Raw genomic sequence first — 57,671 nt, forward strand, 5'->3', positions numbered from 1 at the left:
CATGCGTGAGAGCGTATCACCGGCCTCAGCCTCGAGGCTCTACCACCCTTGTTGTGCACGCAGATGCGTAATATGCGCGACGTGATGGCGGCAATGCCACGCATACAGCATCGTCACCACATCAAGGCGCTGCACACCACGCTCGCTGTGATTCCACGTGCGCTTCCACTGCGCCTCGTCCATTGAATTCAGCAGCGTGACCCAGCGCGCGTGCACGCCCTCCAGAAGATCGAGCGACCACTGGATCGGCATCTTGTGGTCGGGCAGCTCGGCAAAGGCAGCCTCGTGATATCCCTGCACTGTCGGCTGGTCCTCTGTCAGCGCGCGGCACAGGCGATGAAGCGACGCCATATGCGAATCCGCGAGATGATGCACCACCTGCCGCACCGTCCATCCACCTTCACGATACGGCGTGTCGAGCTGGTGTTCGCTCAGCGAGCGCACGGCTTCGCGCAATTGCTCCGGCATCTCGGAGATCGTCAAAATCGCGTAGCGCCGGTCCTCTTCCGTGATTGTCTCAGGAGGCGCAAACCGCCCGACGGGATAGCGCGGGTCGTTCGTCTGTGAGAGTTCATTCGTGTCGGGCATGGCTCAGCCTCCAGTTCTTAGACCTGTATCTTAAATGGTGTGAGCACTCTGGGTATGGCACGGAAGCGGGAAGGAGCGAAACGATGCGGAAGGTCGGCCTTGGACTTTTAGTTGCGAGTGCGGCGATGCTTTGCGGATGTTTGCGCGCGCACTCGAATGCGCCGGTGAAAGCTGAAAGCGCTCAGCCCGCAGCAACGCAATCGTCATCTCCAGCGAGCAGCCCGAATCCAGCGCCCCCACGCGGCGGCCCTTTCCTGGGGTTCGACCGCAACGACTATCCGGGCGATGACGCCATGCTGTCGATGCACAAGACCTTCAGCTTCACGGGATATTGGCTCACCAATCCGCCCGGTGAAGAAACCAACACATGGGTCGGCAAGCGTACGCTCCTGCGTTCGCAGGGATGGGGCTTTCTCGTGCTCGCGAACGGGAAGCTCGACGCCGAGATTCTGGAGGGTCAGAAGAGCGGCACGCCGCCGGCCGCGCTGGGCAAGAGCGATGCCGCCGACGCAGTTGCAGCAGCCAAGCGCGAGGGATTTCCACCGCAAGCGATCCTCTTTCTCGACCAGGAGGAGGGTGGCCGTTTGCTCGATGAGCAGGCCGCCTATCTGCTCGCGTGGACCGAGGCCGTCGCCGGCTCGGACTACCGTCCCGGCGTTTACGCCAGCGGCCAGCATGTCCAGGATTCTCCCGGAGTGTGGATTGACACCGTCCAGGACATTCGCGCGCGCGTAAAGAAGAGCGGACTTCATGACGTCGCGATCTTCGATGCGCTCGACCAGTGCCCGCCGTCACCGGGATGTACGCTCCAGGCTAAACCCCTCAGTGCAGCGCCGGACCTGGATCTCACCGTGTGGCAGTACTCGCAGTCGCCGCGCCGGCCGGAGATTACACAAAGCTGCGGCGCAACCTATGCCGACGATCGCAACTGCTATGCGCCGGGATCGCCCGGGGTTTTTCTCGATATGGATGCCGCCGACTCCGCCGATCCGTCGCACGGCCGGTGAATCCTCACGACTCCGCATAGAATCGAACCATCGTGGCAGACTTCACTTCCCTCGCGCAGCCCTATGATCACAAACGCTACTTCTTAGAAACGCTGGGTCTGACAGAGCGCCTGATGGAGCGCGCTCTGAGCGAAGCCCTGAGCGCCGGCGGCGACTTCGCAGATCTGTACTTCGAAGCCGTTACATCCACATCGCTCGCCATGGACGAGGGCATCGTGAAGACCGCGGCGCAAGGCGTCAGCGTCGGCTGCGGCGTGCGTGTTCTCAGCGGAGAGCGCACGGGCTTTGCCTACACGGACGACCTCAGCGCGGAACGCCTGCTGAAAGCCGCACGCACCGCAGCGCTGATCGCAAGCGGGCCGCAAACAACGCGCGTGGCGGGCTTTCAGGAGACGCGTACGCCACAGCTCTATCCCATCGCGGGCTCCTCCGAAGCGGAGATCAGCGCGAAGCTGGATCTGATCGCCCGAGCAGATCGCGCAGCGCGAGCCTTCGATCCCCGCATCGTGCAGGTGCGCGCTGGAATGAGTGACGAGCTGCGCAGGATTCTTGTCGTCGCGTCGGATGGGACCTTCGCCTCGGACACGCAGCCGCTCGCGAGGCTGAACGTCGCAGTCATCGCCAAGGATGAACACAACACGGCGCGTGGATCGAGCGGCGGCGGCGGACGCGTGACGCTTGATTTCTTTGCGGGTGCGAAGGGCCCGGAGCACTTTGCAACCGAAGCTGCGCGCACTGCTGTGTTGCAGCTTGGCGCGGTGGCTGCACCGGCGGGCGAGATGGAAGTTGTGCTTGGCCCGGGATGGCCGGGCGTGCTGCTGCATGAGGCTGTCGGGCATGGCCTCGAAGCCGATTTCAATCGCAAGAAGACGAGCGCGTTCGCTGGGCTGATTGGCCAACAGGTCGCGTCGAGCAAGGTGACCGTCGTCGATAACGGCACCATGCCCGGACGGCGTGGATCGCTGAACGTCGATGATGAAGGCAATCCGACGCAGGAGACCGTGCTGATCGAAAACGGCATCCTGCGTGGCTATCTCAGCGACAAGCTCAGCGCAAAGCTGATGAACATGCCCAACACAGGCAGCGGGCGCCGCGAGAGCTACCAGACGATCCCGATGCCGCGCATGACCAACACCTACATGCTGGCGGGAGACGACGAACCCGCTGACATCATCCGCAGCGTCAAGCGCGGCTTGTACGCGGTGAACTTCGGGGGCGGACAAGTCGACATCACCACCGGCAAGTTTGTCTTCTCAGCGAGTGAAGCCTACCTGATCGAAGACGGCAAGGTCACAGCACCGGTGAAGGGCGCAACGCTGATCGGCAACGGGCCGGAGTCGCTGAAATATGTGTCGATGGTCGGCAACGATCTCGCGCTCGATGAAGGCATCGGCACGTGCGGCAAGAACGGTCAGAGTGTGCCCGTTGGCGTGGGTATGCCTACCGTCAAGCTGGATCGCATGACGGTCGGTGGAACGAAAAGCTAGAGCACGCCTTCGAAGGCGGCGGCCAGTTTCGCGTGGCCAGCGGTGTTGGGATGCACGGTGTCGACCAAGTCCGTTGTGATGTTCAGAACGGAATCGCAGTGGACAACGGTTACCCACATTCCGTCAGCGGCGAGCGCGGTAGCCAGCTGATTGAGCGCGTTGTTGTGAGTCACTTCAACGGTATTGAAATACGGAGCGGTTGACTGCGGCAGCAGCGCCACCATCACGCGAGGTGCACCTGTGGTGGAGGCATATTGACCACTCGAAACACCGGCCCACTGAAAGGAAAAGAACCCGCCGCTGGATCCGTTCGTGATCGTGACCGTGTGCGCACCCACAGCTCCCAGGGGGATTCCAACAGCCCAGATTGTGTCGGACGTTCCATTGGGGGTGCTGATAAAACGTCCGGCATTCGCGATTGTCGAAAGCGTCGCGACGGTTTTTCCATCCACTTGTACCGTCGCTGTTCCGCCATTCACCTTGCCTGCGTCGAAGACGCGATAAGCGATGTACAGCGTGCGGCCGTCGACGGTCTGCTGGACGGGAAAGCTGAGCGAAGCGCCCGCCGTGTTTGTGGCGACTCCGATGTTCAGGTCGGGGGTCCATGCCGACGAGACATTCAGCGATGATCCGAGCACCTTATCGTTTGCCGGGAGAGCGAGCCATGAAAGCATTGCAGTCATCGCATTGATGAAGTTCGGCAGACAACCGGTCTGTCCTCCGCACTGCAGCAGATCGTTGGTACCCACCATCAGCGTGTAGAGTTGCCTCCGCCCCAGGGCCGGAACAGCATTCGGCATCACCCAGGCGCGTGCGGTATCCGCGGCCATATCTCCCGCGCGGCAAAGATTCTGCGCCGTGGTGCCGGAGAGCGAGCTGTCAAAGACCCCGGCATATCCAAGAGTCGAGTAGATGTTTCCCGAGGCTCCCTGCGGCGTTGCATAGTAGCCGCATGTGATGGACGCGCCGAAGTTGGTGACCGTCGCATATTTCGGGGCGACAGGAGTTTGAGGACCGCTGGATGAGGGTGCGCCGGCAGCAGTGTTGGTGACGACCGCGCAACCTGCAAGGACAGCGCAAAGCACGGCGCCCGCGCCGAGGGCACATGCCGCGCGGATTTTCCTGGCGCGAAGGTTGCCAGTGCGTGCATGCCGCGAGCCCTGAGACAATGAACGGGAATGGGACCTCAAAGACACAATCCTCAGCATACGGAATCAGATGCAGGTGAGCGAAAACTTAAGTTCCTCGCCGAAGTAATCGTCGAGCAGGCACTTAAGTCAGGAGCCGCGGACGCCGAAGCCGTCGCGTTTGAGGGTGACGAGTTCTCCGTCCACGTGCGCATGGGTGAGGTGGACGAGCTGACGGAGTCGGGCTCGCGGGCGATGGGCCTGAGGGTGTTCTTTGAGGCTGACGGCGGGCAGCGCACGGCGAGCACCTCAACGTCGGACCTGAGTGAGGACGGACTGCGGCGGCTGGTGAGTGGCGCGATCGAGCTGGCGAAGGTGACGGGCGCCGATCCGTTTGCCGGACTGCCGGAGCGCGAGGCGTTTGGCTCGCTTGCAGTGGAGGATCTGGCGCTGTACTTCGACGACATCGACAGCGTTGCGCCCGAGGAGCGGATTGAGATTGCGAAGCGCTGCGAGGCGGCGGCGCTGGGCATGGATACGCGGATCCAGAACAGCCGCGGGGCGGGATTCGACCTGAGCACGTCGCGACGGGTGATGGTGAACTCGCGGGGATTTTCGGGAGAATATCGGCGCAGCTACTGCGGTTTCTCAACGACGCCGATTGCGCAGGATGAGGGCGGAATGCAAACGGGGCACTGGTACTCGAGCGCACGCACGCCGCGGCTGCTGGAAGACCCGGAAGAGATTGGGCGGATTGCGGCGCAACGTGCGCTGCGCAAGCTCGGGGCGCGGCGCGTCCCGACCTGCCAGGTTCCGGTGGTGTTTCCTCCGGAGGTCTCGCGCGGGCTGATGGCGAACCTGCTGCACGCAGCCGATGGCGATTCGATTTACCGCAATGCGTCGATGTTTGCGGGGAAGCTGGGTGAGCAGGTGGCGGGGGAGAACATCACGATCGTGGATGACGGGACGATGGTGTTCGACCATGTGCTGCCGAATGGGACGAGCTTGCGGGTGGGTGGATTTGGGACGTCGCCATTCGATGGGGATGGATTGCCGACTCGGAGGACAGTGGTTGTCGAGCGCGGCGTGCTGAAGGAACTGCTGCTGAACACCTACACCGCGCGCAAGCTGAACATGAAATCGAATGGGAAGGCGGCGCGGGGGCTGGCGGGGGCACCGGGGATTGGCGGGGGGAACTACTTCCTGGAGCCGGGAGAGCTGACGCCGGAGGAGATTGTCCGGGACGTGCAACGGGGGCTGTTCGTGCTGGGCACGATGGGGTTCGGGGTGAACCTGGTGACGGGAGACTACTCGCAGGGCGCGGTCGGGCTATGGATCGAGGATGGGGAGCTGACGCACGCGGTCGAGGAGGTCACGATCGCGGGGAACCTGAAGGAGATGTTCCGGAACGTGAGCGCGATCGGGAATGACCTGGAATTTCGCGGATCCGGCGCGGTGCCGACGGTGCGGGTCGAGGGAATGACGGTTGCGGGGAGTTGAGGCCCCCTCCCCCCTGTTTTTTGCGCAAAGTCTTCAAAACAGGGAATTTAGGCTTGGACCTTGTGTCCAGACAGACACAGGGGTGTGGTAAATAGTGCTCAGGACCTAGCGGACGATTCCGTGCAGCGGAAGCGTGATGGTCTCTGTGTGGGGTGGAAGGCAGATCTGGTCGTTGCAGGATTGGTAGCGGACGAGGATACGGCTGCTGGCGCCAGAGGGCAGCGAGCGCGGGGCACGAACTTTGACGGTGAAGTCGGCGGCGTTCTGGAACATGCCGGTGGGCTGGCGAAGGACGGGATCGGGGACCATGCGCGGCTCAGGCTCGGCGACGTCGAGCAAAGTCAGGGGGTCGCCCTCGGCGAGGCCAATCTGGGTGGCGATGGGACCACCCTCGGGTTCTTCGAGGGCATAGATGTGCCAGCCGGGGTCGATGTGCGCGGTGAGGGTCAGGGTGAACGAGGCTCCCGGAGCGGCGGGCGATTTTGGTCCCTGGACGGCCCAGTGGGCAGGGGTCGGCGGAGCGGCGAGCGCCACCGAAGCGACGAGGGTGGCGGCGAAGAGGAACAGAGCGGAACGAAACGAAGATGGGTTCATCGGGTGGCTGTCTGCGTGGTGTGCTGCTGGAGTGGAACGAACGCGGCGGCGACGACGCGGTGGGATTTGGTGTCCTCGACCCAGGCGGCCACGGCGAGATCCGCCGGAGGAAGCGTGGTATCGGTCATGAGGAAGTGTACGGGGCCGAAGCTGGCGTTGTGCTTCTGATACTCGGCGAGGTATTTGCTGAGGGTGTCGCTGACGGCGGCCGGATCGAAGGTAAAGGAGGCATTGGACCCACCGGTTGAGGCGATGGGGAAGGCGTCAGTGGAAGGCTTGGCGAGCGCGCGGACGACCATGGAGTGGAAGCGGATGCCGTTTTCGCCGCTGTAGCGCACGTCTTTCTGGACGAGGGCGAAGTTGAGCACCAGGTTCGGAGGTTCGGGCACAGGGGCGGGTTTGGCCGCTTCCTCTTTTTTATCCGCGCTCTTGTCCGCTGCGGCGAGCGCAGACGGTTCTTCATGCTTCGCGGTGAGGGCCTTGCCGAGCGCGGCGGGGTCGGTGACGTGGACCTGTGCGCTGGCGGCGATGGTGTTTACAGGCGTGAGGCTGGCGGTGAGCTCGAGGGTGACGCCGGATGGTGTGGAGAGGTCGGTGTCGATGGCCTTGCTGAGGGCTTCGAAGGCGCCTTTTGCGCGGGATCGGTCGCCGCCCAATACGGGGGCGGACTGGCCATCGACGAGGACGTGCGGCGTGCCGCCCAGATGGATGTACTCGCCGCGCGCTGCGGTATCGGCGTTGGCGAGCGGGTCGGGTTGCGGGATGTGCTGGTCGAAGGAAAGGGCGACCACTTCGGTGCGCGGATAGGACTCGAGGATGCCGTCCATGCCGAGGTCGGCGGCAACGCAGGGTTCGCAGCCGGAGCCGGTGTAGAGCTCGACGAAGACGGTGCGGCCTGAGGCGGCGGCAGTGTGCGGCGAAGGTGTGAACGGCTGCTCGAGGCTGCGGTAACGCTTGTCGAGCTCCGCATCGAGGCCGGAGGGATCGTTCGGGTGCTGCGCGGCGTAGAGCTCGACCAGAAGGGCGTTGCCGGAGGCGTTGATGCCTCCGTAGAGCTCGGCGAGCTCGAGGTCCTGGATGGCCTCGGTGTCGTTGTGGCGGGCGTGCGCGATCTGGCCGCGGGTGAGGAAAATGTCTCCTTCGAGCGGTTCGAGGTGCTGGGCCTCGTCGAGGACCATGGAGGCTTTGTCGAGCTTGCCTTCGTGAAAGTAGACGTCGGCGAGGGTCTGGAGATAGGCGGCGCGGGTGCTGCCGGCGATCTTCTGAAGAGCGTCCGCGGACGGCATCGGTCCTTTGAATTTGGCGAGGCTCTCTTTCGTCTGCGCGACGACGGCGGCGATCGTGGTCTTATCGACGGCATCTTTGGACCAGGACTCAGCGGACTTGAGATCGGCGCCGTTGGGCGCGGCTTCGGCGAGATCGAAGGCAACAGAGTTTTCCTCGTCGGCGCGAGCGTTCGGCTCGGCGGTGTCGATGATGGCCTTTGCGGCTTGATGAATCTCGCGTTTGTTTTGCGGCTCCTGAGCGAGCAACAGCTTGAGGATCATCTTGCGGGCGAAGGGATCGAGCTTGCTGTCAGGAAAGTCGTGGAGAAACGCCTGGAGAGCCTTGAGGTGCTCGTCGGTGTCAGCGATGGAGGTCGTGGCTCTCCATGCCTTGCGATCGGGAGGGACTTGCATGGCCGGTGGGGCCATGGACGCGGCGGCCGGCTGAGAGGAATTCGTAGAGGTCTGGGAGGCGGCAGGGAGAACGAGGCATAGGCCGGCGACAGGGACGGCCAGCCAGGAAAAGCTCCGCGTGTGCATGGCTCACTCCTGCGATCGATGCGTGCCATCGACCGAGTTGCGACAGCATAGCATCGTGCGGCGATGGCGTGGGATGAATCAGGCGGACGCAATGGCTGAGGCTCGGCCATCATTGCTGATACCACGGGACAAACCAGTCAGCTCCAGAAGTCTCTGTTCATCGCGCCGGACGTCCGCCTCGATGTCCTGGACGATCATTACGGCGCCCCACTGCGTTCCGTTCTCGAGGCGCACGGGCGCGGCGGTGATGTTGAGCCATCTCCTGCGGCCGTCCGGGTCGCGCAGGAGAATCTCCTCGCTCCTGGTGGTCCTGCCGGTACGCATGGCGGACGTCAGGGGCATGCTTGCTTCCGGAATATGGTTGCCGTTGGAGTCGAAGAGGTGCCATCCCTGGTGTGACCAGACCATGTCCGGGGTGAAGCGGAATCCGACGAGTTGCTCGGCGTGCGGATTGGCGCGCAGGACGCGGCCGGTGGATGATTCGACGAGAACGATGCCGACGGGCGCGGCCTGGAAGAGGGCGCGCAAGCGAGCCTCGCCGCAGCGAAGCTCATCGACTGCGCGTTTGTGCTCGTCGATGTTTTCGGCGCTTCCGTACCAGCGAATGATGCGACCGTTTTCGTCACGGCGGGGGTAGCCGCGCCCGCGCATCCAGAGCCAGCGACCTTCGGACTGGACACGGTACTCGATATCCAACGGATCTCCGGTGCGAAGGCAGTGCTGCACGGCGGCGACGGCAAGAGGGCGGTCCTCGGGATGGACGCACTCGAGCCAGTCGCGGTTTTCGGCGGGCTTGCCGGTAAGGGCGTGCCAGCGGGAGCTGATGGAGATGACGTTCCCGTCGGGATCCGCGACCCAGGGAATCTGCGGGTTGAGCTCGACGGTGTGGCGATAGTGGTCTTCGCTCTCGCGGAGGGCCTGTTCCTTCTGCTTGAGGGCGCTGATATCGGCTACGGAGATGCAGACGCCGAGGATCTCTCCGGCCTCATCGCGCACTGGCTCGTAGCAGACCATCAGGGTGCGGGCGGGCTCTCCTGCGATGGGCGTGGAGCTGAACTCGATATTTCTGAGCGATTCGCCCTGGAGAGCGCGATGAAGAAAGGGCTCGACCTGGGCGTAGAGCTCAGGGCTGAGAACCTCAGAAACCTTGCGGCCGAGGTGAGACTCGATAGGCTTGTTATTGGACTGCGCAAGACGCTGGTTGAGATTGACGTAGCGGAGCTGGGTGTTCACGAATCCCAGGCCGACGGGCGCGCCGTCGTAGATCGCGCGAAGCTGGGAGAAGCGTTCGGTGGGCTGCGCGTCGACAGACAAAAAGCGGGAGCTGATCGCGGGCGGGGCCTCGGTGTTGACGCCGGGGAATGGCTCGGGACGGGCGAGGATACCAAGGAGTTCTGCGGCCGGAACTGCCTTTCCGTAGAGGAACCCCTGGCCGAGGCTGCAGCCCTGCCAAGCAAGGAGGTTGGCCTGGCTCTGATGCTCGATGCCTTCGGCGACGGTGGTGAGGCCGAGACTCAGGCCGAGACCGATGACGGCGGCTGTAATCTTGCGGCTCTGGCGTGTCTCGGTGATGGAGCGTACGAAGCTGGCGTCGACCTTGAGCTCGTCAAACGGAAGCGATTGCAGGTGCAGGAGGCTGGAGTAGCCGGTGCCGAAGTCATCGAGGGCGAGCCGCATGCCGCGCTGCTTGAGCTGGCGGGCGACGCTTCCGGCGAGTTCGAGGTCGTCCACGAGAGCGCTTTCCGTGAGCTCGACGGTAAGGCGGGAGAGGTCAAACTCTGCTTCTTCGGCGATGATGTCGATCAGTTTGGGTAGTGATCGGTCATGCAACTGGGCCGGCGAGACGTTCACGGACAGGCCGAAATTCTGCGGCAGGGAGCGGACCTCCGCGAAGGCGGAGATCAACAGCGAGGCAGTGAGATTGTTGGCGAGCCGGTACTGCTCGATGAGAGGAATGAAGACACCCGGCGAGATGAGGCCGAGGGTCGGATGCTGCCAACGGGCCAAAATCTCGAAGCCATGAATCTCGCCGGAGCGGAGATCGACGAGCGGCTGAAAACAGGGGACAAACTCCCCCTGTTCGAGAGATTGGACTATGTGGTGCGCACTAAGCTGCATTAAAGGCCCGTTTTCCGCTTCTTGCTGAAGAGCTACAGGCGAGTACCTTACAGCAGGGACGATCTCCTTTCCATCCCCCGTTCGTTTGAAAAACGAGTGCAGTGCGGAGTTTGCGTTGCAGTTTGGAACATGAAGCCGGGATGGAGCGAGGGGTCAGGGCTGGGGTTGCTGATCTGGTGAGGGAGGCGCGGTCTGGCCGGGTGGGACCACGGCGGGTGGCGTTTCTTTGGGCTTGGGTGCGGCGATGACCGGGCATTTGTCGGAGAGATCCTTGGCGAGGTCTTCGCGTTCGACAGAGAAGTTGAGCAGGCGCTTTTTGTCGGGGCCGGTGGTGATGCGGAAGATGTAGATGGTTTCGTAGTCGGAGTTGAGCCAGCGAGGAACGATGTCTTTCTGGCCGAAGGATTTCAGCATTTCCTCGGCGAAACGGCGGGCCTGGATGTGCTCCCAGGCGACAACGACGAGGGTGTTGGCGAACTCGGGCTTGAGAAGCTCTTTCTCAAGGCCCTTGATGTCGGTGGCGGCGATCTCAGCGTTGACGGGCATGCCGAGCGAGATGGCGTAGGGCTCGATGGTGGCGAGGGGGCGGACGTAGGAGTGGTGGGTGGCCGAGGGCAACGAGTTGTCGTTGTCGGTGGGCTTGGTAGGGTTGGCGGCAAAGATGGCGGAGGGCTTGCCGTAACGCGCGAGGATTGAGGGCAACGCCAGCGCGCGATTGAGGCCCTGGCAGTCCAGCTGGCCGCGAGCCTTTTCGGCTGGCTTTTCGGCGTGGCGGACCATCACGATGGTTTCAGTGCCCGGGGTTTGATCGGCGATGGCCAGTGTGGCGGGCGTGAGCGCGAGAAGAGCAATGAGAGTTGGAAGGCGACGGCGAAAAAACGACATGGAGGGTGAGACGGGAGATTGTGGTGTGGGGTTGAGTAGAAGGAGGAATTGGGACGATGTTTGCTGCGTGATGCGCAAATTCAGGCGGCGGGTCGTGGGCGCGAGCAGCAGGTTATTGGAACTCTGCCGGACAATCGACGTATATAAGTGTGCGATGAGATGGGGATCCGGGCCGAGTTGCGAAAATTTTTTGAGGTCGTCGCGTTGCGCAGCCGGGATGATGGTGGGGCTGCTCTGCTTTGTTTTTTGTGCGGGCTTCGGAGTGCTGGGATCGAGCGCGCAGACGGCAAGTGCGCCGCGGTTAAGCAGCGAGCAGTGGCACGAGGATTTGAAGTATCTCGCTACGGAATTGCCGAAACGGCACGCGAATGCCTTCCACTTCCTTTCTGAAGCGAAGTTTGCCGAGGAAGTAAAGCAGTTGGACGGCGCGCTGGATCATCTTGACGGCGATCAGATTTTCGTCGGCATGGATCAGATCGAGAATTCGATCGGTGACGGGCACACGTATATCCGGGTTCCTGCCGACGCGCCGGTATTTCCAGTTCATTTTGAGCGGTTCGGGGCGGACTACCGGCTGGTCTCGACGCGCGATGTTCCGGGAGCCCGCGAAGCTCTGGGAGGGCGGTTAATCAGCATTGACGATATGCCGGTGGACCGCGCGCGGGACCTTCTGCTGACGCTGACGCCCGCGGATGAGACGCAAAGCCTACGGGATGTGCGCACCACTGCATTGTTGAACGACGGCATGGTGCTGCATGGATTGGGCATTACGCGCGATCGGGATCGAGTGCGCTATGTCGTGCGAACGGATCGCGGAAATGAAGTGACCGTGGTGTATCAGGGAGAAGCGAACCAAGAGCGAGGCGCTGAGACGACGGAGATTCTTGACCCGGGATGGTTGAGCGCGGTGGCTCATCCAGCTCTCTACCTGCAGCGCTCGGATGAGGGATTCTGGTGCACGTATCTGCGGGAGTCGCGGACGGGCTATTGCAACTTTCGATCGTACAAAGATCTGGAGCATACCTCGCGCGCTTTGACGGAGCTTGTGGAGCAGCATCATCCAGAGAATCTGGTGGTTGATGTGCGGCTGAATGGCGGAGGAAATTGGGACCTGGGGCTGAAGTATGTTGTCAACCCGATTCGGCGTATGTCCAAGATCAATCGGCCGGGGCATCTGTTTGTGCTGATCGGGCCGAGAACGTTTTCAGCGGCCATGGCGAACGCAGAGCACTTTCGCCAACGGACGAAGGCGATTCTGGTGGGGCAGCCGATCGGAGAGAAGCCGAACAGTTATCAGGAGGCGCGGGAGATGGTTCTGCCGAACTCTCGCTGGGTGGCCCGCTATTCCGTGCGGTTCTATCGATTCGTGAATGGCGAAGAAAATCTGGTCCGCCCTGATCAGGACATCCCTGAGAGCTGGACGGATTTTGAGGCGGGGAGCGATCCGGTGATGGATTGGGTACTGGGGAGTGTTTCGGATCGACAGAAGGGCGAGGAGTCTCGCTGAAGGGAACATCTACTTTCGCACTGATGTACCGCGAACGCAATTTCCGCAAGCAATTACTGAGTTACACAGCTGCCATTCTTATTACAGGCTATGGGGCAGCCACCAACGCTGTGGGCCAGACCGGCTCCACCACGCTGCCTGCGGATTGCTCCGCCTACGCATCCGTTCCGCTCCCGCCTGAAGCGGAGAAAGCTGCTGTTCCCAAGGCAGCGCCGGGATGTGCCTCCTACCGCTCGTATCGCGGCATCGGTCGACCGGTCGATTACTCCGCGGCGCGGGCATGTGCATGGCAGGAGCGTCTCGCGCAGAAGGCTGACCTCGGACAAAACCCGAACGAAGGCGCTGCATGGGTTGTCGGCGGGTCGCTGATACTCGCGGATATCTATTTCAACGGCGCCGGAGTCAAGCGCAACATTCCGCTGGCGATGCGGTTCGCGTGTGAATCCGAAGCAGGCATGGCGATGCTGGCGCTGCCGGAGATCCAGAAGCTCAACGGCTCGCTTCCCACGGATGGACCTTTCGAGTTCTGCGATTACGCCGAGACGACGTTCACTGAAAATTTCTGCAGTGGATATGCGGCCGAAATAGCGGATGACCGAAGACACCGTTATTACGATTCACTGAGATCTGCCATGAGTCCTGAGCAGCGGGCGGCGTTTGAAAAGCTGGTTGCGGCTGAGAACGCATACATCGTGGCGCACGCCTCCGAGGTATATCAGGGCGGATCGATTCACAACATACGAACGATCTTCTCGCAGGAGATCCTCGAAGATCTCTTTCACACGGAAGTAGTCCACTTTGAGCGTGGGAAGTGGCCCGCGCTTTCTGCAGATCAAATTAGAAGAGCCGATGCGTTATTGAGTCGCGAAGACGAGAAGACGCTGAAGCGATTGCGAGCTCAGACAAAAGAAGAGACCGAGGACAGTCGTGTGACCGCTGATGATCTGACGAAGGTGGAGCGGGCATGGGAGAACTACCGCGACGCCTGGGTTGCGTTCGCGCGTGTTCGTTATCCGGCGCACGTGGAGGCGATCCGCGCGGAAGTTATCCTGGATCGATATCGACTGTTGAAGACGATCGGGTGATTTGTTGGCGGCACGGCCGAAGCCGCGCCAGCCAAAGAAGTAAATGACCCGCTTGCGGCCCGTCTAAAGATGGGCCCTACCAGAACGTGAGATTTCCCCAAGCATGTGAAGATGGGCGTTCCCAGCGCGAGGGTGGCTACTCGACGGGCTGGTTGCGGCGGGGGCGACGGTTGGCCTGGAGAACTTTTTTGCGCAGGCGGAGCGACTTCGGCGTGACCTCGACGAGCTCATCGTCGGCGATGAATTCGATAGATTGCTCGAGGGTGAGCTGCTTGTAAGGGACTAGGCGGAGGGCTTCGTCGGCGGAGCTGGCGCGCATGTTGGTGAGCTTCTTCTCGCGGACGGCGTTGACGTCGAGATCGTTGTCGCGGGAGTGCTCGCCGATGACCATGCCTTCGTAGACCTCGACGCCGTCGGGGACGAAGAGCACGCCGCGGTCTTGAAGGCCGTTGAGCGCGTAGGTGGTGGTGGTGCCGGGGCGGTCGGAGATGAGCGCGCCGGTGGGACGCTGCGGGATCTCGCCCTGGTAGGGGACGTAGCCGTCGGCGATGGAGTTCATGACGATGGTGCCGCGCGTTTCGGTGAGCATTTCGCTGCGCAGACCAATGAGCCCGCGTGATGGGATTTTGAATTCCATGCGCACGCGGCCGGAGCCGTGGTTGGACATCTTCACCATCTCGCCCTTGCGCGGCCCGAGGCGCTCGATGACCGTGCCGACGAAGTTTTCAGGAATGTCGATGGTGAGGAGCTCGTTGGGCTCCATGAGCTGGCCTTCGATGCGGCGGGTGACGATCTCAGGGCGCGAGACCAGGAGCTCGAAGCCTTCGCGGCGCATCATCTCGATGAGGACGGAGAGCTGGAGCTCGCCACGGCCGAGGACCTTGAAGGTCTCGGGCGAGCCGGTGTCTTCAACGCGGATGGACACGTTGGTGAGGAGCTCTTTTTCGAGGCGCTCCTTGAGATTGCGGCTGGTGACGAACTGGCCTTCGCGTCCGGCGAAGGGCGAGTTGTTGACCGAGAACTGGATGGCGATGGTCGGCTCGTCGATGGTGATGAGCGGGAGCGGTGAGGGATTCTCGATGTTGGTGAAGGACTCGCCGATGGTGATGCCGGGGACGCCGGCGATGGCAACAATGTCGCCAAGCGTGGTCTCGGTGGTGTCGACGCGCTTGAGGCCGTCGAAGGTGAAGAGCTTGGTGATCTTGACGTTCTGGAGCGAGAGGTCGCGCTTGGAGACGGCGACCTCCTGGCCGGTCTTGAGCGTGCCGTTGAAGACGCGCGCGATGGCAAGGCGGCCGAGGTAGTCGGAGTAGTCGAGATTGGTGACGAGGATCTGCAGCGGACCGTCCGGGTCACCTTGCGCGACGGGGATGGTGTTGATGATGAGCTCGAAGAGCGGCTGGAGATCGGTGCCGGGCGTGGCGAGGTCCATGGTGGCGGTGCCGGCTTTGCCGTTGGTGTAGATGACGGGGAACTCGAGCATGGACTCGTCGGCGTCGAGGTCGATGAAGAGGTCATAGACCTCGTTCAGCACTTCCTGGGCGCGGGCGTCGGGGCGGTCGATCTTGTTGATGACGAGGATAGGCGTGAGCTTGGCCTCGAGGGCCTTGGAGAGCACGTAACGGGTCTGCGGCAGCGGGCCTTCGGAGGCGTCGACGAGGAGGACGACGCCGTCGACCATCTTGAGGGCGCGCTCGACCTCGCCGCCGAAGTCAGCGTGGCCGGGGGTGTCGACGATGTTGATCTTGGTGTTCTTGTAGTGGATCGCGGTGTTTTTGGCGAGGATGGTGATGCCGCGCTCTTTTTCGAGGTCGTTGGAGTCCATGACGCGCTCGGCGACGGCCTCATTGGCGCGGAAGGTGCCCGACTGGCGCAGCATGGCGTCGACGAGGGTGGTCTTGCCGTGGTCGACGTGGGCGATGATGGCGATATTGCGAATGGGCTGCGATGCGGTGCTCAAAAGGGCTTCCTCAAATAAAAAGATTCAGGGGTGAGTCGGATGTCCGATGGGTTCAGGCGCGGCGTGTTCACAGAGGCCGGGGCGCGAAAAGAACGCAACTTATTAAGTTTACCGCAGATGCGGCCCCCACTAGGATGGGTGCGGGCTTTTACAGCGTGATTTTCAGGTCGTTTTCGGGAGAAGTTTTTATGAAATTGAAGCTGGGTATTGCGGCCGCAATGGTGGCCGCGTTTTGTACGCTGGCGGCCCAGGAGCCGAGTGGAGCGTTTGAAGGACAGATTGCGGTGAACTGCACGCTGAAAAAGGGGCTAAGCTCGCGGGATGCGAAGGTGGGCCAGGAGATCGCGGCGGTGACAGAGAAGCCGACGACGATCAACGGCGTGGCGATTCCGCGCGGATCGCTGTTGACAGGCCATGTGGTGGATGCGACGGCGTTCAAGAAGGGAGCGAACAGCGCATCGCTGACGATCGTGTTCGACAAGATGGAGCCTAAGAAAGGCACGGCGTTTCCGGTGGAGGCGAGCGTGTATGAGATTGCGCTGTCAGAGAACCAGCGGCTTGCGCAGCGGAGTGATCAGGATCTCGGGATGCGTGGGTCGGCGGCGGAGGCGAATACGACGGCGGCGGTCCGTGGGGGCTCAGACAATATGGACAATCACGTGAGCGGGATGCGATCGGCGGCGGGAGCGCCGGTGCTCGTGGACAGCAAGATTCCGGGTGTGGCGCTTTCGGCGGTTGCGGGCGGCGAGCGGTCGGCGATCATGACGGCGGCGAAGGACGACGTGAGCCTGGTGGGCGGCACGGAGATGGTGATTGGGATGAAGGCGAAGTAACGCGCGGGCATCAGCGAGGGCCGGAGCGGCAGATTGCGCTCCGGCCAATGTGTTTTTGTGCCCTATACTGACGGCGAGATCATGGAAAACTTCGCGACGGATGGCCCGATCAGCACAGTGGAGCGGATGGCGCTCGCGAAGTACTCGCTCGACGGCGCGTACGACGAGATGTTTGCGGCGGCGGACGAACTGCACGACCACTACGAGCCGCTGCTGAAGCTGTTGAAGAGCATGCCGCAAGCGGAGATTCAGCGGCGGAAGCAAGAGGCGGACCTGAGCTTCCTGAACCAAGGCATCACGTTTACGGTGTACGGACAGGAAGAGGGCACGGAGCGAATCTTTCCGTATGATCTGCTGCCGCGGATCATCACGGCAGCCGAGTGGGAGCGCGTGGAGCGTGGACTGACGCAGCGAATTACGGCGCTGAACCTTTTTCTGAAGGACATCTATAACGAGGGGCGGATTCTTAAGGACGGCGTCGTGCCGCGGGAGCTGGTGTACTCGTGCCCGCAGTTCAGAAGGCAGATGAGCGGACTGCAGGTGCCACGCAATGTGTATGTGGCGATCTGCGGGACGGATCTGATCAGGCTGCAGAACGGCGACTTTGTGGTGCTGGAGGACAACCTGCGCGTGCCCAGCGGTGTCAGCTATATGCTGACCAATCGGCGCGTAATGAGGCGGATCTTTCCGCGGCTGTTCCGGCAGTACAACGTGCGGCCGATTGAGAACTACACACAGGTGCTGCTGGGGACGCTGCGGTCGCTGGCGCCGGAGGGACGGGCGGAGCCGAACATCGTGCTGCTGAGTCCGGGTGTGTTCAACTCGGCGTACTTCGAGCATGCGTACCTGGCGAGGCAAATGGGCATTGAGCTCGTGGAAGGGCGCGACCTGGTGGTGCACGATAACGTGTGCTACATGCGGACGACGAGCGGGCTGCGGCGCGTGGATGTGATCTACAGGCGCGTGGACGATGACTTCATCGATCCGCTGGCGTTGCGCGCGGACTCGATATTGGGCGTGGCGGGGCTGTTCAATGCGTATCGCGCGGGGAACGTGACGCTGGCGAATGCGTTCGGCACGGGAGTGGCCGATGACAAGGCTATCTATGCGTTCGTGCCTGACATCATTCGCTACTACCTGCAGGAGGATGAGATTCTCCCGAATGTGAAGACGTTTCTTTGTTATATCGATAAGGAGCGCGATCATGTGCTGGCGAACCTCGACAAGCTGGTGGTGAAGGCTGTGGGCGAGTCGGGCGGGTATGGGATGCTGATCGGGCCGCACGCGTCGCAGAAGGAGCGCGAAACGTTTGCGGAGAAGATCAGGGCGAATCCGCGGAACTATATTGCGCAACCGACGATCAGCTTCTCGCGCGCGCCGTGCTTGATTGGAGATGAGTTGCAGCCGAGGCATGTGGACCTGCGGCCTTATGTGCTGTACGGCGATAAGGTGACGATTGTGCCGGGTGGCTTGACACGGGTGGCACTGCGGCAGGGCTCGCTGGTGGTGAACAGCTCGCAGGGTGGGGGGTCGAAGGATACGTGGGTGCTGAGCGAGTGAGGCGATGGATTGCGGCAGCTGTGATGCTCATGGGCGCGGGCGCGATGTGGGCCCAGGCGCCGGCGGGCTCGCCGCGGATGGTGATCATCGACCAGGATGGGAGCGGGCCGGGCGGGTCGAACCAGATGTCCATGATGGTGCTGCTGCAGTCGCCGCAGTGCAGAGTGCTGGGCATCACGATGGTGAGCGGCAACGCGTGGGAGCCCGAGGAGGTTGCGCATACGCTGCGCATGCTGGAGCTGATTCATCGCACGGATGTTCCGGTGGTGCCGGGCGCGGTGTTCCCGCTGGTGCGCACGCAGAGTGAGTCGATGAGTGAGCGGGGGCTGACAGGAAGCTTTTACTGGTATGGCGCGTGGGGTGATGTCTCGGACAAGACCAACAACCGGCCGTATCACGGGCCGTTCGTTGTGCCGCCGCTGACTGAGGGCGAACCCCACGCGAAGCCGCTGGATGAGGATGCGGCGCACTTTTTAATTCGGCAGGTGCACGCGCATCCGCATGAGGTGACGATCTATGCCGCGGGACCGCTGACGAATGTTGCGCTGGCGATATCGATCGACCCGGAGTTCGCGGAGATGACAAAGGGGATTGTGATTATGGGCGGAAGCCTGGCACCGCAAGGAGATGATCCGGAGTACGCGACGCATCCGCGACACGAGTTCAACTTCTGGTTCGATCCCGAGGCGGCGCACATCGTTTTGCGCGCGCCGTGGCCGCGCATCGATCTGACAACGGTGGACATCTCGGTGAAGACGCAGTTTACGAAGGAGATGTTGAAGCAGATTGCGCAGTCAAACACGCCGGCCGCGCAATACATCGCGAGATATACGGACGAGTTTTATTACATGTGGGACGAGCTGGCGGCGGCAGCGTGGCTGGACCCGGCGATCATCACGAAGGACAAGACGTTCTACCTGGATGTTGACGTGACGCACGGACCGAACTATGGCGATACGCTGACGTGGACCGCGGAAAACCGGCCGAAGGACAGGCCGCTTCAACTGGTGCACGTGCACGAGGACCTGGACACGGCGCGGTTCTACAAGATGTTTGTGGAGCTGATGAAGGCTCCACCGCGCGAGCCGTAGTTCAGAAATTTCTGGGGCACGAATCGGGTGGAGTGTAGAGTAGACGAAATATTTCAGCGCGACCGGAGTTCTGGCTGGACTCCGGTCGTAAGGAACTTGTTGCACAAGGGGCCTATGCTCTCCCGTGTTGCGGATTCGCTGTACTGGATGGCGCGGTACCTGGAGCGCGCCGAGCATACGACGCGGCTCGTCGATGTGAACCTGAACCTGATGCTGGATGAGAGCTCGACGAGCTCGGACCACAGGTGGATACGCGTGCTGCAGGCACTGGGAAGGCCCAAGCGCGTTAAGTGGGATGGGAATCCGTATGAGCTGGCACGCACGCTGACGTTCGATACCGGGTACAAGTCATCGGTGCTGTCGTGCATCCTTTCTGCGCGGGAGAATGCGCGGCATGTGCGCGAGCAGATTTCGACGGAGCAGTGGCACCGGCTGAACTCGTTGTATCTGGATGCGACGCGGCCTGAGGTTAAGGCCATGGTGCAGCAACCCAAGGAGGCTGCGAGCGAGGCGCCCTCGGGGTTTCTACAGCAGGTGCTGGAAGCGGTTCATCAGTTCCAGGGCGTGACGGATTCGACGATGACGCATGGTGAGGGATGGTATTTCATCCAGGTGGGGCGATACCTGGAACGTGCGACTGCGACGGCGCTGCTGCTGAATGCGTATCACGAAGATTTATGGACGAAGCGCGAGCGCGCGATGGTGGGCAACGAGTACCTGGAGTGGATGGGGCTGCTGCGGAGTGCCACAGCGTTCGAGGCGTACTGCAAGGCGTACACGGCGGACCTGACGCCGGAGAGGATTCTAGAGTTCCTTCTGCTGAATGCGGAGTTTCCGCATTCGCTGCGGTTTTCTGTCGAGGCGATGCAGGAAGCGCTGCGCAGCATCCAGTCGCGCAGTGGAGGGGCGCGCGCGGAGCCGCTGACACGGCTTGCAGGGCGGATGCAGGCGACGCTCGCGTATGTTTCGGTGGACGAGATTCTGGATCGCGGTGTGATACCTTACCTGCAAAGTGTCCAGGGCGAGTGCAGTCAGCTCCACCGCATGCTGTACAGCATCTATGTGGACTATTCAGTGCAAACCGCCCTCGCCGACTCGAGGCGATGAGGCGCGAAGCACGCTGCAAGAACGGGCTGGAGTATCTGCCGCTTTGGCGAAGATTGAAACAAGAGAAAACACAGACGCGTCGCACGCGGGCAGCGGCGCGGCAGCGGATCTAAGTCATTCAGATCAGGTTTATTCAGAGAAGAGGAAGCCGGCAGCGCGGTCGATGCTGATTGACGCTGTGCGCGGGATGGCGATCTCGCTGGTAGCGCTGGGACATACGAACCAGGGCATGACACATCGCGGGTGGTGGGGCGCGTCGAATGTAGGGACGCGGCTGGATATCACGATCTATGCGTTTCATATGCCTGCGTTCTTCTTTGTATCGGGGATCTTCATCTTCGCGAGCGTGCAGAAGCGAGGACCGGGACGGTTCACGATGGAACGTGTGCGGACGTTGATCTATCCGTACGTGCTGTGGTCGGCGATCGGCGTAGCCGCGGTAAACCAACTATCACATTTCACTGCGCAACCCGTGATTGCATGGAAGGACTTCCTGCCGGGCTTGGTGAGGGGCATCGGCATCTGGTTTCTGCCGACGTTGTTCGCGTGCCAGATGTTTGGCATGGCGCTGCGCAAGCTGCCGGGGCCGGCGATTCTGGCTGTTGCGCTCGTTGCGTACTACTTTATGCCGCGCACGGGCGTGAACTGGTTCGACCTGGCGGTCCAGTTCTTTCCGTTTGTCGCAGCCGGTATGTGGATGGGCCGTGGGTATGAGCGGCTGGAGGGGATTCCGAGGTGGGTTGGGCTTTTGGCCGCGGTTGGATTGCTCGCTGCGCTGCTGGCCGCAACCTACCGGCCGTGGACGACGTATCAAAATTACGTGCTGATCGGCGGTGCGATTGGGATCCTGATGCTGATGATGCTGGCGCGAAGCTTCGGACAATCAAAGGTTGCGCGAGTGTTTGCTTGGATCGGTGAGGCGTCGCTGGCGATTTACATGGCGGGAGAGTACGCGCAGGGGCTGGTGCGGCAGTTGATGGTGTGGGCGCATGTGATCACGCCGTATCCGCAACTCATTCTGCCCACGGTTGCCGCGATTCTGATTCCGACATGGATGTATCAATATCGCGTGCGGCTGCATCTTGGATGGTTATTTGTGGCTCCGTTCTGGAAACCGCGGCCGCGTGCGCCGCAGACTGCGAGCGCAGCATGAACTACTTTGTGCGACACCTGACGAAGTTCACCTATAAGAGCGAGGTGAGCGAGAGCATCATGGAGACGCGGATGCATCCGCGATCGGACCAGAGCCAGCGCTGCCTGATGTTTCAGCTCTCGGTGACGCCGCGATGCAGGGTGTTCAGCTATCGCGATCATCATGCGAATCATGTGCATCACTTCGATATTCCGGGGCAGCATGCGCAGCTGGTGATTGTGGCGGAGTCGGTGGTGGAGACGCAGGCGCAGGTGGAGCTGCCACAATCGCTAGGCGCGGGCGCATGGGAAGAGATGGACCGGCTGGTCGCGGAGGGTGACTTCTGGGAGATGCTGCTGCCGAGCACGTTTGCGACGCCGACGGCTGCGCTGAAGGAACTCGCGGCGGAGCTGGACGTTCGGCGAAAGGACGATCCGCTGAGCGTGTTGCATACGCTGAACAAGCAGTTGTATGAGCATTTCAGTTACAAGCCGAATACGACGCGCGCGGATTCGCCGATTGATCATGCACTTCGCAGCAAGGCGGGGGTGTGTCAGGATTTTGCGCACATCATGACGACGCTGCTGCGGACGGAATTGCGGATTCCGTGCCGGTATGTGAGCGGATATCTGTTTCATGGCGGAGGAGCGCATGACCGCTCGGAGGCGTCGGCGACGCATGCGTGGGTGGAAGCGTTTCTGCCGGAGCTGGGATGGGTAGGGTTCGATCCGACGAACGATCTGGTTGCGGGTGACCGCCATATTCGCACGGCGATTGGGCGCGACTATGCGGATGTTCCGCCGACACACGGGATCTTTCGCGGCAAAACGAAGAGCGAGCTGACGGTGGCCGTGCGCGTGACGCAGAGCGAAGGCCGGCCAGAGCTGGATCGCGAGTTGCCGGTGCCCGAGGAGTGGTCGATCCTGGTGGAGAAGGCGCAGGCCATGCCGGACCAGCACGTGGCCAAAAGGCAGCATCAGCAGGCGCAACAGTAGATGGTTTGATGTGCGGCGGATGACAAGGTCGCGCGACTAGAATCCGTGAGAATGGGTGTGGGCTTTGAGTTCGAGCGGCGCGTAGAGTTTGCGCCCGAGCGTGCGACGGAGATTCTGCGGGAGATTCCTGCAGCTCCGGGAGTTGTTTGTCTGCGCGGGCATGATGAAGCGGCGCAGCCGTATCTAACGCGCGCGGCGGACGTACGGCGAAGGCTGCGACGATTGCTGGATTCACCGGATGCCGTGGACGAGGCGGGAAGACCGGTGTTGTCGAAGCGGCTGAACCTGCGCGAGCGCGTGCGCTGGATCGAGTGGACGCGGACGGGGTCGGAGTTTGAGTCGACGGTGGTGTTGTACTGCGCGGCGCGGGCGAGCTTTGGGCCAGCGGAGGCGCGCCGAAGGCTGAGGCTGCATGCGCCGTTTGTGCTGCGGATGGCGATGTCGAACGAACATCCGCGGGTATATGTGACAAATAAGTTGAACAAGAGATCCTTGGCGGAGGCGTATGGGCCGTTTGCATCGCGGGCGGCAGCGGAGCGGTACTGCGAGGCGGTGCTGGACCTGTTCAAGCTGCGGCGGTGCTGGGAGGACCTGGAGGTTTCGCCTGAGCATCCGGGGTGCGCGTACGGCGAGATGAAGATGTGCATGGAGCCGTGCAAGGGAGCGTGCACGCGCGAAGAGTATGCGGCGGAGGCAGAGCGGGTTCGCAGCTTTTTAGAAACGAATGGAGAGTCGATGCTGGCGGAGTTGGCGGCGAAGCGTGAGGCTGCCAGCGAGGCGATGGACTTCGAGGGCGCGGCAGCCGCGCACAAGCAGTGGGAGAAGGTGAAGGCCGCGACGGCGCTTGCGGATGAAATTGTGCAGCCGCTGATGAAGCTGCGGGCGTTGATTGTGCAGGCGGCGGCGCCGACGGATGAAGAGAGTGCGCGCGAAGCGGCGAGTGTGTTTGCGTTTGAGCAGGGGCGGATTGTGGGGCCGGAGCGGTTGTCCACGCTGGGTGTTCGCGCCGTAAAAGAGCAGACGGCTGTGGGGAGTTCGCTGTTTGCGCAGCCGCTGATGATTGCGGCGGTGCCGCTGGATCAGCCCAGCGAGCAAGCTCGCCGGGGACCGCGGGACGAAGCGAGTCAGCAGGTTAGCGAATCAGCGAGTCAGGGAGCGGGGGAGGCGATGGTCTCGCACGCAGCGTTGAATCCGGAGGAGCGGGCGCGCGGTGTGATTGCGCGGCTCGAGGAGCGGGTGCGCGAGGCGGGTGAGCCGCAGGTCGAGGAGCGCTGCGATTACCTCTCGCTGCTGCGGCGGTGGTACTACCGGCCGGAGAAGCAGCGGGCAGGGGCGATTCTCTTCCCTAACCCGGATGGGGCTTGGCCGGTGCGGCGGCTGCTGAATGCGGCAGCAAGAGAGGCGCTTGGGCCGCCGCGGGAGGCTGCAGCGGTGGATCGCGAGGCGGCGAAGGAGATGAAGACACGTGTGCTGCATCCGGGGCGCGAGGGTGTGGAGCGAGTTGTGCCGCTATTGCCGAAACGTGCGAGGCGAAAGAAGGGTGTCCTGCCTGAGAATGTCCCCGAAGAGTGATGAATGCTTTCGAAGCGGTAGACTTGAGGCAATTCTGAACGGTGGAGCGGCGCTTTGGTTGAACTGGCATTTTCGATTCTGGCGGCGGACTTTGGTCATCTGGCCGACGAGATCGCGCGGGCGGAGCGCGGTGGCGGGACCATCTGTCATGTGGATGTGATGGATGGGCACTTTGTGCCGAACATCACGTTTGGGCCGCCGGTGGTGGAGGCCGTGCGCAAGGTGACGAAGCTGCCGCTCGACTGCCACCTGATGATCGAGGACCCGGACAAGTTCATTCCGGAGTTCGCCAAGGCGGGGGCGGACATGATCAGCGTGCAGTGGGAGACGTGCCCGCACCTGAACCGGACGTTGCAGCACATTCTCGACCATGGTGTGCTGCCCGGGGTGGTGATCAATCCGGCGACCCCGGTGGACTTCCTGGTCGAGGTGCTGCCGATGGTGCATCACGTTCTGGTGATGAGTGTTAACCCCGGGTTTGGCGGCCAGAAGTTCCTGCCGCGGTCGGTGGAGCGGATTGCGCATTTGCGGCGGCTGCGCCATGAAATGGGGTTGAATTTCCGGATCGAAGTGGACGGCGGGGTGGCCGACGACACGGTCGCTTCTGTAGTGCGGGCCGGGGCGGACATGCTGGTGGCCGGGTCAGCGATCTTCGCGGGCGGGAAGGCGGAGGAAAACGCGCGGCGGTTCCTGGAGGTTGCTCGCGCAGCTACCGAGGTCTCCGTCTAAAGAAAAGACGCTGTTCAGGCCCGGGAGAGTGTCGTCCGGCAAGCCCGGACGGGGCTTTGCCATTTAGAATCTGGGTAGCTTATGCGGCTTACGCCGCGCGGCAGTCCTGGTGCGATGGCGCCGGGACGGATCGAGGATTTTTGATGATGGAACGTTCCCTTTCTTCTCCCCGCACGGCGCGTTTGGCGACGGGCGTAATTGCTGCCGCGCTGGCCCTTACGGTTGCAGCAGGCGCACAGGTGACCGGAAGCTCGCAGACGACGACGGATGCGCAAGGCCGCCCGCAGGAGTCCGCCACGGTCAGCGTGACTACGTCGAAGAAGAAGACGCGTGAGTCCAAAAAGGACGAAAAGGTGAAGTCCACCAAGGACACGCTTGCCGAGGAGAAGAAGGCGAAGAAGATGAATCCGCTGGTGGGCAAGGATGTTGACCTGCCGGATAAGCAGCTTTATGACAAGGCTTTGGCGCAGATCAAGTCGGGACACTTCGACGTGGCGCGGCTGGATCTGAACACGCTCCTGAGCACCTACCCGGATTCGCAGTACCAGATGCGGGCGAAGCTGGCGATCGCGGACGCATGGTATCGCGAGGGCGGGTCGGCGGCGCTGGCGCAGGCCGAGCAGGAGTACAAGGACTTCATCACCTTCTTCCCGAATGCACCGGAGGCGGCCGAGGCGCAGATGCGCGTGGGCGATATCTACTTCAAGCAGATGGACGTTCCGGACCGCGATTACTCGAAGGCGCAGCATGCGGAGGAAGAGTACCGGACGATGCTGAAGCAATATCCGGACGCTCCGAAGGAGATCCTGAAGGAGGCGCAGCAGAAGCTGCGTGATGTGCAGGAGGTGCTAGCGCAACGCGAGGCCGACATCGGGGCGTTTTATGCCACGCATGAGGACTGGCCGGCGGCACTGGCGCGCTATCAGACGGTCAAAGAAACCTATCCGCAGTACAGCCACATGGACGATGTGCTGATTGGGATTGGGGACGCGTACGAGTCGGAGGCGAAGATTGCGCGCGCCTCCAGACTGTGTGCGCCGAACCTCCCGCCGAATACGCCATGCATGACCGAGGCTTTGAAGTCTTCAATCGAGCAGGAGTACGACGGCAAAGCGGCGGCGGAGTATCGCGAGGTTGTGCTGAAGCACGCTGCGGCTCCGCATGCGGAGTTCGCGAAGGAGCGGCTGGCGGCGATGAACCTGCCGATTCCGGAGCCGACCGCGGAAGATATGGCGGCCAGCGAAGCGCTGGAGGGCAGCCGGGCGCAGTACACCATGCAAAAGCGGCTCGCGTTGCTGTTTATGCGCAAGCCGGACACGGTTACGGCGGCGCAGATTGGCGATCCTCCTCTGGAAGATCCGAGTCCGGTGCTGGCGCCTGAGGTGGCGCACGCAATTCTGGACAGCTACAAGAATGCGCTCAACCCTGGCACGAGCCCAAAGGCCGAGGTCAAGACAGCGACGCCGGCGATTGAGCCCGGGCCCGGTGAAGTTCCACCGCAGCCGAGAACTCCACCGGGGCAGCCTGCCTCGCCAGCCGCGCCGCCGACCCTGTCAGACGTTCCGGCCGCAGGTGCAGGCAATGACACGGGCGGAGCGACCGAGATGACTCCAGCGTCGCCGTCGGACGCTTCGCCGAGTGGAACGGGAGTAGGCGTTGAGGTGCTGACGCCAAGTGTGAATACCGGGGCTGGTGCGGCGAGTTCGCTGCCGTCGGCCACGGGAGCTGCCGATCCGAACCTCGGGTTGAAGGCCGTGGGGCCGAAGGACAATTCGCCATTGCCTGCTGTGGAGGCGCCGGCGGCAGCTCCGGACCAGGTGAATGACGCCGCTGGCAATCAGACGCCGCCCGCGGGGACGAAGCCAGCCGGGAAGAAAAATCCCAAGCCGGACTACGACAAGAATGACGAAAGCTCCAGCAAGCACAAGAAGAAGAAGGGCGCGGATAAGCTGAACCCGTTCTAGAACCAGGGAACAGACATCAGAAACAGAGATCAAATGGGGGCTCCTGCGGGGGCCCTCAATTTTTGTGTGGCGCGAGTGATCTCTGTTCTCTGATTTCTGATCTCTGCCGCTGCGCCTGCTACGCTTAAGGCTTATGAGTTCTGAGCTGCCGAAGGCGTATGAGCCTTCCCTGATTGAAGAAAAGTGGGCGAAGTTCTGGGTGGAGCGGGGGCTGTTCCATGTGCCGACGCCGCGCGAAGGTGAGAGCGTGGGACCGCGGTTTGTTCAGCTGCTGCCGCCGCCGAATGTGACGGGGCGCCTGCATATGGGCCACATGCTGAACCAGACCGAGATGGACATCCTGACGCGCTGGCACCGCATGCGCGGAGAGACCGCGCTGTGGCTTCCGGGTACGGACCATGCGGGGATTGCGACGCAGATGATGGTCGAGCGGCAGCTTGCGGCGGAAGGTGGACCGAGCCGCACGGAGATGGGCCGTGAGGCGTTCACGCAGCGCGTGTGGTGCTGGAAGAAGCAGTACGGCGGAGCGATCACGGAGCAGATGCGGCGGCTGGGCGCGAGTGTGGACTGGTCGCGCGAGTACTTCACGATGGATGACCGGCTGAGCAAGGCAGTGAAAGAGGCCTTTGTTCGCCTGTGGGAGCAGGGGCTGATCTATCGCGGAGCGTACATCGTGAACTGGGATCCGGTGCTCGGGACTGCGGTGTCGGACCTTGAGGTGGTGCACGAAGAACGAGCGGGCAAGCTGTATCACATTCGGTATCCACTCGCCGATGGCTCAGGCTCGATCGTCATTGCAACGACGCGGCCGGAAACGATGCTGGGTGACGTTGCGGTGGCCGTGAACCCGGATGATGAGCGATACAAGCAGTTCGTCGGAAAGGTGCTGGTGCTGCCGCTTGTCGGAAGAGAGCTTCCGGTGATCGCGGATGAGTGGGCGAATCCGGAGTTCGGCACGGGCGCGGTGAAGGTGACGCCAGCGCACGATCCGAATGACTTCGCGATCGGGCAGCGGCACAAGCTTCCGCAGCTCTCGATCATGGATGAGCACGCGAAGATTGTATTGCCGGGGACGCCGTACGACGGGCTCGACCGCTTTGTTGCGCGCGAGCGCGTGGTGGAAGACCTGCGCGCGACGGGAGCGCTGGTGGATATCAAAGACCATCAGTATGCGATTGGACTCTCGCAGCGCACGGGTGAGGTGATAGAGCCGCGGCTCTCGATGCAGTGGTTTGTGAAGATTCAGCCGCTGGCGGACAAAGCGATTGCGGCAGTGGATGAGGGACACATCCGCTTCACACCGGAAAACTATAAGAAGACGTACGACGAGTGGATGCGCAACATTCACGACTGGTGCATCTCGCGGCAGCTGTGGTGGGGACATCGGATTCCGGCGTGGCACTGCGGCAATTGCGGCGAGATTACTGTTGCTCGCGAGACGCCGAACGCGTGTGAGCATTGTGGTTCGGCGGAGATTACGCAGGATACGGACGTGCTCGACACGTGGTTCAGCTCAGGGCTGCTGCCGTTTACGTCGCTGGGGTGGGATGGCGATAGCTCGAAGCCGACCGCGGACCTTGCGGCGTTTTATCCGACCGACCTGCTGGTGACGGGATTCGACATCCTCTTCTTCTGGGTAGCACGCATGATTATGCTGGGCTGCCACTTCATGCTGGACGTGCCGATGCCTGATGGTTCAGCACGCACGCTTGCCGAGGCCGTTCCATTCCGTGAGGTGTACATCCACGGGCTGGTGCGCGACGCGGACCGGCAGAAGATGTCGAAAACGAAGGGCAACGTGATTGACCCGATCGAGGTGATCACGAAATACGGCACCGATGCGGTGAGGTTCACGCTGGCGTCGCAGGCTTCGCCGGGAACGGACATCGCGTTCAGCGAGGCGCGGACGGAGGGCTATCGCGCGTTCGCGAACAAGATCTGGAACGCGGCGCGGTTCGTGCAGATGCAGATCGATCGCGCTCGCGAAGCGGGTTACAACGCTGCGCTGAGGTTGCCGCAGAACTTAGGTGAAGCTCCGCTGGAAACGCGCTGGATTGTGGCGCGATTGCACACAGTTGCGGAGGAACTGGCAAGAGCGCTGGAGAACTATCGATTCGACGAGGCGGCGAATGCTGTCTACCAGTTCTTCTGGGGAGAGTTCTGCGACTGGTATGTCGAGCTGGTGAAACTGCGGCTCGACTTTGGAACGGCAAAGAACGAGACAGCGCAGCTCACATTGAATGCGCTGGTGAGCGTTTTTGAAGCGGCCCTGCGGTTGCTGTCGCCTTTCATGCCCTTCCTGACGGAGGAGCTCTGGCATGCGCTATATAGCGCGATTGAGCAGCCGGTTCCGGCGAAGTCCATTGCACTCACACGCTTTCCTTTGGCTGGAGATTTCGCGAAAGACGAGGCAAGCATCGTGGCGATGCAAACTTTGCAGGAGCTGATCGTTACGGTTCGTGCGCTGCGGAAGGATCTTGGCGTTCCGGAGAAGGAGTCTGCGGCGATTCGCCTGCACTCGAGCGCCTCGGCCGCTAAGCTGGCGCAGGACAATGCGGACATGCTCTCACGGCTGGCGCGCGTGAGTTCAGTGGAGATCGCCGGAGAGGCATTGACTGGCAACAGTGCGCGAGCGACCGCAGTGTTCGATGTGGCGGTCCTTTATGAGCGGCAAATTGATGTTGCTGCTGAGAGGGAACGCCTCACGAAGGACATCGCAAAGTACGACAAGGGCCTGCAGGCGGCGGAGAAGCAGCTGAACAACCCCGGGTTTGTTGCGAAAGCTCCGGCGCACATCATCGACGGATTAAAGAAACAGGCAGCGGAGACGCGCTCGCTGAAAGAAAAGGCGGAGGCGGCTCTGGCTTCATTACCGCAACAGTAGTTTGCTAAGAACGACAACGGCGGTAATCTGCGCCGCGTCTCAAACGTAGGAGATTTCTATGGCTGTACAAAAATCGCCTCACACCAACTCCGAGCAGAATGTCAGCTCAGCCGCAATGGACCTTGAGCCGAATTTGAATCCACAAGACGTAGGACGAGGAGAAGACGCAAAGCTTTACGAGAATGCAGATGGCGCGCAGACGGGAGCGAACCGGGCGTTTCACATGAATGATCGCCGCGACAATCTTCCCAAGTCAATCGACGAAGGCACGCGCCTGGAGGCGGAGAACACCGCGCGGAAGCAGCATGAAGATATGCCGGGCGTGACGACGCACAGCGCCGGCGAGGAAAACAAACGTCAGCAGAAGGTTGAGCGGAATAACGAGTGAAAGAAAGCTGAAGTAAAGAACGGGCGCCAGGTGGCGCCCTTCTTTATTGCGCGTGTACCTATTGGCGGCGGTATTCCTTCCCTGCCCTGCTGACTTCCTTTGGCGGTTCGCGTTCAGCGTCGTATTTGCGCATATCGCCAACAGGCTTGGTGTGGTCGTGAGGATGGCCGCCGAGGTGGGCCGCCTGCGAGCGCGCGTGGCTTCCATCCTCCGGCGCGGGAATTGCGGATTGCTTTGCGCTCGAATTCTTAGAGTCGTGTTCTGCCGCAACCGAGCGTTCGCCCGCCGAGGAGACCACCTCATCGAGAGCATCGCCGTGCAATTTTTCCTCGCCGGCCTGCCTCTCAGCGTGAGATTTGTTCTCCGGTGTTCGTGCCATGATCAATCCTTTCTGGTGTTCTGCTGCTGCCCGGCTGCATTGGGATCAAGCTGCGTGTTCACCGGTTCGTCGCCGAAGACACGAGCGCCGTAGTTGTAGTCGAGGCCGCCGTCGGTGTTCTGTGGATTCACTGACTCTCGCCTGCGCTGCTCGATATTGAGTCCCCACCCCTGTTCATGCGCATACTCGCCGGAGAGTCCACGTGTGTGCTCGCCGAACCCTCGCGGCTCTGCGGCGCCCTCTGCTCGTGGTGAATAGTCGGCCATCTCGATTCCTCCTCTTGCTTAAGACGGCCAACGCTTCACAACGTTGCCCTACGATTTTCTTTGCGGAGCCTCTGGTGGAAGCGATGTTTGATCCACCGCAATCGAGACGTTCTCGTGCTTGATGTCGAGACGCAACCTATTGAAGAGGCTCATGTAAACGTTGGCCATCCACACGAGCGAGAACCATGCGACAAGATAGCCGCGCCAACCGAGGAACAACATTTGGAAGTGAAATATCCAGAGTGCAAATGCTGCTACATAGTGTGAGAAGCAGTACTCGCACGTGAAGAGATAAAAGAACTTTCGCTGCGGGAGCGCAGGCGCGCGTTCGCTCTTACGTTTGCAAAACTCGCGGGGCTCGCGGAAGACCTCTTCGTGCGTGACAGTCCATGCGACACAGGCGACCGGAATCGCAAGTAATAAGAGGGTTGCACACTGATGAGTGAGTGAGACGGGCAGGTTGTCGATCATCGCGCGGTGGCTGGCTCAGGTTACCAGCCTGCCTTGTGAGATGCAGGTACCATCATGAAGAGCATGGACATAGAGCAAGAATCGAACACGATCCACGCGTCAGCAGTTGGGCGCGCTATCGAGTTGCTGGCGATTAGCGGCCCAGTAACGTGGCTGCCGGTGACAGGATCGACCAACCAGCTTGCGCTCGAGGCCGCCCAGGCCGGTGCGCGGCGGGGCATCTGGGTTACGGATGAGCAGACCGCAGGACGAGGCCGCGGCGGACATTCGTGGCACTCGACGCGCGCGGATGGACTGTACCTCAGCGTCCTGGTAACGCCGGAGCTTCCGCTGGATCGCGCGCTTTGGCTATCGCTCGCGACGGGTCTGGCTGCGCAGCAGGCGATTCTCTCAACTACCGGGATCCGAATCGATCTGCGATGGCCGAATGACCTCCTCTGCGACGGGCGGAAGCTCGGCGGAATTCTCGTGGAGACTTCGGTCGCGAACGCAGCGACGGGAGCATCAGCCGCACTTCGTTATGCGGTGATTGGGGTGGGGATCAACGTATACCACGAGTCATTCCCGCCGGAAATCGCATCGCTCGCGACATCACTCCGGCTGGAGGGTGCTGCAGTTCTGAGCCGGCAAACACTCCTCATAGCGCTCTTGCGTGCACTGGATCGCGAATTGGACGAGCTCGACCGCGAATACGCGGGCGTAACCACGGATGAGAGCATTCTCAGTCGTTTCACGAGAGCCTCGTCATGGGTGCAAGGCAAACGCGTCCAGGTTCCTGAAGACGGCGGCTATACCGGAGTTACTTCCGGTCTGGATAGCCGTGGTTTTCTTGTCGTAGATGATGACCAAAGAGTGCGCCGAACGGTGCTCTCAGGCGGCGTTCGTGAGGTATAAAAGATACCGCGAAGACGAGATTTGAGAGGTACCGAAACCAACCATGCTGCTGGCGATCGATGTGGGTAACTCGAACACTGTCATGGGTCTTTTTCAACCAGCAACGGACAGCGCACCCGCGTCACTTGTTGCAGATTGGCGAATCACAACGCCGCATAAGCAGACACCAGATGAATTGGGTGTGCTGCTCCAGACGCTGTTCACAATGCGCAATGTGAAGACGGAGGATGTACACGGGGTTGCGATCTCGTCGGTCGTGCCACCACTCGATGCATCGCTTCGCCGCGTGTGCGAGGTCTGCTTCAAGGTGCGACCGCTATTCATCGAACCGGGCGTCAAGACCGGGCTGCCGGTGCTGACAGACAATCCCGGTGAGGTTGGCGCGGACCGGGTGGTGAACTGCGTGGCTGCCTTCGACCTGGTTGGAGGTCCTGCGATCGTCGTGGACATGGGAACCGCGACTACTTTTGATGTGGTTTCAAAACAAGGCGCCTTTTTGGGTGGGGCAATCGCTCCGGGCCTCGGGATCTCGGCCGATGCACTTTTTGCACGGGCCGCGCGGCTGACTCGAGTTGAGATCAAGAAGCCGGCGAAGATTATTGGAACGAGCACAACGGACAACATCCAGATTGGGCTGTACTACGGGTACATCGGTTTGGTCGACGGAATCCTGGAGCGGCTGATTCATGAGTTGGGTCCCGAAACTAAGGTCATTGCTACCGGCGGCCTCGCGAAGCTGATCTCTGCCGACAGTAAGTACATCTCGCGGGTGGAGGAGATGTTGACGCTTAATGGCCTGCGGCTGATCTGGGAACGCAATCATGACCGTCAGCGGCGACGGAATGAAAACAGGCAAGTAAACTGAGGAACGCAGGGAGTCGTACTGTCTCCCGCGTGCGCCTCGATGCAGAACTACTTTCATTACTTCACTGAAATTGAAGAGCGCTTCAGCCGCAGGCGTGGATCGCTGCTGCTGCTCTCAACGCTCGACTGGGCGCTGATTGAGACCTGGCGCGAGGCTGGGGTTCCCCTGGAGGCCGTGCTGCGCGGCATTGACGCGGCATTCGACCGCTACGAGACTCGCTCGGTGCGAGCCAAGGGCCGTCTACGCAAAGTGAATGGACTCGCGTGGTGCGCCCAGGCGGTGATGACAGCAGCTGAGGAGATGGTTGACGCCGCGACCGGTGCTGCACCGCAACGCGAGATCGCGAGTCAGCCGAGCGGCTTTGAGAATGAACGCATCGCTTCCTATCTGCAGCGGAATGCGGACTCGGTTACAGCCGCCGCCGATAGGTCGTCGAATGACGCGCTCGCCTCGATCGCAACAAGACTGCGGGAGTTAGCCGCAGGTGTAAACGATACTGACGCGATGACACTCGAAGAACTCGATCGTAACCTCACAGTTCTTGAAGAGCGAATGGTAGACGCTGTGCGGGCAGAAGCAAGCGAAGCGGAGCTTGTGGGTCTGCGCAAGGAAGCCGATACGGAGATTGCACAATTCCGCTCGCGCATGACTGCTGTGCAATTGCGACAGGTGCAGCAGCAGTTTCTGACGCGCAGATTGCTGCAGACGCATTCGCTTCCGCGGCTCAGCCTGTTCTACATGAGCGTGGGCGAATGAAGCCGGTCCAGCTAGGGATCGAACGCGTTGTATACGGAGGTTTCGGGCTTGCGCGATCAGCTTCTGCGACGAGTTCCTCGGGCCCGGAAGCATTGTTCGTTCCGTTTACGCTGCCCGGCGAGCTCGTCGAAGCAGTGCCGTTCGGAATCAAAGGTGAGCTGCGGCTCATTGATGTGCTCGAGCCTTCGAGCGAACGCGTGCAGCCCGGATGTCCGCACTTCGGAGTGTGCGGAGGTTGCCATCTTCAGATGGCGAACTATCCTGAGCAGCTTCGACTGAAGCAAGAGGTGTTGCGCGAGTCGCTGATGCGAGCCGGCGTCTCTGAATTTCCAGAGATCACAATGCACTCCGCGGACGCGTGGCATTATCGCAACCGGATCCGGCTGCATGTGACTCGCGAGGGTGACGCGTTTCGGCTTGGATATCGGGAGCGTGCAAGCAACTCGATTCTGCCGATCAGCACATGTCCCATTGCTGCGCCATTGCTCTGGCGGGCCGCTGAAGCAATGCTCGAAGCTGCTTCGGAAGACGCGGAGATGCAGCGCTGGCTGGAGTCTGCGGCCGAGGTGGAGCTCTTCTGCGCTGCCGATGAGTCCCGCGTGCAGATCACATTGCTTTCCAAAACGCCGAAGCAGCTCTCGGCCGCAAGCTTTGAGAAAGCATTCGCGGTGCTTCAGCAGAAACTTCCGGAGCTCGCTGGTGCGGGAGCTCTTCAGATTCAGCCACGCACGGCGCAGGTTCAGCGCGAGTTGGCGAACTGGGGCGCGGCTGGTCTCAACTATGAGATCGCGGGAGAGCGCTATTGGATTGCGCGCGGCGGTTTCTTTCAGGTGAATCGATTTCTTCTGCCTGCGATGGTGGACCTCGTTTGCTCCGGCCAGCGTGGTCAGGTCGCGTGGGATCTGTTCGCCGGTGTTGGGCTTTTCGCGCGGATTCTGGCGCACACATTTGAGCAGGTAACAGGTGTGGAGGCGAATCCCTCTGCCTCGCGTGAGCTTGGCGCGTCGCTCCAACGCATCGGCCCGCAGCATAAAGGCGTCGCGGCTGTCATCGTGGATTTCTTGCGCAGTGCGGTGCTGCAGCGCGATCGTCCGGACCTCGTCGTGCTTGATCCTCCACGGGCGGGCGCGGGGATGGAAGTGTGCCAACTGCTGTCGCGACTCGCTCCGCCACAGATGGTGTATGTCTCCTGCGATCCCGTTACTCTGGGCCGTGACCTCGCGGTTTTGCAGACGGTCTACACGATTGAAGCGCTGCATTCGGTCGATCTTTTTCCCCAGACATATCACCAAGAGGCGGTAGTGAGGCTTCGGCGGCGCTCATGACACACTGAAGGCACACTCCGTGGAATCGGAGTGTCTTCTCATGCAGGCAGTCGGGACTCCCAAACACTGGATGGACTCGCCGCCAGCCGTCGATCCACCTCAGTTGCGGGGTGGTCCGATGTTGGCTGCTGCACTCTGCTTCGCCGCCGGCGATCTGATTGCGCGCCGATGGCAGCCGCCAGCGTTGTTGGCCACTTCCTTTGCGTTGCTCGTGTTGCTCGCAATCATCAGCCTGGTGTGGTGGCGGCGCATAGCAGTAGTTCCCGTCCTGGCGCTCTGGGTCGTCGTTGGCTGCATATGCGCGCAGGTTCAACTGCCGATCTCCCGGCAATCAGAACTCACCAGGTACGCAGACGGATTGAGTCGCACGGTGCGCGGGCGAGTAATGCGAGTGCGGGAGCTTCCTCCTGAAAATTCTTCTCAAGACCAGGTGAACGATTTCCCGTGGGCGCTCGGCCCCGGCGCATGGGAACAGATCAGCGGGGAGCCACATCGCTCGGTTGATCTCAATGTGGAGGCAGTCGAAGATGTCGCGCCTGACGTCTCCGAGATGCGACCAGTGAACGGAGGGCTTCGCGTCACTCTGATGGACGCAGACCCTGCACTCGAATGCGGCGATGTCATCGAAGTGCCGTTGCGCCTCCGTGTTCCGGATACATATCGCGATCCGGGAGCATGGTCTTACTCCGATTACCTGCTCGGCCAGGGCATCGGCGCTCTTGCATCTGCTCATACGCAGAGACTCCATATCGTTGACCACGCACGGGGAGCCTGGAGTTGCCGTCTCGCAGCGGCGCAGAGCTGGGCTTCGAGTCGCTTGCAGAAGCTGAGTGCTCCCACCCCGGCGCGGTCGCCCGCGTGGATGCAACCTAATTCAGACGACACAGCTATGCTCAGCGCCATGCTCGTGGGCGACCGGACGCAGCTCACAACAGACTTGCGTGCAGGATTCGAGCGCACCGGCACCTTTCATCTGTTCGTCGTTTCCGGTCTGCACATCGTGCTGCTGATCGGCGGACTATTGTGGCTGTTGCGAAAGACGAGGATGCGAGAGGGAGCAGCCGTGACCATCGCATTGAGTCTTGGACTGCTGTTCGCTCTACTGACCGGTTTTGGCGCGCCTGTGCAACGTGCGCTGGGGATGACTGCAGCCTATCTACTCGCACGATTATTTGGCCGGGACACCGGCCCGCTGAACGCGCTCGGCATCGCCGCGGCCATCATTCTTGCCATCGATCCGCGGGCACTATTCGAAGCCAGCTTCCAGATGACAACGCTAGTCATTATTGCGGCTGCCGGGCTCGCACGGCCTGTCGAGGCGCGCAGTTTCCATCCGCATGCGCGTGCACTGCGCAATCTGGACACGATCGCGCTGGATGCCAACATTCATCCGCGAGTTGCGCAATTACGCGTTCGGCTGCGGATGTTCGGACAGCTGTGCGCGTCGTTGCTTCATCCCCGCCTGCGGAATCTTCCACTTTGGCTTGGCCGCGGAATGGCCGGCGTGGCCGGCGCCGTTCTATTCGGCGTTGCCGTGGAGATTTGCATGGTTCTGCCAATGGCAACCTACTTCCACCGCGCAACACTGCTCGCGCTTCCCACAAATTTGCTGCTTGTCCCGCTCATCGCTGCCCTATTGGCTCTGACCATACTTACGTTCTGCACGTCACTCATCAGCATCTCTGTTGCGCGTGTTCCCGCGGCCTGCACCGCTGCACTCATTCACCTGATTCGCGGAACTGTTGATCGAATCGGCCACGTGAGTGTGGCCGACCTGCGCGTTCCTGCGCCATCTCCTGCACTCGTGTTTGTTGCCTCCACAGCGATTGTGCTGGCTTGCATTGCTCTTCGGATGCGGTCGCGTGCGTGGCTCGTCGCCGCGTGTATTTCAATCGTTGCGGCTCCCGTTGTCGCGCTTTGGCCCACGCCGCCGAGAGTTCATCCAGGTGTGCTGGAGGTCACCGCGATAGATGTCGGCCAGGGTGACTCTCTGCTCGTTGTCTCGCCGCAAGGAGGAACGCTTCTCGTTGACGCCGGCGGTCCCGTCGGTCAAGCGGCTTCGAACTCGCGCTGGGATGTGGGTGAAGAGGTTGTCGCGCCTTACCTCTGGTCGCGGCACATCCGACGCCTCGATGCAGTGATGCTCACGCATGCGCACAGCGATCATATGGGCGGCATGCCTGCGATACTGCGCGATTTGCATCCGCGGGAGCTCTGGATCAGCATCGAACCGCGTCAGGCGCCAGCGATGCGCTCCTTGCTCGCAGAGGCAAAGGGACTGGGCATTACGGTACGCAGCTTCCATGCCGGCGACAGCTTCGACTGGAGCGGCGTGCACGCGGATGTTCTCTCTCCTGAACTGGGCTACAGCAATCCAGGTGCCCCGAAGAATGATGACTCCCTGGTGATGCGTCTGGCATATGACAGAGGCAGCGTGCTGCTGGAGGGCGATGCGGAGTGGAGCAGCGAGGCAGATATGGTGCTGGATCATCGAGTTGCACCCTCCACGCTGCTCAAGGTTGGACATCACGGCAGCAAGACCTCAACGGCGGATGCCTTTCTTGCAGCCGTTGCGCCGCGCGTGGCGGTAATCAGTGTTGGCACCCATAACACCTTTGGTCACCCACGATGGGAGGTGCTGAATAGACTTGAGCAGGCCCATGTGCCGACCTGGCGCACCGACCGCGAAGGTGCCGAGACCTTCCTGATCTCGCCAAACGGCAGCATCTCGACGCTCTCGGCAGCGTCCAATCCTTAAGCCCGCAGTGGCAGCAAGGAGTTCGCATTGAGCAAATCGATCGATCCGCAGCCCACCGGCAATACACCCGCGCCCGATGCTTCCCGGCCTCAACTCACCCATGACGCTGTGGGCGACGAGACCAGATTGATTCGTCGGATGCAGATGATGATGAACATGGTCATGCAGGTGATCGCACAGGATGGAACGCTGACGATCGAAGACGCTTCGCAAATGATCGCGGATGCGCGCACGGCTGCGCTGGCGATGTTCCCGGGCAAGGAACTTGCCTATGACCTCATCTGGCGTCCGCGATTTCAGCGGCTTATGCGCGAGCGCTTTCGGCTGATGTGACCGGGCTTACGGTACGCGGACCGGACCAAGCATCGGAGTCTTGACTGGCGCAGCCAGACCGATGAACTCCGTCAGTGTGTTGCTGGCGTAGTTCGATACCCAGATGTTCCCCGCCGCATCGATTGCAATGGAATATGGTTCGAGAAGCTTTGCATCGGCTCCCCATCCCGCGCTGGGCGAGAGAAGTTGACCGGGGGTCGTGCTCGAGGCAGCGGCAAACTCGGCGAGCGTAGAGCCGCGCTCACTCGCCACCCATGCAGTGCCGTTGCCATCAACGGCGATTGCCCGTGGCGCATTCAGGGCACCCCCGGTGTATCCGGTTCCGGAGAGAACCATTCCGGCCGGAGAGACCAGGCCGACGCTGTTCGCATAGAAGTTCGCCGACCAGACATTGTCCGCGCTGTCGACGGCTACGCTGGCCGGTCCCTGCCCTACGACAAAATCTGTAGATGCAGATCCGTCCGCGATCACGCGTGTGATTGTGTTGCTTGACTGGTTCGCAACATAAGCATTGCACTTCGAGTCAGTAGCAATCGCCGAAGGAAATTCAAGACTCGCAGACGTATAACCTGCTGTCCCGGACAAGGCCGATCCGTTGCTGCTCAACAGGGTGATATGCGAATTGCCGTAATCGACGATCCAGGCGACTCCGCTCGTATCGAATGCGACGGCGATCGGGAAGTTCAGACCGCCGTTCACATACTGCCCGGAGGAGCTACCGCTATTGTTCAGCAGCGTCAGGGAGCCAAGTCCGTTATTTACGCTGCTCGCGCTTTCCTCATTTGCGATCCACGCCGTGTCGTTCACATCTACGGCACCGCCGTAGCTGTTCTGTAGGCCGTTCCCTGTGATGCCTTGGGGGAATATCGGAGTGCCAGCGTTTGAAAACAGGCTTGCGCTTCCAAAGTAATTCGCCACCCACACATTCCCCTGCGAATCGATCGAAAGCGAAGATGGCCCGTTCATGCCTCCTCCGCTGTAAGTTGCGAAGAGAGTCCAATCGCTCGGTGCCGCGCTCAGTGCGGGCGAGTACGAAGCCGATCCGCCAGTCAATCCGTAGATTGTCGCCACATTTGCCCCGGGCGATCTGGCGATGTTCATCGCCGCATCAAGAGTGTTCGTCGGAGCCCCGCCATTTCCCGAGGACGCCGCAAAAAGCTGCGTACACGCCGTGCTTGAGGAGCTACTCGCTACCACGCAACCATTCATGACGTTCGCGAGCGCGTTGATTTTCGTTGTGGGAGCCGTTCCCGATGCCGGAAAAGAAACGCCCGGAGTCTTGCCAGTTGCGGGATTCACCAGGTTCAACGCGGTCGCAGCACCGAGGCCCATCCCGCTGCTGTTGGTCGCCGTTGCTCCTATTTGTCCTCCGCTGCCCATGAACGGAGCGAGTGCCCACACGCTCGCGACCGTAGTGGCTTCGTCGATGACCACCCCTGCTCCACTCTTAACCGCAGAGCAGCTACCCAACACTGATGCCAGCGCTATCGCGCTGTTTGAGGAATCAAGACCGACAGCGGAACCTCCGCGCGCAACGAGATAGACGACCGAGTTGCTGTAAGGACATGTGGTGTTCCCTGTTGTAAATGCCCCTGTGGAGTCCGTCGTGATTGGGGCGTTTAATAGGGCTGTTGGAGCGGAGCCGTTGCCCGTTGCGCCCGCAGCATAAAGCTGCACACTTGCACCGGCAATCGGCAAATTTCCAGCGCGTACAACTCCCGCGAAGCCAGACAACGTGTAGTTTTTCGTCGGAGCGGGTTGCGTTGGACTCGTTACGTTTATGGCCTTACAACTGTTCGGCTCGCTCGATCCGCCGGAACCGCCCGTGCCTCCCGTGTTGGTCGCAGTGGATCCGCAGCCCGCAATGCCGAGCATCGCTGCACCCAGCAAACTGAGGATCGTAAGTCGCATCTGGCCCGTATTCCAGCGTGGGTAATGCTTCTCAGTGTTGGCGATACTGCTTCGTAAACGCAGCAAGATCGGCTCCGGAGAGAAATTGTGAGAGGCTCTGCGTAAGTTCCTTACGCGCCTGCGCTGTGCTGAGAGTTGCGTCTGGTGTTTCGGCGCGCAGCAGAATAGGAATTGGTCGCGCGGGATTTTGTGTCAGCAAATCGTGCGCGGCAGGACGGCTGTAGATCAGGCCAAAGCGGGTTCGATCCGTCGCTGTTTCACTGCAGACAGCACCGGTGCAGACTGTCGCTGCCTCAAGATATTGCGTCGCGCCATCATTGAAGAGTGATGCGCTGACTGGCACTATCCCGTCCGGAGTTAAGAGATTCAGCGGACCATGCCATATCCAGTTTTCTCCACGCGCAGCATGACAGATGAGGGTGTCATGCGCGCCGAGAGTCGGCGAAACTCCGATGGCCACTACCGGGTTTCCGCTGCCTTGGATGTACTCCGCCCAATGAAAGAGTATGGGGCCTGTCATAAGGGACTCGTTCCACTCGCGCTGGAGCTTGTACGTTCCTACTTGCTGCGGAAACACACCCGTCCCGCGCACGAACGCAGAGGATGAACTTGCCGGCCGCAACATCGCTCGCGCGTAGCTCACGCTGCCCATCGTGATCAGCAGCATGAACGCTCCGCAACGGAATATCAGCGACGGCACGCGAGAGATCGGAGCAACGAATGGATTTGAATGGGCAAGCCGTGGCAGCCGAAGGTTGCACTGCGGGCTCCAGCGCGAAAGAGCAGCGAACAGCAGCAGCGTCGCACTGAAGAACAGACACGCTCCCAGGATGTAATCGCCCATCGCCGCATGATCTTGCAGCCAGGGAAACCGCAGCGCCAATACGTAGTAGAAGACAAGGCCGCAAAGGCGCACGAAGTTGAATACATACGCCAGGAGAACTGCTGCCAGGGTCAGAAGCGCCCACTGACACGCGCGGAGGCGATACAAATACCCGGCGATCAGCGCGATGAATCCCATCGCGACCGCGCCGCGAATGCCATTGCATCCGGGCGCGATGAACATGCCGAACTTCGGCGTGAACATCAGGCTGAGCTGATCTGGAGTGAGCGCCTGACCAAGTGCATGCGCGAAGCTGCGCGCGACCATTGCCGACACGTGCTGCAGCGGCAGGTCGATATACCTGTTGAACACGTGCGGGACCGGATTGACGAACCACATCAGCGCTACCGGGAACCAGGCGGCGCGCAGCAAACTCACGCCGCCAAACAGCAGCACGAACCCGGCAGTGTATGCCACCGCCACGAGCGAGTGCGGCGGAAGAACAATAGTCCACGATGGCGACAGCACCAGCTCAATGACCGCCTGGTCGCGCACATGCACCATTGCGATCGTCGCGGCGAGAACGGCGAGTCCCCACCAGCTCCCTCGCAGCGTCCATCCAAGCGACCGCCACACGCGCAGAATCAGGATGATGCTGACGATCGGAATGAGTGCACCGATCGACTTCAGCGGATCGTTCATCCACATGGCCCACAACGCGCTGCAGGTCGACCTGATGGCAAACAGGCCGAGGACGCCCAATGCGACCGAGAGTGCCACTGCAGTAGTGATCCGCAGACGGTCTGACGCTTGCTCTTCGCGGACCTGTGGCTCCGCAGAGGCTGTCAGAGGTGCTGTGGACATGCATAGATTCTACCGCCCATGCAGCCGTACGCGAGCCGTCGTTCTCAGCGGGACGATTGCGATTTCAGGCGCCGTGCACAGATGCCTGCCGTTCCGAGTGCCCGGAGAGTTCCGAAGCACGAGCCTCCGCGTACGCCGCCGCGCCCAGCAACGCGCACGTGTCATCCAGAATCACGCGCACCGGAATCGTATCGAGCAGCGGTGACATCCGGCCCTTATCCAGAAACGCGTGCATGAACCCGCCATTTGACAGGAACTTGAGGATCTTCGGCGCGATTCCACCGCCGAGATAGATGCCGCCTAACGCCAGCAATTTCAGCGCAAGGTTCCCCGCCTCGGCGCCATACGCTGATGCGACGAGTTCGATCGTGCGAACGCAGATCTCGCTCGATCCGTCGTCCGCACAGGAGCCGATAACAGCGTTCGGGTCTTCATTGCTCATGCGGTCGCGGAGCCACGCCGGCTCGTCCATCTTCTGATCATCGCGGAGAAACTCGTAGACATTCTGCATCCCGATACCGGAGACCACACGCTCCGTGCTGACGCGGCCGTTCAGCTTTCGACGCAGATAGTTCAGCAGCGAAATCTCGGTTTCGTTGCGCGCTGCAAAGTCACCGTGACCACCCTCTGAAGGAATCGGCAGGTGCCGCCGCAGAATGGGATCCCAGATCAACAGGCATTCGCCCAATCCTGTCCCCGCCGCAATCAGGCCGCGATGTCCAACCGAACTCGCGTCACCTGCATGCAACGTAAATATCTTGTCGTGTGCGACTTCGGTGATGCCGTAGCCGTTCGCTTCCAGATCATTAATCAGGAAGATGTGCTGAATACCAAGCGATCGCTGCAGGTCGCGAGCATCAAGCGTCCAGGGCAGGTTCGTGAGCTTCAGTCGTCCGTCGCGCACTGGTCCTGGACAGCCAAAACACGACGCTATGATCTGATCGCGCACATCCGGCCGTCCGCTCTTCTCGGGCGAAAGAAATGTCTTCACCACGTCATCGAGGCACGCGAACTCGGCTGCCGGAAACTTCTCGTCACGCACCGGCGACAGCTTGCCCGCGACGAAGTTGTACAGCGCCAGATGAACCTTGGTCCCACCGACATCCCCAGCCAGAATCATGCGCTCTCAACTCTCCTGCACTGCTAAATCTCCAGCGTGCCAACTCGATAGCCCTTCGACTCAGCGACCTCAGCGGCCGGCGGCAGCTTCGCCGCCGCGTCCTGATCCAGCAGAAAGAGCAGCTTACCATTCGATGGTCGAATCAGTTGAGACGGGAGCCTCTCGGGATCGCGAGGCCCAGTGAGAACCTCGGCGAGAACATCCGTTTTCCCCGAGCCTTCCACCTGAAACGCGACCTCAGCGGCCTGGTTGATGACCGGCCAGGTCAGCGTAATCCTCCACGTCTCTTTCTGTGGCACATGGTTCGCCACCACCAGGCGGCCGATCTCATTGAGCGCTTCCGTGTGCGGGAAGAGCGAAGCCGTGTGCCCATCCGGCCCCATGCCGAGCACAACGAGATCAAACGCGGGCGACTCAGCGCCCTCAAGCCGCATCACGTTGCGCAACGTGCTCTCGTAGCGGGATGCCGCCTCTTCCGGGTCGAGCTCGCCCTCCATGCGGAAGACGTTCGCCTCGGGGATCGGCACCTTCTTCAGCAGCATCTCGCGGCAGACGCCATAATTTGACTCTGGATGATCTGGCGGAACGCACCGCTCGTCTACCCAGAACAGCTGCAGTTTGTCCCACGGCACTGTCGCCAAAAACGGCTGCGCCGGATCAGCCAGCAATTTGAAGGTAGATTGTGGCGTCGAGCCACCGGAGATTGCGATTCTCGCGACCCCGCGGGAAGCAACCGCCTGCTCTACTCTGGTCGCAAACAGATGTGCCGAGGCCAGCGCCATCGCGGCGGCCGATGGCCACACCTGGTAAGTGACGGTTACAGGACGAGGCATGATTCTCCCAATCGTTCGATGGCCTACCTTGAGTGCCAGGATTTTCCGTCACGCGCCAGCAGATCATCGGCGCACTTCGGTCCCCAACTGCCCGCGGCATAGTTCGGAAAGTCCTTCGGAGGTTTCGCTTTCCACGCTTCAAGAATGGGAGTCATCAAGGCCCAGGTTGCCTCTACGCCATTACGGTGAGCAAAGAGCGTTCCATCACCAAGCATCGCGTCGAGTAGTAATCGCTCGTAACCTGTCGCCGAACTCTTTCCAAACGCCTCCGCATAGCTGAAGTTCATCTTCACACTCTTTACGTTGGTCGTCGGCCCTGGGACCTTCGCGCCGATCTCAAGGGAAATGCCCTCATCGGGTTGAATCCGAATCTTGAGCACGTTCGGACACAATTGACTGTTCCGATTATTGTTCGTCTTGAACAGGTGCAACGGCGCCTTCTTGAAGGTGACCGTCACCTCAGTCACGCGCGTCTTCAACCGTTTGCCGGCACGAATGTAAAACGGCACACCAGCCCAGCGCCAGTTCTCGATGTTCAACTTCAACGCGGCAAACGTCTCGGTAGTCGACTGTGGATCGACGCGGTCCTCCTGCCGATAACCAATGACAGCCTGACCATCGATCGTTCCCGGACCATACTGCCCCCGCACCGTGTTCTCCGCGGGAATCGGATCAATCGCACGCCACACCTTCAGCTTTTCGGTTCGGACCGCGCCCGACTCGAAGCTATCCGGCGGCTCCATCGCAACGAAGCTCAGCACCTCCATCACGTGATTCTGCAATACATCGCGCAGCGCGCCGGCCTTCTCATAGAACGGCCCGCGACCTTCAATGCCGATCGACTCGGCCGCTGTAATCTCGACGTAATCGATATAGTTCCGATTCCATACCGGCTCAAAGATGCCGTTTCCAAACCGGAAGACGAGAATGTTCTGCACCGTCTCCTTGCCGAGATAGTGATCGATGCGGAATATCTGATTCTCGCCGAGCACCTGGTTCAGTTCGTCATTCAGCTTGCGAGCGCTCTCCAGATCCGTTCCGAACGGCTTCTCGATGATGACATTGATCCACTGTCCCTTCTCCTTGGGCTTCGTCATATCGTGCTTCGCAAGCCGCTGCGCGATATCAGCGAAGTACTCGGGCGCCACGGCCAGATAAAAGAGCCGGTTTCCCTTCGTACCGTACTGCTTGTCGATATCGGCGAGAAACGCCTTGAGCTTCTCGAACCCTTCATCGTTATCGAAGTCGGTCGCAAAGTACTTCACGCGATCGACGAACGGCTTCAGTCCGGAGTCACCGCGGTCCACTCCGCCGCCCTTCAGAATGCCATCCTGCATGTCGCTCGCGAAGGTCGCCGAGAGATCGCGACGCGCCACACCCACAACGGCAAATTCCTTCGGCAGCAGATGCTGCTGCTCCAGGTGAAAGAGCGACGGCAGCAACTTGCGCTTGGTCAAATCGCCCGATGCGCCAAAGATCACGACGATGCACGGCTCCGGAATTCGCTCGCCCTTCAACCCACCCTCGAGCACCTCGCGCTCATTCAGCGACTGCCCCACATCCTCAACCATCGTGGCCATAATGCCCTCTCTTTCTCCGTGCCGCAACGGCAGCCGATTCTACTTCTCGCCCGCAGAGACCTTCTTCACCGCGTGCCCGCCAAACTCGTTGCGCATCACAGCCAGCATGCGGTCGGTAAAGTTGTTCTCCTCACGCGAGCGCAGGCGGCGAATCAGCGCATCCGTGATCACCGGCGCCGACACATTCAGGTCGATCGCCTCGAACACCGTCCAGCGCCCCTCTCCGGAATCCGGAACGTAAGCCTCGAGGCCTTCGAGCGTCGGGTTCTTCTTGAGCGCATCCGCTGTGAGGTCCAGCAGCCACGAACGCACCACCGAACCATAACGCCAGATCTCCGAAATCTGCACCAGGTCCAGATGCAGCGGCTGCTTCGCACGCATGATCGAGAAGCCCTCGGCATACGCCTGCATGATGCCGTACTCGATACCGTTGTGCACCATCTTGACGAAATGCCCCGCACCCGCCGGGCCTACGCGCCCCCAGCCTTCATGCTCCGCCGGCGCCAGCGCCTCGAAGATCGGGGTCAGGTGATCGACGGTATCCTCATCTCCGCCGATCATCATCGAGTAGCCCTCGGTGATGCCCCAGATGCCGCCCGACGTACCCACATCTACAAACTCAAACCCTTCCTTCTTCAGCTCATCATGACGCCGCTGCGAGTCCTTGTAGTTCGAGTTGCCGCCATCAATAAAGATGTCGCCCTTCTTCATCAGCGGCTTAAGCTTCGCAATCGTCTGATCCACCGGGTCGCCCGCCGGCACCATGATCCAGATTGCGCGCGGCGAGTCCGTCAGATTCTTCACCAGGTCTTCGAGCGAGCTCACGCCCTTCGAGCCGGAATCGGTGAGTCGTTTGACCGCGTCCGGCGAGAAGTCGAACCCGACAATCGTGTGGCCTGCTTTGCGAAGACGCTCCGCCATGTTGCCGCCCATCTTGCCGAGTCCGATCAATCCAAGTTGCATAAAGGTCCTTCCTCATCGCCGGTTATCGCCCGGTGTCTTCGCGTTGAATACGCCTCTTAGAGAGTAATCCCAAACACGGTCAAGGGGAAAAATGACGCCCGTTCCACTCACGCGTCCGGAAAATCCGCACCTTCGGTTGTTGTCTGCCAGCGGTCCAACTCCGCATTCCATTCCTGGAGCCGCTTGCGAAAACGCGATAGCGCTATCTTGCCCAGCAGCAGATGCTTGGGTGGATTCGGGTCGCTCACCGCGGTCACGATCGCTTCGACAGCGCGCTGCGGATCACCCGGCTGTTTGCCCGCCTGGCTGCGGAAGTACTCCCGCGTTTTACCGACCGTCGGCTCGTAATCAGAGATGTGTTGCTTCGCCTCCACGGCCGACCGGCCGAGGAAGTCCGTGCGGAACGGCCCCGGTTCTACGACCATCACATTCACCCCCAGCGGCTCGAGCTCAGCTGCGAGTGCTTCCGAAAGGCCCTCCACCGCGAACTTCGTCGCGTTGTAATAACCCCATCCTGCCCCTCCGATGAGTCCGCCTATTGAAGAAAAATTCACAATCGTTCCCGACCTGCGCTCACGAAATTGCGGCAGCAGCGCCTTCGTCACATTGATCAGCCCGAAGACATTCGTGTTGAACATCGGCATGTACTCCGCCGCCGTGACCTCTTCCACCGCGCCGGCGACGCCGTAGCCTGCGTTGTTCACCAGCACGTCGATGTGTCCCACGCGCGCTATCGCATCCGCTACCGCCTGATCAATGCTGTGTTGGTCGGTAACATCAAGCTGCAGCGTAATGATTTCTCCGGGGTGCCGAAGCATCATCTCCTGCAGGCTCTCTACATTCCTCGCAGTGGCAACTACCTTCGCTCCAATCGAGGCAAGGTATTCCGTCATCAGCCGGCCGAAGCCGCTCGAAGCGCCCGTAATGAACCAGCGCTTGTCCTTCTGTGCGATGTCCAGTGAAGTGCTCATACTTCATCGGACGCGAACAAGCCTATTGACGATGCAGGGTCCCGCCCACTTGTCCGAAAATCAGTTCGACATCGCCGCAAATCTCTGCGCAGCCTCTGTCGTGCCGCCATGAGTCTCGAAGCCCGATACACTTGTTCTCACCGCGGTGAACGAACTCTTTCCCATCATCGACGCCGCGCTTGACGCCGCGGCTCTGCGCTCCGGTCCGCATCTGGCTTGCCGCCCCGGCTGCCACCAGTGCTGCATCGGTGTATTCGCGATCACGCCGCTCGACGCCGCGGCACTCGGTCAGGCGCTCGCAGCCGCACCTCCTGATCTCGCCCAGCGCATCCGCGCGCGTGCCCTGGCGTCACGCGATCGTCTTCTCGCGGAAGGCTTCCCAGGCGACCCGCAAACCGGGATCCTCTTCACTGAGCCGCATCACGAACATGCGTTCGAAGACTTCGCCAACGACGAGCCCTGCCCTGTGCTCGACCCCGTCACCGGGACCTGCGATCTCTACTCCGCGCGCCCCGTGCAGTGCCGCACCTTTGGTCCACCGGTGCGCGACGAGGATGACCATCTCACAGTTTGCGAGCTCTGCTTCACCAACGCCTCAACCGAAGAAGTCGCCCTCTGCGAAATGGATCAGAGCTGGCGTCCGCTCGAAGACGATCTCATCGCGCGCGCCGAAGCAGACCCGGCCAACGCCGGCCCGACGCTGATCGCCTTCGCGCTTACGCGGTAAGCTCACGCACGCCGCCTTCGCCTGCGACCAGCGCTCTCTCCGCCATACCCAAAAACAATCCGTGCTCCACCACGCCGACGATCGACCGTATCTCCGCCGCAGTCTCCTCAGGGTCTTCAATCACACCCGCCGCGCAGTCGAGAATCCAGTTGTTCTCGTCCGTCAGCACCGGGCCCGAACTATCCTTCTTCATCCGCAGCTTTGGATTCAGCCCAAGTTCAGCCAACCGCGGTTCCACCAGCGGCCGCGCCATCTTAATGATCTCCACCGGCAGAGGAAACTTACCCAGTTTCGGGACGATCTTCGACTCATCCACCACGCAGACAAATCTATCCGCCGCACTCGCGACAATCTTCTCGCGCAGCAGCGCTGCGCCTCCGCCCTTGATCAGATACAACCCCGCACCCGGAACCACAGCCACTTCGTCCGCGCCATCGACATAAAGATCAAGCTCCGGCAGTTCCTCCAGCGTGACGACTTCCATGCCGAGCGACCGGCCCAGCTCCGTACTCGAATCACTCGACGCCACGCAGCGAATCTTCAGGCCGTGCCGCACGCGCTCTCCCAACGCCTTGATGAACATCACCGAGGTCGACCCGGTTCCCAAACCGACGCGCATGCCGTTTTCCACCAGCTCTGCCGCGCGTTTGCCTACAAGCGCCTTTGCTTCATCCTGCGTCATTCCACCATGTTGCCACGAGCCGCTAACTCGTTACTCATGACGCAAAAGAAAAAGGACTGGGCTCACCCAGTCCTCTTTCTTGCCTTGAACCGTTACTGCTTACTTCTTCACCAGCTTCTTCGCAGCCTCGACCACGTGCCCCGAGGAGATCCCGAGCTTCTCCAGCGCAACTTCGCCCTTGGCCGACGCGCCGAAGCGGTCAATACCAATCGCGATGCCATCGCGGCCGATGTACTTGTACCAGCCCAACGTCGCGCCGGCTTCGATCGAGATCTTCGGCACACCGTGCGGGAAGAGCGACATCTTGTAGTCCTCGCTCTGCTCCTCGAAGATCTTCCAGCTCGGCATCGAAATCACGGTCGCGTTAATGCCCGAGCCCTTCAGCTCGTTCGCGGCCTTAAGCGCAACCTCGACCTCCGATCCCGTCGCCACGATGATCAGGTCCTTGCCGAACTCCTCGAGCACGTACGCTCCCTTGCGGCAGCCCTCGAATACCTTGTACTTGTTCAGGTCGAGCACCAAAATATCCTGGCGCGTCAGCGCCATGAAGCTCGCCGACTTGCGCTCCACCATCAGGCCCCAGCACGCCGAGGTCTCATTCGCATCTGCCGGTCGGAAGTCCGTCAGCTGCGGAACCGCGCGCAGCGCCATCAGGTGCTCAATCGGCTGATGCGTCGGCCCATCCTCACCCAATCCCACCGAGTCGTGCGTGAAGATGTACAGCGAATGCGACGACATCAGCGCACCCATGCGCAGCGCCGACTTGCAGTAGTCCGAGAACGTGAAGAACGTCGACCCGAACGGCAGCAGACCACCGTGACACGCAATGCCGTTCACCGCAGCCATCATGCCGAACTCGCGCACGCCAAAAAACACGTTGCGCCCCTTCGGGTCAAGATGGAAGTTGTTCGAGTCCTTGAAGATCGTCTTTGTCGAGCTCGTGAGGTCAGCCGCGCCGCCAAACAGCTCCGGCAGCACCTTGCCGAGATTGTTCAGCGCCACCTGTCCGGCGTTGCGTGTCGCAATCTTCTTCTCGGTCGTGAAGGTCGGCAGTGCCTTCTCCCAATCCTTCGGCAGCTCCATTGCCGTCGTGCGGTCGTACTGCGCCGCGAGCTCCGGAAAATCCTTCTTATAGGCGTCATACCGCTCGTGCCAGTCGGCAACGGCCTTCTTGCCCTTCTCGACAGCCTGCCGCCAGTTGTTCAGCGCGGCGTCAGGAACAACGAAGCTCTTGTCCGGATCGAACCCGAAGAACCTCTTCGTCTCCTTTGTTCCTTCCGGCCCTAAAGCCTCACCGTGAACAGCCTTCGTTCCCGCCTTCGGCGCACCGTATCCAATGATCGTGCGCACGCGAATCAGCGACGGCTTTGTCCGCTCCATCTTCGCGGCTTCAATCGCACGATTCAGCTCCTCGAGATCATTGCCATCGGAGACAAACTGCACGTGCCAGTCATAAGCATGGAAGCGCTCCGTAACGTCCTCGGTGTAGCTCAGGTCCGTCGGCCCATCCAGCGAGATCAGGTTGTCGTCGTACAGCACAATCAACTTGCCAAGCTGCAGCGTCCCTGCCAGCGACGCGGCCTCGTGGCTGATGCCCTCCATCAAATCGCCATCGCCACACAGCACATACGTGTAGTGGTCAACGATCTTGTACTGATCGTTGTTATAGACCCCACCCATGTGCTTCTCAGCCATCGCCAGCCCAACGGCCATCGCAAAGCCCTGCCCCAGCGGTCCGGTCGTCACCTCGACACCTGGCGCCTCGCCGTACTCCGGGTGCCCCGGCGTGTGCGATCCCCACTGCCGGAACTGCTTCAACTGCTCGAGCGGCAGATCATAACCCGTCAGGTACAGCACGCCGTACAACAACGCCGAAGCGTGTCCATTCGAGAGGACGAAGCGGTCACGGTCCGACCACTTCGGCTCCGTCGGGTTGTACTTCATGAACTTGTGGTACAGCAAATACGCAATCGGCGCACATCCCAGCGGCGCTCCTGGGTGCCCGCTATTGGCCGCCTGCACCTGATCGACTGCGAGCATGCGCAGTGTGTTAATCGAAAGCTGATCGAGCTCGGTCTGATTGCGAGCCTCAGGAGTAGCTGTCTTTTCGGTCATTCTGTCCTCAGGAAGGGAAAAGTTCGCAGGCACGGCTGCGCGGGGGATCGGCGAAATCAAGCGTCCGACACTTTTTCCAGTGTACTAGGCTTCCCCCGCGCACCGCATCAACGCCCCTTCACCGGGCCAAAAGCTCGTTCGATCTCCTCAGTGCTTGCGGTTGTCCTGCCGCGGCTGTTCCGGAGAGTTGCTGTGCTGCTGCAGCGGCGGGGGCGCAGCCGCCGGATGCGGCGCAGCTTCGCGCGTCTCCGGCTCACCCACCGGCCGGTTCTCCCGCAGGTTGTCCAGTTGCTGCGGGGTGAGCGGCCGCCCTGGATCTGTGCTCTGGATGGCCTGCCGCTGCTGCTCGAAGCTCGGCCGCGCCGGCGGTGGCACGGAACGGTTGTAGAGCTGCTCACTGCCGGTCGGGATCTGCCCGCGCGGCGGTGGCGCAACCGTGGGGACAGGGAGCCGCTGCGTCCCTCGCGCCGGGTTCGGAGGACGCACCGCTCCCTGGATGTTCATCCCGCTCTGCTGGCTCGCCGGTTGGGTCGGATGTGCAGCGTCAGGTAACGGCTGCCCGCCCTGCACCTGGAAGCCGCGCCGCTCGATCGGCGCCGGTTGTACTTGCGGCTGCGTCCCTGCAGTCTGTGCGGCACGCTGTTGCTGGTTCCCAATCGCAGCATCCTCATGCGTCGTCAGCGTCGGCCGGTTCAGCCGCGGAGGCAACGCTCGCGCCGTCGCTGGCGCCACCATCGTCCGCTCCGGCGAAACCATCGGGTGCGGAAGCACCGGCGCCGCCGCGATCTGCTGCTCTGGCAGATGCAGCATGGCCTGCCGCACCGGCTTGCCCGAGGCCAGGCTCTCCTGCGGCACCTCCACCGTTCCCGCTGCGCGGTTCGCGAACTCCCGCTGCGGCCCCAGCGCATTCGCAAACATCTCCCGGTTCGACGTGTTGTACACCGTCCGCACCTGGTCGACGTTCCGGTTGTACAGACCGCTCACGTTCACGCGGTTCTGATACAGCGTGCTCGAGTGATACCAGGGCGCGTAAGGCTCCTTCGGTCCCAGCGGGAACCACGCCGAAACGCCGTTCCCCGCATGCACGAAAACCACCAGCGCCGGCGCATACACCGGATGCACTACCGGCGGTCCCGGAATCCATCCCCACCGTCCGCCGAAGATCGCCCACCGTCCGTAATGAAACGGCGCAAAGCCCCACGCTTCAGCCTCGATCCACGTCCATCCCCACGGCGCAACCCACGTCCATCGTCCGTAACAGTATGGTTGCCACCCCTCCGGCACACCCGCCGGGAACCACACGTTGCCGTAGTCTGCCTGCGGAAGCCAGATTCCATACTGGTACAAATCCGCGGCGCCCACGGTGTCCATGTTCAGATAGCTCTGCTCAGCCGACTCACCACTCTGATACGCCTGATCCCTCTGCTTCGAAAAATCATCCAGCGCGTCCGTGCTGCGCGCCTGCAGCCACTGCACCGAAACCGCACTGAATCCCGAAAACCTTGCCGCCTGTCCGGCCCCCAGTGTCTGCTGCAGGCCATTGCCATCCACCTGCACCACGCCCGACAGCACCCTCACGTCCGTAAACTGACCCACCGGATCCACATTCACTCGCACATCGCCCGCCGCCAACACCGTCAGCGCGACGTTCGGCGTGTCCAGCTCAATCGTCCCATCCGGATCCAGCGCGTATGAGATCAGGTGCAGGCTGCCCTGCCCCAGCCCGAACTGCGCCAGCGTGTCCGTCATCGCAGTCACCGTCAGGTCGGTAGTCCCTCCCATGCGGGCCACCAGCAGTCCCGCCTGCAGCTCCGCCAGCGAATCCCCGCCCGTCCACACACGGTCACCCGTGGTCAGCGGAGCATTCACCTCCGCCGGGCTGAACTGATCCACGCTTGCGGGCTCGACCGACACAGTTCCCTGCGCCACGCTCAGCCGCACCACCCGCGACGGCGGATCGCTCGCCGGGACCGCCGGCGCCTGCTCAACTTGCGCGCTGTCCTGCGGCGGATACCCCTGGCTCCCGTCGGGCGGCTGCTGCGCACGTAGCGCAGCTCCAACCGCTAACCCGAGCAACGCCACTATCGCGGAACTCCTGAAGGCCCGTGCGTTCCATCTCGTGCGTCTCATAGTCGTCCTCCCACCCGCGCGGTGTGGCGCTTGAAGTGTAACCCCGCGCGCCAGCGAAAGACGCGCTCTTCGCCGCGACCTACCCGAATCTAACCACTCTGAAATCTTTCACCTTCGCCGCCGTTCGGGAACCCGCCGCCCGCACTCGGCGTATCCTTCCGGTGAGCCGGTGTGTCGCCCGGTCAAAGCTCTCTGCTGAGGTCCCCGATGAATGCGCTTCGATTGACTCTCTTCGCCGCAGCCTCGTGCATGCTTCTCGCCGGCTGCCGCGTCTCCAGCAACAAACACGCCAACGGAGACAACGTCCAGGTCAGCACTCCCTTCGGCTCAGTGCACGTGAAGACCGACAACGATGCCAACCTCGCCGGAATCGGCCTCACCACCTACCCCGGCGCCGTCCCCGTCAAGGACCACGACGGCAAGGACAAAGATGCCGCCGACATCAACCTCAACTTCGGCGACTTCCACCTCGGCGTCAAAGCCGCCTCCTTCCAGACCTCCGACTCTCCCGACAAGGTCGAGGCCTTCTACCGTAAAGACATGGCCCGCTACGGAGAGGTGCTGGAGTGCGAAGGGAACCAGACCGTCGGCCAGCCCACGCACACCGCGCAAGGACTCACATGCCGCGACAACGATCACGGCAGCCACAAATTCAAGGTCTCCAACGACGACAGCGATCACCCGGAACTCCGCGCCGGCTCGCCTGAGCATCAGCACATCGTAGGCATCGAGCCCAGGGATGGCGGCACGAAGATCGGCCTCGTCGCACTCGACCTGCCTGGTGGCCACCACGACTCCTCCGACAGCGAATAGCTCGCCTCCGTTGCGGCACGCGCACACCTCGCGTAGCCTCAAACTGTGCCCCCTCGCAATTGCCCCCGCTGTCACGCCGCGCTCCCACTGGAGCACGAGGGCGCACTGCTCTTCTGCCCCAACTGTGGCGCCCCGCAAATCAGAGTCTCCGAAGAGTTGCTCATGGAGGCACAAAAGCAGCGTGCCGTGCTCGACTCCGGACTCGCTGACGGCTTGCTCGGCAACGGGAATCCCGACGCTATCGCCTGGCCCGCCGCAATCCGCTACGCCGTGCTCGCCGGCGCTCTGGCCGCAGCACTCAACCTGCTCGCGCTCGCGGTTCCACCGGTCATTCTCCTCGCATGGTTCTGGGCGATCGGCGCTCCTGTCGTTGTTCTCGGCATATATAACTCGAAGATTCGGCCTTCGCGGTTGCGCGCCGGCTTCGGCGCGACACTTGGCCTGCTCTGCGGGCTCGCCATCACCTTTGGAATGTCCGTGATTAACGCGTCCGGCCTCGTCCTCGGCCGCTTCGTGTTCCACAATGGACCAGCCATAGACACCGCAGTAGCCGCCGCATTCGCGCAGTTTCGCACTACCGTCCAGCAGCAGGGTGGTCCCGCCCAGGCCTCGCTCCTCAACTGGCTCAACATTCCTGAAGACCGCCTCGGCCTGATTCTCATCACCTCCGCCGTGGCTCTTCTCATTTATCTCGGGCTCTCCGCTCTGGGTGGCGCCTTCGCCGCTCTGCTCCGCTCCCGCAGCGAGCCAAGAGACGCCACGCGCTGACCTGCTGCCTTGCCGCCTTGCTATCATCATCGTCAGCTATGAGCGAAACATCCACCCCCGCTTCGTCCAGCTCCGACGCCACACAGCCGCGCCTTCGTGAGAAGGGCCGCCTCATGTCCTCCTCCGAGATCGAGCGCACCCTCGTCCGTCTCGCGCATGAGATCGTCGAGCGCAACAACGGCGCCGCCAACATCGGTCTCGTGGGCATCAAGCGCCGCGGCGTTCCGCTTGCCCAACGCGTCGGCAAGCTCATCGAAACCATCGAGCGCCAGCCCGTCGACGTCGGCGTGCTCGACATCAGCTTCTACCGCGATGACCTCTCCACACGCGACGTCCGCCCCGTCGTCGAAAAAGGCGACATCGGCTTCGACATCGAAGGCCGCGACATCATCCTCATGGACGACGTCCTCTACACCGGCCGCACGATCCGCGCCGCACTCGACGCCCTCTTCGATCACGGCCGCCCCAAGAGCGTCCAGCTTCTCGTCCTCATCGACCGCGGCCACCGCGAGCTTCCCATCGAAGCACGATTCATCGGCCGCATCGTCCCCACCTCGCGCCGCGAGATTATCGAGGTCAAGCTCCGCGAGATCGACAACGACGAGCAGGTCTTGCTCGTCGAACTCGTCGAAGACTAACCAACGCCCCACAATTTGCTCTAAACTCTCTCCACACCCCTGCTGGAGATCTCGCGCATGAGCGCAGACGCCGTTGCCGCCGAGACACCGGAAGGTCTTCCCCTTCCCGCACCCAACGCACCCGAGCCCCTCAGCATGGGCGCGGTCCTGCGCATCGTCCCCCTGCGCCGCCTCTGGTACGCGCAGGTCGTCAGTGTCTTCGGCGACTTCCTCGCGCTCTACGCTGTCATGACCATCGTGACCTACAAGCTGCACGCCACACCGCAGCAGGTTACCGGCATCCAGATCGCGTACCTCGCACCCATCGCCGTCCTCGGGATTGTCAGCGGCGTCTTCGCCGATCGCTGGCCCGTCAAGGCCACCCTCGTCTCAAGCGACCTCACGCGCGCGGCACTCTGCCTTCTGCTTCTCCTGGTCCACTCCATCGCCGGCTTCTACGCCGTGCTCGCTTCCATAAGCGTTGTTTCGAGCTTCTTCTCGCCTGCGCAGGGCATTGCCCTTCGCTCCGCAGTCCCCTTCCACGGACTCCGCTCCGCCAATGCGCTCATGCAGCAGGTCATGTTCATCATGCGCATCATCGGCGGCCCCATCGCCGTCACCATCGTCACCGTGCTCGGCGTCAGGGTCTGCTACGTCGGCGACTCCATCAGCTTCATAGCGTCCGCATCTCTTATCGCCTCCATCGCGCTCAACATTCCGCGCAAGCGCGCGCAACAGCCATCCAGCGCCGTCGTCCCCAGCCAACCCACCGGAATACGCCGCATCATCGCCGACATGCGCGAGGGCACCAGCTTCATCCTTCACCACGCCGCACTTCTCTTCGTCGTCACCGCGCTCGCCGCCGGCATGTTTGCGCTGGGCTGCTTCGCTCCCATGATCGCCGTCTACGTGCGCGACAATCTGCACGCCTCACAGAAAATCTTCGGCGTCACCAGTGCAATGATCGGGCTCGGCCTTCTCGCCGGAATGAACATCCTCACGGCCGTCGCCAAAAGAGTGAAGCACACATCGCTCGTCTACTTCGGGCTCGGCGGCATGGCCGTCGGTACGTTCATCCTCGCCGCCATCCCGCATCTCGTCGCCACCATCCCCGCACTGATCCTTGTCGGGTTCGCCGCCGGCGGCATCATCGTGCCTTCCCAGACGCTCATTCAGGAAGAGACGCCGCACACCATGCTCGGCCGCGTCGGCTCAACGGTCATGTCGTTCGTTTTTTCTGCGCAGATCGCCGGCCTTCTGCTCAGCGGCGTGCTCGCCCAGCACACCAGCGTGCGCGGCGTCTTTCTGCTCAGCGGCATCCTTCTCGCCGTTCTCATGCTCGCCGGCAAACTCTGGATGGAACCCACTCATCCTCAACCTGCCGAAGCGGCCACCGTCTAGCGTTCTACTTCGCCGAGCGCCTCATTCGCCGCCGCCAGCACCATCTCCACCTCGCGCCTTCCAATCACCGCCGACACGAACGCTGCCTCGAACTGGCTCGGCGGCAGCCACACGCCGCGCTCCAGCATCGCACGATGAAAGCGCCCGAACATTGCAGTATCTGCCGCGCTCGCCGACTCGAAATCCCGCACCTCGCTCGGCGTAAAGAACCACGTGAACATGCTGCCCACACGGTTCGTCGTCAGCCCGATCCCCTTCTCCGCCGCAATCTTCGCCACACCATCGGCAATCGCCGCCGACGTTCTCTCCAGCGTCGGATAGATCTCCGTCTTGTACGCCAGCAGGTGCGCCAGCATCGCCACACCCGCGGCCATCGCCAGCGGATTCCCGCTCAGCGTTCCCGCCTGGTACACCGGCCCCAGCGGAGCAAGCTGTTCCATCACCTCCGCGCGCCCGCCAAACGCCGCTACAGGAAGTCCTCCACCCAAAATCTTCCCCAGCGTCGTCAAATCCGGCGCTCCGTTCTCGCCCAGATCCTCCGCAAACCGTTCCTGCGCTCCACCCGGCGCCAGCCGGAAGCCCGTCATCACCTCATCGAAGATCAGCAGCGCGCCGTGCTCGCGGGTCAGCCTTCGCAGTCCCGCAAGATATCCTGCCGCCGGCGGAATCGTGCCTGCATTCCCCACCACCGGCTCCACAATCACGCACGCAATCTGGTCCGGAAACGCCGCAAACGCCTCTTCAACGGCTTCGAGATCGTTGTACGGCAGCGCCAGCGTGTGCATCGCCGTCTCCGGAGGCACACCCGCAGATCCCGGAATCCCAAACGTCGCCACGCCGCTGCCCGCCTTCACCAGCAGCGCATCCGCATGTCCGTGATAGCAGCCCTCAAACTTGATTACGAACGGCCGACCCGTAAACCCGCGCGCCAGCCGGATCGCTGACATGCAGGCCTCCGTGCCGGAACTCACAAATCGCATCCGCTCCATCGACGGAAAGCATCGCTGCACTAACTCTGCTAGATCCGCCTCGCTCGGCGTGCTCGCGCCAAACGACGTCCCCCGCTCTGCCGCGCGTTTCACCGCATTCACCACCGGGGCAAACGCATGCCCCAGCAGCATCGGCCCCCACGACCCAAACAGATCCAGATACCGGTTCTTATCCGCGTCGTAGAGATACGCTCCCTCCGCACGCACCACCATCGGCGGATCGCCGCCCACAGCCCGAAACGCGCGTACTGGCGAGTCCACCCCGCCTGGCAGATACCGGTTCGCGCGATGATTCAATGCAATAGAGCGAATCTTCTCAAGCGGCATGCTGCGACAGTATACGGGTTACTTAAGAATTCGCTTTCGTTACCGAAGTCCGCGACCCGTAAAAGGCACCGG

Annotated in this window: 49 protein-coding genes (1 of these 49 only partly in view); 27 read left to right on the forward strand and 22 right to left on the reverse strand. The window is 61.6% G+C overall.

Annotation, left to right across the window (positions count from 1 at the left end):
* Positions 1 to 39: 39 nt before the first annotated feature.
* Entirely contained in the window at positions 40 to 588 is a 549-nt protein-coding gene (locus VGU25_01740; protein HEV2575907.1) for a putative metal-dependent hydrolase, read from the reverse strand.
* A gap of 83 nt (positions 589 to 671) precedes the next feature.
* Between VGU25_01740 and VGU25_01745 the strand changes: the two genes are divergently transcribed.
* Entirely contained in the window at positions 672 to 1,595 is a 924-nt protein-coding gene (locus VGU25_01745; GenBank protein ID HEV2575908.1) for a glycoside hydrolase domain-containing protein, read from the forward strand.
* Between the two features lie 113 nt (positions 1,596 to 1,708).
* Positions 1,709 to 3,082 (forward strand): metalloprotease TldD, encoded by a 1,374-nt coding sequence (tldD, locus tag VGU25_01750; GenBank protein ID HEV2575909.1) that lies wholly within the window; start codon positions 1,709 to 1,711, stop codon positions 3,080 to 3,082.
* Here tldD and VGU25_01755 read toward each other — a convergent pair.
* Positions 3,079 to 4,272: a hypothetical protein gene (locus VGU25_01755; protein HEV2575910.1), complete on the reverse strand. Its 1,194-nt coding sequence runs from the start codon at positions 4,270 to 4,272 to the stop codon at positions 3,079 to 3,081. The genes tldD and VGU25_01755 overlap by 4 nt on opposite strands.
* Here VGU25_01755 and VGU25_01760 point away from each other — a divergent pair.
* Positions 4,261 to 5,709, forward strand: a complete 1,449-nt coding sequence (locus VGU25_01760) for a TldD/PmbA family protein (GenBank protein HEV2575911.1) — start codon at positions 4,261 to 4,263, stop codon at positions 5,707 to 5,709. The two genes, VGU25_01755 and VGU25_01760, sit on opposite strands and share 12 nt — an antisense overlap.
* A gap of 105 nt (positions 5,710 to 5,814) precedes the next feature.
* Here the strand turns inward: VGU25_01760 and VGU25_01765 are convergent, their stop codons facing one another.
* The 4 genes from VGU25_01765 to VGU25_01780 form a co-directional block, all read right to left on the reverse strand.
* Positions 5,815 to 6,303 carry a protein-disulfide reductase DsbD domain-containing protein gene (locus VGU25_01765; GenBank protein HEV2575912.1) on the reverse strand — a complete coding sequence of 163 codons (489 nt, stop codon included), beginning with the start codon at positions 6,301 to 6,303 and terminating at the stop codon, positions 5,815 to 5,817.
* The gene (locus VGU25_01770) at positions 6,300 to 8,108 is read right to left on the reverse strand and encodes a hypothetical protein (protein HEV2575913.1); all 1,809 of its coding nucleotides are present in this window, start codon (positions 8,106 to 8,108) and stop codon (positions 6,300 to 6,302) included. The genes VGU25_01765 and VGU25_01770 overlap by 4 nt, the downstream gene beginning before the upstream one ends.
* A 78-nt stretch (positions 8,109 to 8,186) precedes the next feature.
* The gene (locus VGU25_01775) at positions 8,187 to 10,226 is read right to left on the reverse strand and encodes an EAL domain-containing protein (GenBank protein ID HEV2575914.1); all 2,040 of its coding nucleotides are present in this window, start codon (positions 10,224 to 10,226) and stop codon (positions 8,187 to 8,189) included.
* Between the two features lie 153 nt (positions 10,227 to 10,379).
* Positions 10,380 to 11,111 carry a hypothetical protein gene (locus VGU25_01780; protein ID HEV2575915.1) on the reverse strand — a complete coding sequence of 244 codons (732 nt, stop codon included), beginning with the start codon at positions 11,109 to 11,111 and terminating at the stop codon, positions 10,380 to 10,382.
* Positions 11,112 to 11,328: 217 nt separating this feature from the next.
* Between VGU25_01780 and VGU25_01785 the strand changes: the two genes are divergently transcribed.
* Positions 11,329 to 12,618 carry a hypothetical protein gene (locus VGU25_01785; GenBank protein ID HEV2575916.1) on the forward strand — a complete coding sequence of 430 codons (1,290 nt, stop codon included), beginning with the start codon at positions 11,329 to 11,331 and terminating at the stop codon, positions 12,616 to 12,618.
* Positions 12,619 to 12,641: 23 nt separating this feature from the next.
* The gene (locus VGU25_01790) at positions 12,642 to 13,703 is read left to right on the forward strand and encodes a lysozyme inhibitor LprI family protein (protein ID HEV2575917.1); all 1,062 of its coding nucleotides are present in this window, start codon (positions 12,642 to 12,644) and stop codon (positions 13,701 to 13,703) included.
* Between the two features lie 136 nt (positions 13,704 to 13,839).
* On the opposite strand, the gene typA is transcribed toward VGU25_01790, so the two are convergent.
* Positions 13,840 to 15,663 (reverse strand): translational GTPase TypA, encoded by a 1,824-nt coding sequence (gene typA, locus VGU25_01795; GenBank protein ID HEV2575918.1) that lies wholly within the window; start codon positions 15,661 to 15,663, stop codon positions 13,840 to 13,842.
* A gap of 188 nt (positions 15,664 to 15,851) precedes the next feature.
* Here typA and VGU25_01800 point away from each other — a divergent pair, with 188 nt between their 5' ends.
* The 11 genes from VGU25_01800 to VGU25_01850 all read left to right on the forward strand — a co-directional run bounded on the left by VGU25_01800 (position 15,852) and on the right by VGU25_01850 (position 29,918).
* A complete protein-coding gene (locus VGU25_01800) occupies positions 15,852 to 16,496 on the forward strand; it encodes a hypothetical protein (GenBank protein HEV2575919.1) in 645 nt (214 codons plus the stop codon).
* An 81-nt stretch (positions 16,497 to 16,577) separates the two neighbouring features.
* The gene (locus tag VGU25_01805) at positions 16,578 to 18,056 is read left to right on the forward strand and encodes a circularly permuted type 2 ATP-grasp protein (protein ID HEV2575920.1); all 1,479 of its coding nucleotides are present in this window, start codon (positions 16,578 to 16,580) and stop codon (positions 18,054 to 18,056) included.
* Positions 18,038 to 19,147 carry a nucleoside hydrolase gene (locus VGU25_01810; GenBank protein HEV2575921.1) on the forward strand — a complete coding sequence of 370 codons (1,110 nt, stop codon included), beginning with the start codon at positions 18,038 to 18,040 and terminating at the stop codon, positions 19,145 to 19,147. The genes VGU25_01805 and VGU25_01810 overlap by 19 nt, the downstream gene beginning before the upstream one ends.
* A gap of 114 nt (positions 19,148 to 19,261) precedes the next feature.
* Complete coding sequence (locus VGU25_01815; GenBank protein HEV2575922.1) at positions 19,262 to 20,254, forward strand: alpha-E domain-containing protein; 993 nt, start codon at positions 19,262 to 19,264, stop codon at positions 20,252 to 20,254.
* A gap of 163 nt (positions 20,255 to 20,417) precedes the next feature.
* A complete protein-coding gene (locus VGU25_01820; GenBank protein HEV2575923.1) occupies positions 20,418 to 21,407 on the forward strand; it encodes an acyltransferase family protein in 990 nt (329 codons plus the stop codon).
* Entirely contained in the window at positions 21,404 to 22,381 is a 978-nt protein-coding gene (locus VGU25_01825; GenBank protein ID HEV2575924.1) for a transglutaminase family protein, read from the forward strand. Before VGU25_01820 ends, VGU25_01825 begins: the two co-directional genes overlap by 4 nt.
* A gap of 51 nt (positions 22,382 to 22,432) precedes the next feature.
* Positions 22,433 to 23,953 (forward strand): excinuclease ABC subunit C, encoded by a 1,521-nt coding sequence (locus VGU25_01830; GenBank protein ID HEV2575925.1) that lies wholly within the window; start codon positions 22,433 to 22,435, stop codon positions 23,951 to 23,953.
* A 54-nt stretch (positions 23,954 to 24,007) separates the two neighbouring features.
* On the forward strand, positions 24,008 to 24,682 hold the full coding sequence (gene rpe, locus VGU25_01835; protein HEV2575926.1) for a ribulose-phosphate 3-epimerase: 675 nt from the start codon (positions 24,008 to 24,010) through the stop codon (positions 24,680 to 24,682).
* 143 nt (positions 24,683 to 24,825) lie between these two features.
* Positions 24,826 to 26,646, forward strand: coding sequence for an outer membrane protein assembly factor BamD (gene bamD / locus VGU25_01840; GenBank protein ID HEV2575927.1), 1,821 nt, complete (start codon positions 24,826 to 24,828; stop codon positions 26,644 to 26,646).
* Between the two features lie 133 nt (positions 26,647 to 26,779).
* Positions 26,780 to 29,530 (forward strand): valine--tRNA ligase, encoded by a 2,751-nt coding sequence (locus VGU25_01845; protein HEV2575928.1) that lies wholly within the window; start codon positions 26,780 to 26,782, stop codon positions 29,528 to 29,530.
* A 58-nt stretch (positions 29,531 to 29,588) separates the two neighbouring features.
* Positions 29,589 to 29,918, forward strand: a complete 330-nt coding sequence (locus VGU25_01850) for a hypothetical protein (GenBank protein HEV2575929.1) — start codon at positions 29,589 to 29,591, stop codon at positions 29,916 to 29,918.
* A gap of 58 nt (positions 29,919 to 29,976) precedes the next feature.
* Here VGU25_01850 and VGU25_01855 read toward each other — a convergent pair whose 3' ends face one another.
* The 3 genes from VGU25_01855 to VGU25_01865 are packed head-to-tail and all read right to left on the reverse strand — an operon-like array spanning position 29,977 to position 31,034.
* Positions 29,977 to 30,297 (reverse strand): hypothetical protein, encoded by a 321-nt coding sequence (locus tag VGU25_01855; GenBank protein ID HEV2575930.1) that lies wholly within the window; start codon positions 30,295 to 30,297, stop codon positions 29,977 to 29,979.
* 2 nt (positions 30,298 to 30,299) lie between these two features.
* Positions 30,300 to 30,563, reverse strand: a complete 264-nt coding sequence (locus tag VGU25_01860; GenBank protein HEV2575931.1) for a hypothetical protein — start codon at positions 30,561 to 30,563, stop codon at positions 30,300 to 30,302.
* A 48-nt stretch (positions 30,564 to 30,611) separates the two neighbouring features.
* Entirely contained in the window at positions 30,612 to 31,034 is a 423-nt protein-coding gene (locus tag VGU25_01865) for a hypothetical protein (GenBank protein HEV2575932.1), read from the reverse strand.
* 54 nt (positions 31,035 to 31,088) lie between these two features.
* Between VGU25_01865 and VGU25_01870 the strand changes: the two genes are divergently transcribed.
* The 6 genes from VGU25_01870 to VGU25_01895 all read left to right on the forward strand — a co-directional run bounded on the left by VGU25_01870 (position 31,089) and on the right by VGU25_01895 (position 37,965).
* On the forward strand, positions 31,089 to 31,928 hold the full coding sequence (locus tag VGU25_01870; protein HEV2575933.1) for a biotin--[acetyl-CoA-carboxylase] ligase: 840 nt from the start codon (positions 31,089 to 31,091) through the stop codon (positions 31,926 to 31,928).
* A gap of 43 nt (positions 31,929 to 31,971) precedes the next feature.
* Entirely contained in the window at positions 31,972 to 32,793 is an 822-nt protein-coding gene (locus VGU25_01875; GenBank protein HEV2575934.1) for a type III pantothenate kinase, read from the forward strand.
* A gap of 39 nt (positions 32,794 to 32,832) precedes the next feature.
* Positions 32,833 to 33,549 carry a hypothetical protein gene (locus VGU25_01880; GenBank protein HEV2575935.1) on the forward strand — a complete coding sequence of 239 codons (717 nt, stop codon included), beginning with the start codon at positions 32,833 to 32,835 and terminating at the stop codon, positions 33,547 to 33,549.
* Complete coding sequence (rlmD, locus tag VGU25_01885) at positions 33,546 to 34,874, forward strand: 23S rRNA (uracil(1939)-C(5))-methyltransferase RlmD (GenBank protein ID HEV2575936.1); 1,329 nt, start codon at positions 33,546 to 33,548, stop codon at positions 34,872 to 34,874. Before VGU25_01880 ends, rlmD begins: the two co-directional genes overlap by 4 nt.
* 40 nt (positions 34,875 to 34,914) lie before the next feature.
* Positions 34,915 to 37,632 (forward strand): ComEC/Rec2 family competence protein, encoded by a 2,718-nt coding sequence (locus VGU25_01890; GenBank protein ID HEV2575937.1) that lies wholly within the window; start codon positions 34,915 to 34,917, stop codon positions 37,630 to 37,632.
* Positions 37,633 to 37,740: 108 nt separating this feature from the next.
* On the forward strand, positions 37,741 to 37,965 hold the full coding sequence (locus tag VGU25_01895; protein ID HEV2575938.1) for a hypothetical protein: 225 nt from the start codon (positions 37,741 to 37,743) through the stop codon (positions 37,963 to 37,965).
* Positions 37,966 to 37,971: 6 nt separating this feature from the next.
* Here VGU25_01895 and VGU25_01900 read toward each other — a convergent pair whose 3' ends face one another.
* The 7 genes from VGU25_01900 to VGU25_01930 all read right to left on the reverse strand — a co-directional run bounded on the left by VGU25_01900 (position 37,972) and on the right by VGU25_01930 (position 47,030).
* A complete protein-coding gene (locus VGU25_01900; protein ID HEV2575939.1) occupies positions 37,972 to 39,876 on the reverse strand; it encodes an NHL repeat-containing protein in 1,905 nt (634 codons plus the stop codon).
* A 31-nt stretch (positions 39,877 to 39,907) separates the two neighbouring features.
* Positions 39,908 to 41,563, reverse strand: coding sequence for an exosortase J (xrtJ, locus tag VGU25_01905; protein HEV2575940.1), 1,656 nt, complete (start codon positions 41,561 to 41,563; stop codon positions 39,908 to 39,910).
* Between the two features lie 64 nt (positions 41,564 to 41,627).
* Positions 41,628 to 42,683 (reverse strand): glucokinase, encoded by a 1,056-nt coding sequence (gene glk / locus VGU25_01910; protein HEV2575941.1) that lies wholly within the window; start codon positions 42,681 to 42,683, stop codon positions 41,628 to 41,630.
* 23 nt (positions 42,684 to 42,706) lie between these two features.
* Positions 42,707 to 43,516, reverse strand: coding sequence for a 6-phosphogluconolactonase (gene pgl / locus VGU25_01915; GenBank protein ID HEV2575942.1), 810 nt, complete (start codon positions 43,514 to 43,516; stop codon positions 42,707 to 42,709).
* Between the two features lie 23 nt (positions 43,517 to 43,539).
* Positions 43,540 to 45,096 carry a glucose-6-phosphate dehydrogenase gene (zwf, locus tag VGU25_01920; protein HEV2575943.1) on the reverse strand — a complete coding sequence of 519 codons (1,557 nt, stop codon included), beginning with the start codon at positions 45,094 to 45,096 and terminating at the stop codon, positions 43,540 to 43,542.
* Between the two features lie 39 nt (positions 45,097 to 45,135).
* Positions 45,136 to 46,059, reverse strand: coding sequence for a decarboxylating 6-phosphogluconate dehydrogenase (gene gnd, locus VGU25_01925; protein HEV2575944.1), 924 nt, complete (start codon positions 46,057 to 46,059; stop codon positions 45,136 to 45,138).
* A gap of 107 nt (positions 46,060 to 46,166) precedes the next feature.
* On the reverse strand, positions 46,167 to 47,030 hold the full coding sequence (locus tag VGU25_01930) for an oxidoreductase (protein HEV2575945.1): 864 nt from the start codon (positions 47,028 to 47,030) through the stop codon (positions 46,167 to 46,169).
* A gap of 145 nt (positions 47,031 to 47,175) precedes the next feature.
* On the opposite strand from VGU25_01930, the gene VGU25_01935 reads away from it, so the two are divergent.
* The gene (locus VGU25_01935) at positions 47,176 to 47,757 is read left to right on the forward strand and encodes a YkgJ family cysteine cluster protein (GenBank protein HEV2575946.1); all 582 of its coding nucleotides are present in this window, start codon (positions 47,176 to 47,178) and stop codon (positions 47,755 to 47,757) included.
* Here the strand turns inward: VGU25_01935 and rpiA are convergent.
* From rpiA to VGU25_01950, 3 genes are all read right to left on the reverse strand, one after another.
* On the reverse strand, positions 47,747 to 48,439 hold the full coding sequence (gene rpiA, locus VGU25_01940) for a ribose-5-phosphate isomerase RpiA (GenBank protein HEV2575947.1): 693 nt from the start codon (positions 48,437 to 48,439) through the stop codon (positions 47,747 to 47,749). The genes VGU25_01935 and rpiA overlap by 11 nt on opposite strands.
* A 99-nt stretch (positions 48,440 to 48,538) precedes the next feature.
* Positions 48,539 to 50,554: a transketolase gene (gene tkt, locus VGU25_01945; protein HEV2575948.1), complete on the reverse strand. Its 2,016-nt coding sequence runs from the start codon at positions 50,552 to 50,554 to the stop codon at positions 48,539 to 48,541.
* A 147-nt stretch (positions 50,555 to 50,701) separates the two neighbouring features.
* Positions 50,702 to 52,684, reverse strand: coding sequence for a DUF6600 domain-containing protein (locus VGU25_01950; protein HEV2575949.1), 1,983 nt, complete (start codon positions 52,682 to 52,684; stop codon positions 50,702 to 50,704).
* A 207-nt stretch (positions 52,685 to 52,891) separates the two neighbouring features.
* On the opposite strand from VGU25_01950, the gene VGU25_01955 reads away from it, so the two are divergent.
* The 4 genes from VGU25_01955 (at position 52,892) to VGU25_01970 (ending at position 56,283) form a co-directional block, all read left to right on the forward strand.
* Entirely contained in the window at positions 52,892 to 53,497 is a 606-nt protein-coding gene (locus tag VGU25_01955; protein ID HEV2575950.1) for a hypothetical protein, read from the forward strand.
* Between the two features lie 162 nt (positions 53,498 to 53,659).
* Positions 53,660 to 54,265, forward strand: coding sequence for a hypothetical protein (locus VGU25_01960; protein HEV2575951.1), 606 nt, complete (start codon positions 53,660 to 53,662; stop codon positions 54,263 to 54,265).
* Between the two features lie 38 nt (positions 54,266 to 54,303).
* Positions 54,304 to 54,903, forward strand: coding sequence for a bifunctional pyr operon transcriptional regulator/uracil phosphoribosyltransferase PyrR (pyrR, locus tag VGU25_01965; GenBank protein HEV2575952.1), 600 nt, complete (start codon positions 54,304 to 54,306; stop codon positions 54,901 to 54,903).
* A gap of 57 nt (positions 54,904 to 54,960) precedes the next feature.
* The gene (locus VGU25_01970) at positions 54,961 to 56,283 is read left to right on the forward strand and encodes an MFS transporter (protein HEV2575953.1); all 1,323 of its coding nucleotides are present in this window, start codon (positions 54,961 to 54,963) and stop codon (positions 56,281 to 56,283) included.
* Here the strand turns inward: VGU25_01970 and hemL are convergent.
* The gene (gene hemL, locus VGU25_01975) at positions 56,280 to 57,599 is read right to left on the reverse strand and encodes a glutamate-1-semialdehyde 2,1-aminomutase (protein ID HEV2575954.1); all 1,320 of its coding nucleotides are present in this window, start codon (positions 57,597 to 57,599) and stop codon (positions 56,280 to 56,282) included. The two genes, VGU25_01970 and hemL, sit on opposite strands and share 4 nt — an antisense overlap.
* A 39-nt stretch (positions 57,600 to 57,638) precedes the next feature.
* Positions 57,639 to 57,671, reverse strand: the final stretch of a protein-coding gene (locus tag VGU25_01980) for a site-2 protease family protein (protein ID HEV2575955.1). Its footprint extends 1,044 nt past the window's final position; the window shows 33 of its 1,077 coding nt (coding positions 1,045-1,077); its start codon lies beyond the right edge, outside the window; its stop codon occupies positions 57,639 to 57,641.

The organism is Acidobacteriaceae bacterium (assembly GCA_035944135.1).
GTDB lineage: Bacteria > Acidobacteriota > Terriglobia > Terriglobales > Acidobacteriaceae > Granulicella.

What these genes read in the sequence shown, in the direction of transcription:
- VGU25_01740 (HEV2575907.1), bottom strand. Translation starts at nt 588, where the DNA reads ATGCCCGACACGAATGAACTCTCACAGACGAACGACCCGCGCTATCCC.
- VGU25_01745 (HEV2575908.1), top strand. Translation starts at nt 672, where the DNA reads ATGCGGAAGGTCGGCCTTGGACTTTTAGTTGCGAGTGCGGCGATGCTT.
- tldD (HEV2575909.1), top strand. Translation starts at nt 1,709, where the DNA reads ATGGAGCGCGCTCTGAGCGAAGCCCTGAGCGCCGGCGGCGACTTCGCA.
- VGU25_01760 (HEV2575911.1), top strand. Translation starts at nt 4,261, where the DNA reads ATGGGACCTCAAAGACACAATCCTCAGCATACGGAATCAGATGCAGGT.
- VGU25_01765 (HEV2575912.1), bottom strand. Translation starts at nt 6,303, where the DNA reads ATGAACCCATCTTCGTTTCGTTCCGCTCTGTTCCTCTTCGCCGCCACC.
- VGU25_01770 (HEV2575913.1), bottom strand. Translation starts at nt 8,108, where the DNA reads ATGCACACGCGGAGCTTTTCCTGGCTGGCCGTCCCTGTCGCCGGCCTA.
- VGU25_01775 (HEV2575914.1), bottom strand. Translation starts at nt 10,226, where the DNA reads ATGCAGCTTAGTGCGCACCACATAGTCCAATCTCTCGAACAGGGGGAG.
- VGU25_01780 (HEV2575915.1), bottom strand. Translation starts at nt 11,111, where the DNA reads ATGTCGTTTTTTCGCCGTCGCCTTCCAACTCTCATTGCTCTTCTCGCG.
- VGU25_01785 (HEV2575916.1), top strand. Translation starts at nt 11,329, where the DNA reads ATGATGGTGGGGCTGCTCTGCTTTGTTTTTTGTGCGGGCTTCGGAGTG.
- VGU25_01790 (HEV2575917.1), top strand. Translation starts at nt 12,642, where the DNA reads ATGTACCGCGAACGCAATTTCCGCAAGCAATTACTGAGTTACACAGCT.
- VGU25_01800 (HEV2575919.1), top strand. Translation starts at nt 15,852, where the DNA reads ATGAAATTGAAGCTGGGTATTGCGGCCGCAATGGTGGCCGCGTTTTGT.
- VGU25_01805 (HEV2575920.1), top strand. Translation starts at nt 16,578, where the DNA reads ATGGAAAACTTCGCGACGGATGGCCCGATCAGCACAGTGGAGCGGATG.
- VGU25_01815 (HEV2575922.1), top strand. Translation starts at nt 19,262, where the DNA reads ATGCTCTCCCGTGTTGCGGATTCGCTGTACTGGATGGCGCGGTACCTG.
- VGU25_01820 (HEV2575923.1), top strand. Translation starts at nt 20,418, where the DNA reads ATGCTGATTGACGCTGTGCGCGGGATGGCGATCTCGCTGGTAGCGCTG.
- VGU25_01825 (HEV2575924.1), top strand. Translation starts at nt 21,404, where the DNA reads ATGAACTACTTTGTGCGACACCTGACGAAGTTCACCTATAAGAGCGAG.
- VGU25_01830 (HEV2575925.1), top strand. Translation starts at nt 22,433, where the DNA reads ATGGGTGTGGGCTTTGAGTTCGAGCGGCGCGTAGAGTTTGCGCCCGAG.
- bamD (HEV2575927.1), top strand. Translation starts at nt 24,826, where the DNA reads ATGATGGAACGTTCCCTTTCTTCTCCCCGCACGGCGCGTTTGGCGACG.
- VGU25_01845 (HEV2575928.1), top strand. Translation starts at nt 26,780, where the DNA reads ATGAGTTCTGAGCTGCCGAAGGCGTATGAGCCTTCCCTGATTGAAGAA.
- VGU25_01850 (HEV2575929.1), top strand. Translation starts at nt 29,589, where the DNA reads ATGGCTGTACAAAAATCGCCTCACACCAACTCCGAGCAGAATGTCAGC.
- VGU25_01855 (HEV2575930.1), bottom strand. Translation starts at nt 30,297, where the DNA reads ATGGCACGAACACCGGAGAACAAATCTCACGCTGAGAGGCAGGCCGGC.
- VGU25_01860 (HEV2575931.1), bottom strand. Translation starts at nt 30,563, where the DNA reads ATGGCCGACTATTCACCACGAGCAGAGGGCGCCGCAGAGCCGCGAGGG.
- VGU25_01865 (HEV2575932.1), bottom strand. Translation starts at nt 31,034, where the DNA reads ATGATCGACAACCTGCCCGTCTCACTCACTCATCAGTGTGCAACCCTC.
- VGU25_01870 (HEV2575933.1), top strand. Translation starts at nt 31,089, where the DNA reads ATGAAGAGCATGGACATAGAGCAAGAATCGAACACGATCCACGCGTCA.
- VGU25_01875 (HEV2575934.1), top strand. Translation starts at nt 31,972, where the DNA reads ATGCTGCTGGCGATCGATGTGGGTAACTCGAACACTGTCATGGGTCTT.
- VGU25_01880 (HEV2575935.1), top strand. Translation starts at nt 32,833, where the DNA reads ATGCAGAACTACTTTCATTACTTCACTGAAATTGAAGAGCGCTTCAGC.
- rlmD (HEV2575936.1), top strand. Translation starts at nt 33,546, where the DNA reads ATGAAGCCGGTCCAGCTAGGGATCGAACGCGTTGTATACGGAGGTTTC.
- VGU25_01890 (HEV2575937.1), top strand. Translation starts at nt 34,915, where the DNA reads ATGCAGGCAGTCGGGACTCCCAAACACTGGATGGACTCGCCGCCAGCC.
- VGU25_01900 (HEV2575939.1), bottom strand. Translation starts at nt 39,876, where the DNA reads ATGCGACTTACGATCCTCAGTTTGCTGGGTGCAGCGATGCTCGGCATT.
- xrtJ (HEV2575940.1), bottom strand. Translation starts at nt 41,563, where the DNA reads ATGTCCACAGCACCTCTGACAGCCTCTGCGGAGCCACAGGTCCGCGAA.
- glk (HEV2575941.1), bottom strand. Translation starts at nt 42,683, where the DNA reads ATGATTCTGGCTGGGGATGTCGGTGGGACCAAGGTTCATCTGGCGCTG.
- pgl (HEV2575942.1), bottom strand. Translation starts at nt 43,516, where the DNA reads ATGCCTCGTCCTGTAACCGTCACTTACCAGGTGTGGCCATCGGCCGCC.
- zwf (HEV2575943.1), bottom strand. Translation starts at nt 45,096, where the DNA reads ATGGCCACGATGGTTGAGGATGTGGGGCAGTCGCTGAATGAGCGCGAG.
- gnd (HEV2575944.1), bottom strand. Translation starts at nt 46,059, where the DNA reads ATGCAACTTGGATTGATCGGACTCGGCAAGATGGGCGGCAACATGGCG.
- VGU25_01930 (HEV2575945.1), bottom strand. Translation starts at nt 47,030, where the DNA reads ATGAGCACTTCACTGGACATCGCACAGAAGGACAAGCGCTGGTTCATT.
- rpiA (HEV2575947.1), bottom strand. Translation starts at nt 48,439, where the DNA reads ATGACGCAGGATGAAGCAAAGGCGCTTGTAGGCAAACGCGCGGCAGAG.
- tkt (HEV2575948.1), bottom strand. Translation starts at nt 50,554, where the DNA reads ATGACCGAAAAGACAGCTACTCCTGAGGCTCGCAATCAGACCGAGCTC.
- VGU25_01950 (HEV2575949.1), bottom strand. Translation starts at nt 52,684, where the DNA reads ATGAGACGCACGAGATGGAACGCACGGGCCTTCAGGAGTTCCGCGATA.
- VGU25_01955 (HEV2575950.1), top strand. Translation starts at nt 52,892, where the DNA reads ATGAATGCGCTTCGATTGACTCTCTTCGCCGCAGCCTCGTGCATGCTT.
- VGU25_01960 (HEV2575951.1), top strand. Translation starts at nt 53,660, where the DNA reads ATGGAGGCACAAAAGCAGCGTGCCGTGCTCGACTCCGGACTCGCTGAC.
- pyrR (HEV2575952.1), top strand. Translation starts at nt 54,304, where the DNA reads ATGAGCGAAACATCCACCCCCGCTTCGTCCAGCTCCGACGCCACACAG.
- VGU25_01970 (HEV2575953.1), top strand. Translation starts at nt 54,961, where the DNA reads ATGAGCGCAGACGCCGTTGCCGCCGAGACACCGGAAGGTCTTCCCCTT.
- hemL (HEV2575954.1), bottom strand. Translation starts at nt 57,599, where the DNA reads ATGCCGCTTGAGAAGATTCGCTCTATTGCATTGAATCATCGCGCGAAC.